The 55,793-nt window shown below is 73.2% G+C and carries 55 protein-coding genes and 4 tRNA genes (1 of these 59 running past the window's edge); 46 read left to right on the top strand and 13 right to left on the bottom strand.

Features of this window, described 5'->3' with window-relative positions:
* A protein-coding gene (locus E0W78_RS14050) for an NAD(P)H-dependent oxidoreductase (protein WP_131404570.1) crosses the window boundary here: on the bottom strand, window positions 1-56 show its 5' end (the start). It extends 397 nt beyond the left edge of the window; only the first 56 of its 453 coding nucleotides appear in the window; it begins with the start codon at window positions 54-56; its stop codon lies beyond the left edge, outside the window.
* A gap of 63 nt (window positions 57-119) precedes the next feature.
* Between E0W78_RS14050 and E0W78_RS14045 the strand changes: the two genes are divergently transcribed.
* From E0W78_RS14045 to E0W78_RS14025, 5 genes are read left to right on the top strand one after another with little or no spacing between them, the layout of a single operon-like run.
* Entirely contained in the window at window positions 120-1,049 is a 930-nt protein-coding gene (locus tag E0W78_RS14045) for a MoxR family ATPase (protein WP_131404569.1), read from the top strand.
* A complete protein-coding gene (locus E0W78_RS14040; RefSeq protein WP_131404568.1) occupies window positions 1,046-2,290 on the top strand; it encodes a DUF58 domain-containing protein in 1,245 nt (414 codons plus the stop codon). The genes E0W78_RS14045 and E0W78_RS14040 overlap by 4 nt, the downstream gene beginning before the upstream one ends.
* The gene (locus tag E0W78_RS14035) at window positions 2,277-4,514 is read left to right on the top strand and encodes a DUF3488 and transglutaminase-like domain-containing protein (protein WP_131404567.1); all 2,238 of its coding nucleotides are present in this window, start codon (window positions 2,277-2,279) and stop codon (window positions 4,512-4,514) included. The genes E0W78_RS14040 and E0W78_RS14035 overlap by 14 nt, the downstream gene beginning before the upstream one ends.
* On the top strand, window positions 4,511-5,068 hold the full coding sequence (locus tag E0W78_RS14030) for a GrpB family protein (RefSeq protein ID WP_131404566.1): 558 nt from the start codon (window positions 4,511-4,513) through the stop codon (window positions 5,066-5,068). Before E0W78_RS14035 ends, E0W78_RS14030 begins: the two co-directional genes overlap by 4 nt.
* Before the next feature lie 30 nt (window positions 5,069-5,098).
* Window positions 5,099-5,818, top strand: coding sequence for a VOC family protein (locus E0W78_RS14025; RefSeq protein ID WP_131404565.1), 720 nt, complete (start codon window positions 5,099-5,101; stop codon window positions 5,816-5,818).
* Between the two features lie 10 nt (window positions 5,819-5,828).
* Here the strand turns inward: E0W78_RS14025 and E0W78_RS14020 are convergent, their stop codons facing one another.
* Window positions 5,829-6,878 carry a glutathione S-transferase C-terminal domain-containing protein gene (locus E0W78_RS14020; RefSeq protein ID WP_131404564.1) on the bottom strand — a complete coding sequence of 350 codons (1,050 nt, stop codon included), beginning with the start codon at window positions 6,876-6,878 and terminating at the stop codon, window positions 5,829-5,831.
* 154 nt (window positions 6,879-7,032) lie between these two features.
* Between E0W78_RS14020 and leuA the strand changes: the two genes are divergently transcribed.
* Window positions 7,033-8,766: a 2-isopropylmalate synthase gene (leuA, locus tag E0W78_RS14015; protein ID WP_131404563.1), complete on the top strand. Its 1,734-nt coding sequence runs from the start codon at window positions 7,033-7,035 to the stop codon at window positions 8,764-8,766.
* Between the two features lie 26 nt (window positions 8,767-8,792).
* On the opposite strand, the gene E0W78_RS14010 is transcribed toward leuA, so the two are convergent.
* Window positions 8,793-9,980, bottom strand: a complete 1,188-nt coding sequence (locus E0W78_RS14010) for an ROK family transcriptional regulator (RefSeq protein ID WP_165570518.1) — start codon at window positions 9,978-9,980, stop codon at window positions 8,793-8,795.
* Window positions 9,981-10,136: 156 nt separating this feature from the next.
* Here E0W78_RS14010 and E0W78_RS14005 point away from each other — a divergent pair, with 156 nt between their 5' ends.
* The 7 genes from E0W78_RS14005 (at window position 10,137) to E0W78_RS13975 (ending at window position 17,323) form a co-directional block, all read left to right on the top strand.
* Window positions 10,137-11,252 (top strand): substrate-binding domain-containing protein, encoded by a 1,116-nt coding sequence (locus E0W78_RS14005; RefSeq protein ID WP_131404561.1) that lies wholly within the window; start codon window positions 10,137-10,139, stop codon window positions 11,250-11,252.
* A 199-nt stretch (window positions 11,253-11,451) separates the two neighbouring features.
* Entirely contained in the window at window positions 11,452-12,453 is a 1,002-nt protein-coding gene (locus tag E0W78_RS14000; RefSeq protein WP_131404560.1) for an aryldialkylphosphatase, read from the top strand.
* Window positions 12,450-13,358: an ROK family protein gene (locus tag E0W78_RS13995; RefSeq protein ID WP_131404559.1), complete on the top strand. Its 909-nt coding sequence runs from the start codon at window positions 12,450-12,452 to the stop codon at window positions 13,356-13,358. Before E0W78_RS14000 ends, E0W78_RS13995 begins: the two co-directional genes overlap by 4 nt.
* On the top strand, window positions 13,355-14,308 hold the full coding sequence (locus tag E0W78_RS13990; protein ID WP_131404558.1) for an ABC transporter permease: 954 nt from the start codon (window positions 13,355-13,357) through the stop codon (window positions 14,306-14,308). Before E0W78_RS13995 ends, E0W78_RS13990 begins: the two co-directional genes overlap by 4 nt.
* A gap of 8 nt (window positions 14,309-14,316) precedes the next feature.
* Window positions 14,317-15,540 (top strand): alanine racemase, encoded by a 1,224-nt coding sequence (locus E0W78_RS13985; RefSeq protein WP_131404557.1) that lies wholly within the window; start codon window positions 14,317-14,319, stop codon window positions 15,538-15,540.
* Window positions 15,537-16,277, top strand: a complete 741-nt coding sequence (locus tag E0W78_RS13980; protein WP_131404556.1) for an ATP-binding cassette domain-containing protein — start codon at window positions 15,537-15,539, stop codon at window positions 16,275-16,277. Before E0W78_RS13985 ends, E0W78_RS13980 begins: the two co-directional genes overlap by 4 nt.
* On the top strand, window positions 16,274-17,323 hold the full coding sequence (locus tag E0W78_RS13975) for an SIS domain-containing protein (RefSeq protein WP_131404555.1): 1,050 nt from the start codon (window positions 16,274-16,276) through the stop codon (window positions 17,321-17,323). Before E0W78_RS13980 ends, E0W78_RS13975 begins: the two co-directional genes overlap by 4 nt.
* A 65-nt stretch (window positions 17,324-17,388) precedes the next feature.
* Here E0W78_RS13975 and E0W78_RS13970 read toward each other — a convergent pair whose 3' ends face one another.
* A complete protein-coding gene (locus E0W78_RS13970) occupies window positions 17,389-17,994 on the bottom strand; it encodes a TetR/AcrR family transcriptional regulator (protein ID WP_131404554.1) in 606 nt (201 codons plus the stop codon).
* Between the two features lie 116 nt (window positions 17,995-18,110).
* Between E0W78_RS13970 and E0W78_RS13965 the strand changes: the two genes are divergently transcribed.
* A complete protein-coding gene (locus E0W78_RS13965; RefSeq protein WP_131404553.1) occupies window positions 18,111-18,866 on the top strand; it encodes an SDR family NAD(P)-dependent oxidoreductase in 756 nt (251 codons plus the stop codon).
* Between the two features lie 54 nt (window positions 18,867-18,920).
* Here the strand turns inward: E0W78_RS13965 and E0W78_RS13960 are convergent, their stop codons facing one another.
* On the bottom strand, window positions 18,921-20,117 hold the full coding sequence (locus tag E0W78_RS13960) for an MFS transporter (protein ID WP_242686361.1): 1,197 nt from the start codon (window positions 20,115-20,117) through the stop codon (window positions 18,921-18,923).
* A 181-nt stretch (window positions 20,118-20,298) separates the two neighbouring features.
* Here E0W78_RS13960 and E0W78_RS13955 point away from each other — a divergent pair, with 181 nt between their 5' ends.
* The 5 genes from E0W78_RS13955 (at window position 20,299) to E0W78_RS13935 (ending at window position 25,812) form a co-directional block, all read left to right on the top strand.
* On the top strand, window positions 20,299-21,393 hold the full coding sequence (locus E0W78_RS13955) for a saccharopine dehydrogenase C-terminal domain-containing protein (protein ID WP_131404552.1): 1,095 nt from the start codon (window positions 20,299-20,301) through the stop codon (window positions 21,391-21,393).
* Window positions 21,390-22,898, top strand: a complete 1,509-nt coding sequence (locus tag E0W78_RS13950; protein WP_131404551.1) for an aldehyde dehydrogenase family protein — start codon at window positions 21,390-21,392, stop codon at window positions 22,896-22,898. The genes E0W78_RS13955 and E0W78_RS13950 overlap by 4 nt, the downstream gene beginning before the upstream one ends.
* The gene (locus E0W78_RS13945; protein ID WP_207392775.1) at window positions 22,895-24,115 is read left to right on the top strand and encodes a VOC family protein; all 1,221 of its coding nucleotides are present in this window, start codon (window positions 22,895-22,897) and stop codon (window positions 24,113-24,115) included. The genes E0W78_RS13950 and E0W78_RS13945 overlap by 4 nt, the downstream gene beginning before the upstream one ends.
* Window positions 24,116-24,314: 199 nt before the next feature.
* A complete protein-coding gene (gene recO, locus E0W78_RS13940; RefSeq protein WP_131404550.1) occupies window positions 24,315-25,043 on the top strand; it encodes a DNA repair protein RecO in 729 nt (242 codons plus the stop codon).
* Between the two features lie 10 nt (window positions 25,044-25,053).
* Window positions 25,054-25,812: an isoprenyl transferase gene (locus E0W78_RS13935; protein ID WP_131404549.1), complete on the top strand. Its 759-nt coding sequence runs from the start codon at window positions 25,054-25,056 to the stop codon at window positions 25,810-25,812.
* 77 nt (window positions 25,813-25,889) lie between these two features.
* Here the strand turns inward: E0W78_RS13935 and E0W78_RS13930 are convergent, their stop codons facing one another.
* The gene (locus tag E0W78_RS13930; RefSeq protein WP_131404548.1) at window positions 25,890-27,074 is read right to left on the bottom strand and encodes a zinc-dependent alcohol dehydrogenase; all 1,185 of its coding nucleotides are present in this window, start codon (window positions 27,072-27,074) and stop codon (window positions 25,890-25,892) included.
* Window positions 27,075-27,181: 107 nt separating this feature from the next.
* Between E0W78_RS13930 and E0W78_RS13925 the strand changes: the two genes are divergently transcribed.
* The 8 genes from E0W78_RS13925 to E0W78_RS13890 all read left to right on the top strand — a co-directional run bounded on the left by E0W78_RS13925 (window position 27,182) and on the right by E0W78_RS13890 (window position 32,657).
* Window positions 27,182-27,961, top strand: a complete 780-nt coding sequence (locus tag E0W78_RS13925) for a fumarylacetoacetate hydrolase family protein (RefSeq protein WP_131404547.1) — start codon at window positions 27,182-27,184, stop codon at window positions 27,959-27,961.
* Entirely contained in the window at window positions 27,958-29,460 is a 1,503-nt protein-coding gene (gene gltX, locus E0W78_RS13920) for a glutamate--tRNA ligase (protein WP_131404546.1), read from the top strand. The genes E0W78_RS13925 and gltX overlap by 4 nt, the downstream gene beginning before the upstream one ends.
* Window positions 29,461-29,545: 85 nt before the next feature.
* Window positions 29,546-29,617 (top strand) — tRNA-Gln (locus tag E0W78_RS13915).
* Window positions 29,618-29,644: 27 nt separating this feature from the next.
* Window positions 29,645-29,720 (top strand) — tRNA-Glu (locus E0W78_RS13910).
* A gap of 249 nt (window positions 29,721-29,969) precedes the next feature.
* A tRNA-Glu gene (locus E0W78_RS13905) sits at window positions 29,970-30,045 on the top strand.
* A 117-nt stretch (window positions 30,046-30,162) separates the two neighbouring features.
* On the top strand, window positions 30,163-31,620 hold the full coding sequence (locus E0W78_RS13900; protein WP_131404545.1) for an AlkA N-terminal domain-containing protein: 1,458 nt from the start codon (window positions 30,163-30,165) through the stop codon (window positions 31,618-31,620).
* Window positions 31,617-32,078, top strand: a complete 462-nt coding sequence (locus E0W78_RS13895; protein WP_131404544.1) for a methylated-DNA--[protein]-cysteine S-methyltransferase — start codon at window positions 31,617-31,619, stop codon at window positions 32,076-32,078. The genes E0W78_RS13900 and E0W78_RS13895 overlap by 4 nt, the downstream gene beginning before the upstream one ends.
* A 66-nt stretch (window positions 32,079-32,144) precedes the next feature.
* Entirely contained in the window at window positions 32,145-32,657 is a 513-nt protein-coding gene (locus E0W78_RS13890) for a hypothetical protein (protein ID WP_131404543.1), read from the top strand.
* A gap of 3 nt (window positions 32,658-32,660) precedes the next feature.
* On the opposite strand, the gene E0W78_RS13885 is transcribed toward E0W78_RS13890, so the two are convergent.
* A complete protein-coding gene (locus E0W78_RS13885) occupies window positions 32,661-33,383 on the bottom strand; it encodes an IclR family transcriptional regulator (protein ID WP_038951850.1) in 723 nt (240 codons plus the stop codon).
* Window positions 33,384-33,465: 82 nt separating this feature from the next.
* On the opposite strand from E0W78_RS13885, the gene leuC reads away from it, so the two are divergent.
* Genes leuC through E0W78_RS13865 form a run of 4 tightly spaced genes read left to right on the top strand, consistent with a single transcriptional unit; the run spans window position 33,466 to window position 37,279 of the window.
* Window positions 33,466-34,887 carry a 3-isopropylmalate dehydratase large subunit gene (gene leuC, locus E0W78_RS13880; RefSeq protein WP_131404542.1) on the top strand — a complete coding sequence of 474 codons (1,422 nt, stop codon included), beginning with the start codon at window positions 33,466-33,468 and terminating at the stop codon, window positions 34,885-34,887.
* 2 nt (window positions 34,888-34,889) lie between these two features.
* A complete protein-coding gene (gene leuD, locus E0W78_RS13875; RefSeq protein WP_131404541.1) occupies window positions 34,890-35,486 on the top strand; it encodes a 3-isopropylmalate dehydratase small subunit in 597 nt (198 codons plus the stop codon).
* A 54-nt stretch (window positions 35,487-35,540) separates the two neighbouring features.
* Window positions 35,541-36,278, top strand: a complete 738-nt coding sequence (locus E0W78_RS13870) for a lysophospholipid acyltransferase family protein (RefSeq protein ID WP_131404540.1) — start codon at window positions 35,541-35,543, stop codon at window positions 36,276-36,278.
* The gene (locus tag E0W78_RS13865; RefSeq protein WP_131404539.1) at window positions 36,278-37,279 is read left to right on the top strand and encodes an NAD(P)H-dependent glycerol-3-phosphate dehydrogenase; all 1,002 of its coding nucleotides are present in this window, start codon (window positions 36,278-36,280) and stop codon (window positions 37,277-37,279) included. Before E0W78_RS13870 ends, E0W78_RS13865 begins: the two co-directional genes overlap by 1 nt.
* 1 nt (window position 37,280) lies before the next feature.
* Here E0W78_RS13865 and E0W78_RS13860 read toward each other — a convergent pair whose 3' ends face one another.
* Window positions 37,281-38,417, bottom strand: a complete 1,137-nt coding sequence (locus E0W78_RS13860; RefSeq protein ID WP_131404538.1) for a PLP-dependent aspartate aminotransferase family protein — start codon at window positions 38,415-38,417, stop codon at window positions 37,281-37,283.
* 35 nt (window positions 38,418-38,452) lie between these two features.
* On the opposite strand from E0W78_RS13860, the gene E0W78_RS13855 reads away from it, so the two are divergent.
* The gene (locus tag E0W78_RS13855; RefSeq protein WP_242686360.1) at window positions 38,453-39,520 is read left to right on the top strand and encodes a D-alanine--D-alanine ligase family protein; all 1,068 of its coding nucleotides are present in this window, start codon (window positions 38,453-38,455) and stop codon (window positions 39,518-39,520) included.
* Window positions 39,521-39,639: 119 nt separating this feature from the next.
* On the opposite strand, the gene E0W78_RS13850 is transcribed toward E0W78_RS13855, so the two are convergent.
* Together E0W78_RS13850 and E0W78_RS13845 are read right to left on the bottom strand one after the other, a co-directional pair.
* Complete coding sequence (locus tag E0W78_RS13850; RefSeq protein ID WP_242686359.1) at window positions 39,640-40,086, bottom strand: DUF3515 family protein; 447 nt, start codon at window positions 40,084-40,086, stop codon at window positions 39,640-39,642.
* A 2-nt stretch (window positions 40,087-40,088) separates the two neighbouring features.
* Window positions 40,089-40,325 (bottom strand): Lrp/AsnC ligand binding domain-containing protein, encoded by a 237-nt coding sequence (locus E0W78_RS13845; RefSeq protein ID WP_019146177.1) that lies wholly within the window; start codon window positions 40,323-40,325, stop codon window positions 40,089-40,091.
* A gap of 100 nt (window positions 40,326-40,425) precedes the next feature.
* Between E0W78_RS13845 and E0W78_RS13840 the strand changes: the two genes are divergently transcribed.
* Window positions 40,426-41,370 (top strand): thiamine-phosphate kinase, encoded by a 945-nt coding sequence (locus E0W78_RS13840; protein WP_131404536.1) that lies wholly within the window; start codon window positions 40,426-40,428, stop codon window positions 41,368-41,370.
* A 1-nt stretch (window position 41,371) separates the two neighbouring features.
* On the opposite strand, the gene E0W78_RS13835 is transcribed toward E0W78_RS13840, so the two are convergent.
* Window positions 41,372-42,163: a M15 family metallopeptidase gene (locus E0W78_RS13835; protein ID WP_131404535.1), complete on the bottom strand. Its 792-nt coding sequence runs from the start codon at window positions 42,161-42,163 to the stop codon at window positions 41,372-41,374.
* A 101-nt stretch (window positions 42,164-42,264) separates the two neighbouring features.
* On the bottom strand, window positions 42,265-42,450 hold the full coding sequence (gene rpmB, locus E0W78_RS13830) for a 50S ribosomal protein L28 (protein WP_038951856.1): 186 nt from the start codon (window positions 42,448-42,450) through the stop codon (window positions 42,265-42,267).
* A 158-nt stretch (window positions 42,451-42,608) separates the two neighbouring features.
* On the opposite strand from rpmB, the gene E0W78_RS13825 reads away from it, so the two are divergent.
* From E0W78_RS13825 to E0W78_RS13765, 13 genes are all read left to right on the top strand, one after another.
* Window positions 42,609-44,198, top strand: coding sequence for a DAK2 domain-containing protein (locus tag E0W78_RS13825; RefSeq protein ID WP_131404534.1), 1,590 nt, complete (start codon window positions 42,609-42,611; stop codon window positions 44,196-44,198).
* Window positions 44,199-44,200: 2 nt separating this feature from the next.
* Window positions 44,201-46,330: an ATP-dependent DNA helicase RecG gene (gene recG, locus E0W78_RS13820; protein WP_131404533.1), complete on the top strand. Its 2,130-nt coding sequence runs from the start codon at window positions 44,201-44,203 to the stop codon at window positions 46,328-46,330.
* A 10-nt stretch (window positions 46,331-46,340) separates the two neighbouring features.
* Window positions 46,341-46,892, top strand: coding sequence for a 16S rRNA (guanine(966)-N(2))-methyltransferase RsmD (gene rsmD, locus E0W78_RS13815; RefSeq protein ID WP_131404532.1), 552 nt, complete (start codon window positions 46,341-46,343; stop codon window positions 46,890-46,892).
* A 1-nt stretch (window position 46,893) separates the two neighbouring features.
* Entirely contained in the window at window positions 46,894-47,373 is a 480-nt protein-coding gene (gene coaD, locus E0W78_RS13810) for a pantetheine-phosphate adenylyltransferase (protein WP_131404531.1), read from the top strand.
* A 107-nt stretch (window positions 47,374-47,480) separates the two neighbouring features.
* Complete coding sequence (locus tag E0W78_RS13805; protein WP_131404530.1) at window positions 47,481-48,023, top strand: YceD family protein; 543 nt, start codon at window positions 47,481-47,483, stop codon at window positions 48,021-48,023.
* 2 nt (window positions 48,024-48,025) lie between these two features.
* Window positions 48,026-48,211, top strand: coding sequence for a 50S ribosomal protein L32 (rpmF, locus tag E0W78_RS13800; protein ID WP_020692271.1), 186 nt, complete (start codon window positions 48,026-48,028; stop codon window positions 48,209-48,211).
* Between the two features lie 3 nt (window positions 48,212-48,214).
* Entirely contained in the window at window positions 48,215-48,925 is a 711-nt protein-coding gene (gene rnc / locus E0W78_RS13795) for a ribonuclease III (RefSeq protein ID WP_131404529.1), read from the top strand.
* Window positions 48,926-48,928: 3 nt separating this feature from the next.
* Complete coding sequence (gene mutM / locus E0W78_RS13790) at window positions 48,929-49,786, top strand: bifunctional DNA-formamidopyrimidine glycosylase/DNA-(apurinic or apyrimidinic site) lyase (protein WP_131404528.1); 858 nt, start codon at window positions 48,929-48,931, stop codon at window positions 49,784-49,786.
* 36 nt (window positions 49,787-49,822) lie between these two features.
* Window positions 49,823-51,049, top strand: coding sequence for a deoxyguanosinetriphosphate triphosphohydrolase (locus tag E0W78_RS13785; protein WP_131404527.1), 1,227 nt, complete (start codon window positions 49,823-49,825; stop codon window positions 51,047-51,049).
* 342 nt (window positions 51,050-51,391) lie between these two features.
* Entirely contained in the window at window positions 51,392-52,702 is a 1,311-nt protein-coding gene (locus E0W78_RS13780; protein WP_131404526.1) for an HNH endonuclease signature motif containing protein, read from the top strand.
* Between the two features lie 44 nt (window positions 52,703-52,746).
* Window positions 52,747-54,639 (top strand): DNA primase, encoded by a 1,893-nt coding sequence (dnaG, locus tag E0W78_RS13775; RefSeq protein WP_131404525.1) that lies wholly within the window; start codon window positions 52,747-52,749, stop codon window positions 54,637-54,639.
* 64 nt (window positions 54,640-54,703) lie between these two features.
* Window positions 54,704-55,300 (top strand): sigma factor, encoded by a 597-nt coding sequence (locus tag E0W78_RS13770; protein WP_131404524.1) that lies wholly within the window; start codon window positions 54,704-54,706, stop codon window positions 55,298-55,300.
* Window positions 55,291-55,363 (top strand) — tRNA-Asn (locus E0W78_RS13765). Before E0W78_RS13770 ends, E0W78_RS13765 begins: the two co-directional genes overlap by 10 nt.
* A 52-nt stretch (window positions 55,364-55,415) precedes the next feature.
* Here the strand turns inward: E0W78_RS13765 and E0W78_RS13760 are convergent.
* Window positions 55,416-55,793, bottom strand: a 378-nt coding sequence (locus tag E0W78_RS13760; RefSeq protein WP_131404523.1) for an ATP-binding protein, incomplete at its 5' end; no start/stop codon positions are given.

Below are 55,793 nucleotides of genomic sequence, written 5' to 3'. Positions count from 1 at the left end.
GTCAGCTCGCGCACGCGCGGCGTGGGGGAGTGGTGGACGACGAGCAGGCGGGCCATGGGGCCCACGCTAGCCCGCTCGTTCGCCGCGAGCGGGTTGTCACCGTGTGGTTAGGATTCGGCATGGCGGTGACGGAGCGCATCCTGGCCAACGTGTCCAGCGTGGTCGACGGCAAGCCCGAGGCGGTGGAGACCGCGCTGGTGGTGCTGGTCGCCGAGGGGCACCTGCTGCTCGAGGACGTGCCCGGCGTCGGCAAGACCGTCCTGGCCAAGTCGCTCGCCCGCTCGATCGGCTGCTCGGTGCGCCGCATCCAGTTCACGCCCGACCTCGTGCCCTCCGACGTCACCGGCGTCTCGGCCTTCAACCAGAGCGCGGGCGAGTTCGAGTTCAAGCCCGGCGCCGTGTTCACCAACATCCTCATCGGCGACGAGATCAACCGCGCCTCGCCCAAGACGCAGTCGGCGCTGCTCGAGGCGATGGAGGAGCGCCAGGTGACGGTCGACGGCACCACCCACCAGCTGGGCAGCCCGTTCTTCGTCGTCGCCACGCAGAACCCGGTCGACATGGAGGGCACCTACTCGCTGCCCGAGGCCCAGCGCGACCGGTTCATGGCGCAGATCTCGCTCGGCTACCCCGACGTCGACGCCGAGCTCGCGATGCTGCGCGACCGCGACGCGGCCAACCCGCTCGACGCGCTCGTCCCGGTCGCCACGGTCGAGGACGTCCACCGCATGATCGCCGAGGCCCGCGGGGTCTACCTGTCCGAGCCGGTGGAGCGCTACGTCGTCGACCTGGTGCGCGGCACCCGCGAGGACGCCGACCTGCGGCTCGGCGCCAGCCCGCGCGCCACCCTGCAGCTCGCCCGCGCGGCCAAGGCTCGGGCGTACGTCCAGGGCCGCGACTTCGTGCTGCCCGACGACGTCGACGCGCTCGCCGTGCCGGTGCTCGCCCACCGGCTGCAGGTGCGCCGCGGCGGGGCGACCGCCACCGAGGTCGTCGACCGCCTGGTCGCCGCCACGCCCGTCCCGTCCGGGGCCCGGCGGACCTCGTGATCCGGCAGCGGGTCCGTCGCCTGCGCGACGTGCTCGGCACCTACCGGCTGACCCGCCGCGGGCTCGGCTTCCTGGCCGCGGGGCTCGCCCTGCCCGTCGTGGGCGCCCGCGCCGACGTCGGTCCCTTCGTCCACGTGGGCGTCCTGCTCGTGGCGCTCGTCGTCTGCGCCGCCGTGCACGTCGCGGCCGGCCACGCCCGGGTCGCCGTGACCCGCTCGTTCCGTCCCGAGGTCGCCGACCCGGGCGAGCCGGTCGTGGTCACCCTGGCCGTGCGCAGCACCGCCGTCCTGCCCAGCCTCCACGTGCGCTGGACCGACCGGGTCGGCTCGTCGCTCGTGGCCGACGTGCACGGCGTCCTGGACGCGCTGGGCGGCTCGTCCCGTCAGGTGCAGGTCCGGTACGCGCTGCGCGGCACGCGGCGCGGTCGTCACGCCGTCGGTCCGCTCGCGCTCGAGGCGGGCGACCCGTTCGGCCTGGTCACCCGCCACCGCAGCACCACCCACGTCGACCACGTCGTCGTCCTGCCCCGGCGCCACGCGCTCGGCGACGACGACCGGGCCGGACGCGCCGAGAGCGGCGCCACGATGCCCGCCCCGCAGCACGTCGGCGTGGGGGAGGACGACGTCATCGCCCGGCCGTACGTGCCCGGCGACGAGGTGCGCCGGCTGCACTGGAAGGCCACCGCGCACCGCGGCCAGCTCATGGTGCGCCAGGAGGAGCAGCGCGTGAACCCGTCCGTCCTGGTCGTCCTGGACGCCTCGGCCTCCGCCCACGACGCCCAGCGCGACCGGCAGGGCTCCTGGGAGCACTCGCCCACGCTGGAGTGGGCGATCTCGGCGTGCGCGTCCCTGGTGGAGCACCTGGCCGGCAGCGGCTACGTCGTCCACGTCGAGAGCCCCGGCACGCCGGTGCAGCGGGTCGTCGGCGAGGGCCAGGACACCGTCCGCGACGTCCTCGTCGACCTGGCCCTGCTCGAGCCCGCCGACGACACCGCCCCGCTCACCGGCGCCGCCGGCGACGTCCCGGTCGTCGCGGTGCTCGGCCGGGTCGACGAGCGGTCGGCCCGCACCTGGGCCCGCCTGGCCGGACGCCGCTCGGTCGCGCTCGTCGCCCACGGGTCGCCGGCGGCGGCGGTCGGCGTCCTGCACGACCGGGGCTGGCGCTGCGTGCCGTACCGGTCCTCGGACGACCTGCGCACCCTGTGGCACGAGCACGTGGAGGCCGCCGGTGCTGCGCGCTGAGCGTCCGGCGCCGCGGTCGGCGTCCATCACCCCCTGGCTGCAGACCGCCCTGCTGCTCGTCGCCATCGCGGCCCTGCTCAGCGGCTTCCGCATGGTCGTCGAGGGCTGGGCCTGGTGGTGGACCTCGGTCTGCGTCGTCGCCGCCAGCCTGCTGGGGTCCGCGGTCGGCCGGGCCGTGCGCCTGCCGGGGATGGTCGTCGGCCTGGTCGTCTGGTTCGTCGTCCTGGTGGCGGTGTTCGCGCCGTCGACGACGCTGGCCGGCTTCGTGCCGACGCCCTCGAGCATCCCCGAGCTGCTGGACGTCGGGCGCCGGGCCGGACGCGTGGTCGTCGAGGAGGTGGCGCCGGTCGACCCGGTCGCCCCGATCTCGTTCGTCCTCGCCGCGGCCTTCGGGCTGCTCGCCGTCGTGCTGGACACCCTGCTGGTCTCGCTCACGTCCGCGGTGGGCGTCGGGGTCGTCATGGTCGCCATGTACGTCTGCCCGGCGCTCATCGTCGGCGACGAGCCGTCCATGACGATCTTCGTGCTCGTGGCCGTCGTCTGGCTGCTGCTCCTGCGGCTGGAGGACGTCGCCTCGGCCCGCGGGGCGCCGCTCGGCGTCCACCGTGTGCCGGCGACGGTCATCGGTGTGGGCGCGGTCGTGCTCAGCGTCGTGGTGCCCACCGCCCTGCCGCGCGTGGTCACCCTCGCGTCCGACTGGGGCGGGGCGCCGCCGGAGGTGTTCTCGCGCGGCATCAACCCGATGGTCGAGCTCGGCTCCAACCTGCGCCGCGGCGACACGGTGACCTCGCTGGAGTACTCCACGACGTCCGAGGACCCGCAGTACCTGCGCGTCGCGACGCTGCGCGAGTTCGACGGCTCGACCTGGGCGCCGTCGCGCCGGTCCGCGCGGTTCGGCGCCGTCGAGCTGCCGCGCGACGCCGACCCCGACGACGAGCCGGTGCGCACGTCCATCCGCATCCAGGAGCTCGACTCGTCCCGGCTGCCGCTCACGTACCCGGTCGAGACCGTCGAGGGCCTGGAGGGCAGCTGGAGCCTGGACGAGCAAGGACTCACGATGTCGTCGGCCAGCTCGACCACCGACGGCCAGACGTACACGGTGGAGTCGCGGCCGTCCACGCCCACCGAGGACGAGGTCCGCGACGCGGGCGACCCGTCGGGTCTGGGCGTGCGCCCCTACCTGAACCTGCCCGACCTGCCCGACGTCATCGAGTCGGAGGCGCGGCGCGTGACGGCCGGCGCCGGCACCGACTACGACAAGGCGCTCGCCCTGCAGTCGTACTTCCGCGACGGGTCGTTCGAGTACTCCGAGACGGCCCCGGTCGAGGAGGGCTACGACGGCAGCGGCGTCGACGTCATCGCCGAGTTCCTCGAGGCCAGGTCCGGCTACTGCGTCCACTTCGCCTCGTCGATGGCCGTGATGGCGCGCGACCTCGGCATCCCCTCGCGCGTGGTCGTCGGGTTCGCGCCGGGCGAGCGCATCGGCACGGACGACGACGACCGGGCGGTGTTCCGCAACACGTCCGACACGCTGCACGCCTGGCCCGAGCTGTACTTCGAGGACGTCGGCTGGATCGGCTTCGACCCCACGCCGGGCATCGGCTCGGCCACCGACCTGGCCGAGGACCAGGAGGCGGGGGAGACGACGGAGGACTCGGCGACGCCGGAGCCCACCACGCCCACCGAGACGCCGCAGGCCCGCCCCGACGAGGCCGACCAGTCGCCCCAGGCCCAGCGGCAGGACGAGCCGCAGACGTCGTTCGGCCCGCTGCTCGGCGCGTTGGTCGCGCTGCTCGTCGTCCTCGGGGTCCCCGCCGCCGTGCGCGAGGTGCGCCGCCGGTTGCGCCTGCGCGCCGCCGAGCACGCGGTCGCACCCGCCTGGGAGGAGCTGCTCGACACCGCGTACGACCTCGGCCTGCCGGCCCCGCCCGGAGCCACGCCGCGGGAGGAGGCGGCGACCCTCGCCGCCGCGCCGGGCAGCGACGCGGACGCGGTCGACCGGCTGCTGCGCGCCTACGAGCGCGAGCGGTTCGGGCCGCCCACGCAGGAGGCGGGTCCCGACGCCCGCGCCGACCTCGAGACCGCCCTCGCCGGCCTGCGCGCCGGCGCCGGGCGCGCGGGCCGCTGGCGGGCCGCCCTGCTCCCGCGCTCGCTGACCGGACGGCGAGACACCGCACCTCGGGTGTCCGACGACGACCGGCCCGGTGCGAGACTGGACGCATGACTTCGGGGGACGTCATCCGACCAGGCGTGCTGATCGGCGGCCGTGAGCGCCGCCGCATCGAGATCGTCGACTACGACCACCACTGGCCCGTGCGCTTCCGCGAGCACGCCGAGCGCATCCAGCGCGCCCTCGGACCTCGCGCCCGCCGCGTCGACCACATCGGCTCGACGAGCGTCCCCGGCCTCGCCGCCAAGCCGGTCGTGGACGTGCTGGTGCAGGTGCGCGACCCCGAGGACGAGTTCGCGTACGTCCCGCCGCTGCTGCGCGCGGGCTACGAGATGCGGGTCCGCGAGGAGGGCCACCGGATGCTGCGCACGCCCGAGCGCGACGTCCACCTCCACGTCTGCGAGGCCGGCAGCGACTGGGCCTACCGCCACCTCGTCTTCCGCGACTGGCTGCGGCTGGACGCCACCGACCGGCGGGCGTACGAGCAGCTCAAGCGCGACCTGGCGCAGCGTGAGTGGGCCGACATGAACGACTACGCGCAGGCCAAGACGGCGTTCGTCGCCGAGGCGACCTCGCGGGCCGAGGCCTGGGCGCTCGCCACCTTCTAGCTGCGCCCCGGCTCGCCCACGGTGGGCGCCGTGCACCTGGAGAACCTCGTCGTGGACGCCGCCGATCCCGCCCGGCTGGGCCGGTTCTGGGAGGCCGCGCTCGGCGGCGAGCGCCTGACCGACGGGGCCGACGGCTTCGAGACGCGGGTCGCCGTGCCCGGCGGCCCGGTGCTCGACGTCTGCTTCCAGCCCGTCGCCGGTACCCCGACGCCGTCGCCACGGCTGCACCTGGACCTGCGCGGGGGCCTCGAGCAGGAGGCGGTGGTCGAGCGCCTGCTCGCGCTCGGCGCACGGCACCTGGACGTCGGCCAGGGCGACGTGCCCTGGATCGTGCTGGCCGACCCCGAGGGCAACCCGTTCTGCGTCCTGGAGGAGCGGGCCGTGGACGCCGTGAGCGGGCCGGTGTCCGCGCTGCCGCTGGACTCGGCCGACCCCGACCGCGACGCCGCGTTCTGGGGATGGCTGACCGGCTGGGCCGACGTCCCGGGCCTCGCGCCGCGGACGCTGCAGCACCCGTCGGGCCTCGGGCCCCTGCTCGAGCTGTGCCCCGAGCGCGGGCCGAAGGGGCCGGCCAAGAACCGGCTGCACCTGGACGTCCGGCTCGACGCCGACGACGACCCCGACGAGGTCGCCGCCGGCATCGTCGCCCGCGGTGGCCGGGCGCTGGCCCCGCTCGCCGAGGGGCTCCCGTGGCGGCTGTTCGCCGACCCGTCGGGCAACGAGGTGTGCCTGCTGCCGGCTCCCGCCTAGGCGGTCGGGCTCATACGTCCGCGCGCGGCGCCGGCGGGGTGCCGTCGCCGAACGGGGAGCCGCCCAGCTCCTCGCGACCGTGCGGCGTCAGCCACACGAGCGGGTCGGGGCCCTTCGGGACGACCTGCGTCGGGTTGATGTCGGTCTGGACGACGTAGTAGTGCTGCTTGATCTGCTCGAAGTCGGTCTCGTCGCCGAACCCGGGGGTCTGGAACAGGTCGCGCGCGTACGCCCACAGCACCGGCATCTCGGTGAGCTTCTGCCGGTTGCACTTGAAGTGGCCGTGGTAGACCGCGTCGAACCGGGCCAGCGTCGTGAAGAGCCGGACGTCGGCCTCCGTGAGGTGGTCGCCCATCAGGTAGCGACGGGTCGAGAGCCGCTCCTCGAGCCAGTCCAGCGCCGTCCAGAGCCGGTCGTACGCCTCGTCGTACGCCTCCTGGGAGCCGGCGAAGCCGCAGCGGTACACGCCGTTGTTGACCTCGGTGAAGACGCGCTTCATCACGTCCTCCATCTCGTCGCGCGTGGCCTCGGGCCACAGGTCGGGCGCGCCGGGACGGTGGTGCTCGGTCCACTCGAAGAAGAAGTCGTGGGTGATCCACGGGAAGTCGTTGGTGACGACCTCGCCGGAGGCGACCTCGACCAGCGCGGGCACGGTGATGCCCTTGGGGTAGTCGGGGTAGCGGGCCAGGTAGGCGTCCTGCAGCCGCTCGATGCCCAGCACGGGATCGACGCCGCCGGGGTCGAGGTCGAACGTCCAGCTGCGCTTGTCGTGCGTGGGGCCGGGCGTGCCGAGGCTGATGACGTCCTCGAGGCCGAGCAGGCGGCGCACGATGATCGAGCGGTTCGCCCACGGGCAGGCGTACGCGGCGACGAGCCGGTAGCGGCCCGCCTCGACCGGCCAGGGCGGCGCGTCCGCGGGGGAGGGGTGGCCGGTGCCCGCGCGCCCGTCGACCGGCTCGCGCCCGCCGGCGGTGACGCGGTCCGGGATGTAGCTCATGTCGCGGTCGAACTGCGCCCCGGGCTTCACGTAGGAGCCGGACGTCGAGAGGTCGTCGGTCATGCTGCTAGCCTAGGTGGCGATGCGTTACGCGAACCTCCTCCTTCGCTGCCGCGCCGAGGCCCTCTAGGTCGGACTCCTCGGACGCGGGTTCTCGTCATGGCCGGCCGCCTGCCACTCACGTGGCGCCCCCTGACACCCAGCACGAGGAGCTCCCATGAAGAACAACGCCGTGTCTCCCCAGCAGCCGTCGCCGATGCCGTTCGGCCGCTACCACGCCTTCCCGCCGATCGACCTGCCCGACCGCACGTGGCCGGCCAAGCAGATCACCCACGCGCCGCGCTGGCTCTCCACCGACCTGCGTGACGGCAACCAGGCGCTGATCGACCCGATGACCCCGGCCCGCAAGCGGCGCATGTTCGACCTGCTGGTGCGCATGGGCTACAAGGAGATCGAGGTCGGCTTCCCGTCGGCGTCCGAGACCGACTTCGCCTTCGTCCGCTCGCTGATCGAGGAGGACGTCGTCCCCGACGACGTGACCATCTCGGTGCTGACCCAGGCCCGCGAGGACCTGATCGAGCGCACCACCCAGTCGCTGGCCGGGGCCCGCCGCGCGAACATCCACCTGTACAACGCCGTCGCCCCGCTGTTCCGCCGCGTGGTGTTCAACGCCTCGCGCGACGAGGTCAAGGCGATCGCCACGCACGGCACCGAGCTGGTCATGAAGCACGCCGAGCTGAACATGGCCGGCACCGACTTCGGCTACCAGTACAGCCCGGAGATCTTCTCCAGCGCCGAGCTGGAGTTCTCGCTGGAGGTCTGCGAGGCGGTCATGGACGTCTGGCAGCCCGAGTCCGGCCGCGAGATCGTCCTCAACCTGCCGGCCACGGTCGAGTCGGCCACGCCGAACGTCTACGCCGACCAGATCGAGTGGTTCAGCCGGAACGTCTCGCGCCGCGACGACGTGTGCATCTCGGTGCACCCGCACAACGACCGCGGCACCGCCGTCGCCGCGACCGAGCTGGCCGTCATGGCCGGCGCCGACCGCGTCGAGGGCTGCCTGTTCGGCCACGGCGAGCGCACCGGCAACGTCGACCTGGTGACGCTGGGCATGAACCTGTTCAGCCAGGGCATCGACCCGCAGGTCGACTTCGGCGACATCGACGAGGTGCGACGCACGGTCGAGTACTGCACCAACCTGCCCGTCCACCCGCGCCACCCCTACGCCGGCGACCTGGTCTACACCGCGTTCTCCGGCTCGCACCAGGACGCGATCAAGAAGGGCCTGGAGGACCTGGAGCGCCGTGCCGCCGAGCAGGGCGTCGACGTCTCCGAGATCGACTGGGAGGCGCCCTACCTGCCGATCGACCCGCACGACGTCGGCCGCACGTACGAGGCGGTCATCCGGGTCAACAGCCAGTCGGGCAAGGGCGGCGTCGCTTACATCCTCAAGGCCGAGCACCAGCTGGACCTGCCGCGCCGCCTGCAGATCGAGTTCAGCCGCGCCATCCAGACGATGAGCGAGGGCGAGGCTGGCGAGATCGACGCGGGCGAGATCTGGGGCGCGTTCCAGCGCGAGTACCTCGAGCGCGAGGATCCGTACTCGCTGCGCAGCTTCAGCTCGGTGACCCACGAGGACGGCCACGACGAGCAGGTCGTCGACCTGGTCGTGCGCGGCGAGGAGCGCTCGTTCAAGGGCGAGGGCAACGGCCCGGTCGCGGCGTTCGTCGACGGCATGCGCCAGGCGGGCTCGGAGATCCGTGTCCTGGACTACAGCGAGCACGCGCTGTCGGCCGGCGGCGACGCCCTCGCGGCCGCCTACGTCGAGTGCGAGATCGCCGGCGAGGTCGTGTGGGGCGTCGGCATCCACGCCAACATCGTCACCGCGTCGCTGCGCGCCGTCGTGTGCGCCGCCAACCGGGCCGAGGCGGAGACCATCCCGGCGAGCTGACTCCACGGGCGACGCGGCGGGGACGGTCAGGCGCGGACGGCCTCGAGCGCGTCCAGGTCCAGCGCGGCCCCCATCGGCACGTCGCCCAGGGCGTCCTCGTCCACGCCCAGGTCGCGGTAGCAGCCCCGCAGGGCGGCCACGACCGCGCCGCACGCCCCCGAGTACGACCCGAGCGCCGCCGGTGCGAGCCGAGGCGTGCAGTGGACGTGGTGCGCGACCGCGGCCTCGTAGGCGGGCAGGTGCGGCGCGAGCGAGGGAGCCAGGCGACCTCCGAGCACGAGCACGTCGGGCTCGGCGGCGACCGTGACCGCGGTGAGCGCGATGACGAGGGCGCCGTCGAACTGCGCCCGCATGGACGCGACGGCCGGCGCCGTGGACGTGAAGAGATCGGCGGGCGAGCTCAGCGCGAGACCGGCCTCGGCGGCGCGGCGCATGATTCCCGGACCCGTGACCATGTGCTCGAGCCGGGTGCCGAGCGGGCCGACCGGCAGCTGGCCGAACTCGCCGACCACGCCGTGCGGGCCCTGCACCAGGACGCCCTGCCGGGCGAGCGCACCGCCGAGCCCGGTGCCGAACGTGAGGATGGCGGCCGCGGCCGCGCCGCGGGCCGCGCCGAAGCTCTGCTCGCCGAGCAGGGCGAGGTCGGCGTCGTTCAGCACGTGCAGGTCGACCCCGAGACGTTCGCGCAGCACGCGGACGAACGCCGGGTCCTCGACCTGGGGCAGGTTGTTGGCGTTGGTGACGACCGGACCGTCGGACTGCACGGCGCCGGGCAGGCCCAGGGAGACGGCCAGCAGGGGAGCGGACCCCTCGGCGAGGGCGAGCACCAGCTCGGCCAGCCAGGCGGCCAGGTCCGGGGCGTCCAGGCCGGTGGCGGTGTCGAGCTCGCGCACCGCGACCGGCGTGGCGACGAGGTCGGCCGCGAGCAGGCGGGTGCTGGTGGCTCCGAGATCGACACCGACGACGACGCCGCGCGACGCGTCGAGGTCGAGCGTGACCGCCCGGCGTCCACGCGTGCCCGCGACGACCGCGGCGCCCTCCCGGACCACGCCCGCCTCGACGAGGTGGTCGACGGCGCGCGAGACGGTCGCCGCGGACATGCCGGTCTCGGCCGCGAGCCGGGTCCGCGTGCTCGGACGCGACCGGACGAGCTGGGTGAGCACGGCGCGGTCGGCGGGCGGACGCCGCGTCTCGGGGGACGATTTGGTTTCCACAGTGCCGGAAAAGTAGCAGACCTGCGCGGCGCTCGGTCCGACCTTCGCGCCCCTTCCGAACAAATCTGGGCAAATCCCTTGACTTTGATTGCACGATGAAAGAAAAATCTGGGCAAGCCTTCCCCCGAGGCCGCCACCATCGAGAAGGATCTGCCCATGAACGCTCTTCGCCACCGTCGGCGCCGCGCCCTCGTCGGGACGCTCGCCGCCGCAGCCCTCGTGCTCTCGGCGTGCGCCTCCGGCGACGACGACGAGACCTCCTCCTCCGGACCCGCCTCCGAGCCGAGCCTGGAGTTCGTCGGCCCGAACGGCGAGAAGCCCGAGGGCCTGGACGCCCTCACGCTCTCGGCGGACGAGACCGAGAAGGTCGAGGCCGGCCAGCACACCGCCGCCTTCGTCTGGCACACGTCCTCGGAGTTCGTCTCCGCGGTCGAGAAGGGCGCCACGGAGGAGTTCGAGAAGCTGGGCATCGACGTCGTCTCCAGCACCCAGGCCGACTTCGACGCGGCCACGCAGGCCAACAACGTCGAGAGCGTCATGGCGCTCGACCCCGACGTCGTCGTGACGATCGCGGTCGACGCGACCTCGGCCAAGAAGGCCTTCCAGCCGGTCGTCGACGCGGGCAAGACGCTCGTCATCATGACCACGCCGCCGGCCGACTACGAGGCGGGCAAGGACTTCGTCTCGATCGTCACCGAGTCCCTCACCGACGCCGGCCGGGCCAACGCCGAGATCCTCGGCGACGCGCTCGACGGCAAGGGCAAGGTCGGCTACCTGTTCCACGACGCCGACTTCTGGTTCACCAACCAGCGCGACGAGGCGTTCCTGGACTGGACGGCGTTCTCCTACCCCGACATCGAGGTGGTGGCCGAGGAGGGGTTCGCCGACGAGTCGCGCACCGAGGAGATCGCCACGGCGATGCTGACGCGCAACCCCGACATCGAGGGCATCTACGTCTCCTGGGCCACCGCCGCCCAGGGTGTCGTCTCGGCCCTGCGCAACGCCGGTCGCAGCGACGTCAAGGTCGTCACCAACGACCTGGACGCCACGCTGGCCACGGACATGGCCGACGAGGGCAACGTGGTGGGCATGGTCGGCAACGGGTCGCTGGACATCGGTCGCGGCCTCGCGACCGCCGCCGCCTACGACCTGCTCGGCAAGCAGGCGCCCGCCCTGGTCGCCTCGCCGCCGGTCAAGGTCACCCTCGACAACCTCACCGAGGCCTGGCAGGCCGACTACGGCACCGAGCCGCCGGCCGCCGCCACGAAGTAACCAGGCTTCGTGGACGCCGCCGATCCCCGCGGTCGGCGTCCACGGCCCCGGGAGCCACGCGCTCCCACCCGGACACCGTGGGCGGGGGAGTCTTCCCCGAGATCCTTCGCCCACGGTCTCCCTCCCGCTCCTCGGGCGGGACGCCGTCCCCCGAGCGTCCCGCCCGAGGCCACCACCTTCCCCGCCCAAGGAGCCCGTCGTGCCCCACGTCCAGACCGTGCTCGGTCCGGTGGACCCGCAGACGCTCGGCCGCGTCATGCCCCACGAGCACGTCTTCTCGCTGCAGCCGGGCGACTGGGGCGCCGACGCGGTCGACGCGGCCGTCGCCGCGCTCCTGCCGCTGCGCGACCTCGGCTTCGGCACGGTCGTCGACCTGAGCCCGTACGGCGTCGTCGGTCGTGACGCGGACGGCGCGAACGTCGAGGCGCTGCGGGAGGTCGCCCGCCGCACCGGCCTGCACGTCGTCGCCGGCACTGCCGTCTACCTCGAGAGCTTCTCGCCCGACTGGGCCCGGGAGGCTTCCGTCGAGGAGCTCGCCGACCGCTTCGTCGCGGACGCGACCACCGGCATCGGCGCGACCTCGGTGCGCGCCGGCGTGCTCGGCGAGCAGGCCACCGGGCTGGGCGAGATCACCGACCACGAGGAGAAGGCGTTCCGCGCCGTGCTCCGGGCCCAGCGACGCACCGGCCTGGCCCTGTTCACGCACACGACCCACGGCACGATGGCCCATGACCAGGTCGACCTCGCCCTGGAGGAGGGCGCCGACCTCGACCGGGTCGTCATCGGCCACCTGGACACCCAGCTCGAGGTCGAGCCGGCCTTGTCGCTCGCCGAGCGGGGCGTGCTGGTCGCCGTCGACACGATCGGCAAGCAGGAGTGGGACTTCTTCCTCGGTCCCGCCGACACCGAGCGTCCCGAGGGCGAGTTCGCCAAGCGCGCCTTCCACCGGTCGGACGACCGGCGGGCCGACCTGGTCGCCGCCCTCGTCGCCGCCGGCCACGTCGAGCGCGTGGTGCTCGCCCAGGACCTCACGGGAGCCGAGTGCTGGATGAACCCCACGACCCACGGGACGCTCGGCTACCGGTACCTCGCCGAGCAGTTCGTCCCGCGCCTCCTCGCCCGCGGCGTGGGCGAGGACGCGGTCGAGACGATGCTGGCCCGCACGCCGGCGCGCCTGCTGACGGTCGAGGATCGCTCGTGACCGGCGTCTTCGTCGGCGTCGACCTCGGGGGCACCAAGATCCGCGCCGCGCTCGGCGACGGGCACGGCTCCGTCGACGCGCAGGTGGAGCTGGCCACCCACGCGGCCGGCCAGGACCTGGTCGAGCAGCTCACGTCGGCGGTGGACGCGGTCGCGCGCCGGGCCGACGTCGCCGTCTCCGACGTGGAGGCGACGGCCGTCGCCGGTGCCGGGGTGCCCGACCACGAGCGTGACAGCCTGGCGCTCGCCCCCAACCTGACGCTGCCGGCGGACGGTCTCGCGGCCGCCCTCGGCTCGCGTCTGGGCCACGCGGTCGTGCTGGAGAACGACGTCAACGCTGCCGCCCTGGGTGAGCTGCACGCGGGCGTCGGCCGCGAGGTCGACTCCTTCGTCTTCGTGGCCGTCGGCACCGGCATCGGCATGGGGGTGGTGGCCGACCGCCGGCTCCTGCGCGGCGCGCGTGGGGGCGCCGGCGAGATCGGCTACCTGCCGCTGGGCCGCGACCCGCGCGACCCGGGTCACCGCGTCCGCGGTCCGCTCGAGGACGCGGTGTCGGGCCCGGCCATCGCGGCCGAGTACGCGCGGCGCACCGGCGACCGTCTGGCGACCCGCGAGGTCTTCGCCCGCCTCGCCACCGACGCCGACGCTCGCGACGCGGTGCGCGGGGCCGCCCGGCACCTGGCCGAGGCGCTCGTCGCCGTCCACGCCGTGGTCGACCCCGCCTGCCTGGTGCTGGGTGGTGGGGTCGGGTCGCGGCACGACCTGCTGGACCTCGTGCGTGCCGAGCTGACGCTGCTCGGCCACGACCTCGACCTGCGGCACAGCGCCGTCGCCGGCGACCCTGCGCTCGTCGGGGCGCTGCGGCTCGCCGCCCAGGCTCATCTCACGGAAGGAAGTCCGTCATGACCACGGCCCTCGACCGCCTCGGGACGCGTTGGCGCGACTACGTCGTCTACCTCGGCTTCGTGCTCGTCTTCGCCTACTTCGCCCTGACCCAGACCGAGTACTTCCTCACCACGACGAACCTCACCAACATCGTGGTGCAGGCCGCTCCGATCACCGTCATGGCCGTCGGCACGGTCTTCGTGCTGGCGACCGGCGAGATCGACCTGTCGATCGGCTCGACGGTCGCCGTCGCGGCCCTGGGCAGCGCGATGGTGCTCGAGTCCACCGAGGCCTGGTGGCTGGCGGCGCTCGCCGGGCTCGGCATCGGCGTCCTCATCGGCGCGGTGAACGGCTTCTTCATCACCGTGGTCCGGCTGCCGTCGTTCCTGGTCACCCTCGCGACGATGGGGCTGCTGGTGGGCGTGGCCCGCCAGATGACCGACCTGAAGTCGGTGCCGGTGGTCGACGACACGTTCGTGTGGCTGTTCGGCGGCGGCGACCTGCTCGGCGTGTCGATCATGGTCTGGTGGACGGTCGTCGTCGTGGCCGTCGGCTGGCACGTGCTGCGCCAGCGACGGTTCGGTGCCCATGTCCTGGCCGTCGGCAACGACGCCCGCGCCGCGGGCGTCAGCGGGGTCAAGGTCAACCGCGTGCGCATGGGCGTGTTCATGATCAGCGGCGCGGCCGCCGCGCTCGCCGGCGTCCTGTACAGCGGGCGCCTCCAGGGTGCTCGGTACACCCTGGGTGAGAGCGACATGATGTCCGTCCTCGCCGCGGTCATCGTGGGCGGCACCGCGCTGGCCGGCGGCAAGGCGGCCATGATCGGTGCCCTCGTCGGAAGCCTGCTCATGGCGATGATCAACAACGGCCTCATCCTGGCCGGCCTCAACGTCTCCCAGCAGATGATCGTGCGCGGCGTCATCATCCTCGTCGCCGTCTCGCTCTCGCTGCGCGCCAAGAAGACCGTCTAGGAGTCACCGTGTTCCTGCAGACCCTGCGCCGCCGCAACCCGGCACTGCTCGAGGCCGCCGCCGCGCTCCACCAGTCCGGCGAGGTGCCGGCCAACTCCACCGTCCTGGACCTGGACGCGATCGAGCGCAACGCTCGCACGCTCGCGTCGGAGGCGGCCCGGCTGGGGCTCCGTCCCTTCGCCATGACCAAGCAGATCGGCCGCAACCCCGACGCGTCCGAGGCCATTCGCCGCGGTGGCATCGACGCGGCCGTCGCCGTCGACCTGGAGTGCGGCATCGCGGCCGCCGCCGGCGGCCTGCGCACCGGCCACCTCGGGCACCTCGTCCAGGTGCCACGCTCGCGGGCCGACGAGGCCGCGGCCCTCACGCCGGACTTCTGGACGGTCTTCAGCCTGGAGAAGGCGCGGGAGGCCGGTGCCGCGGCCCGCCGCGCCGGACGTACGCAGCGGGTGCTCGCGCGCCTCTCCGCGCCGGGGGACCGCTTCTACCGGGGCCACGAGGGCGGGTTCGACGCCGCCGACGTGGTGCGCGTCGCCGACGAGCTCGACGCCATCGACGGAGTCGAGCTGGCCGGCGTGACCACCTTCCCGACGCTGCTGTTCGACCGCGAGTCCGGCGAGGTCCGTCCGACCCCGAACCTGGCCACCGTGGAGGCGGCCCGTCGCGCGCTGGAGGCGGCCGGACGCACCGACGTGGAGATGAACACGCCCGGCACCACCTCCTCGGCGGTGCTCGCGACCCTCGCCGCCGCGGGATCGACCCAGGTCGAGCCGGGGCACGGGCTGACCGGCACGACGCCGCTGCACGCGGTGCAGGACCTCGCCGAGGAACCGGCGCTGGTGTACGTGAGCGAGGTGTCCCACCTGCACGGCGGCGACGCCTTCGTGTTCGGCGGTGGCCTCTACGCCGATCCCGTGCTCGGACCGGTGCCCACGACGGTCCTGGTCGTGCCGCGGGGCGGTGGCCTGGCGGACGCCACCGAGATGACGATCGAGATGCCTGCTCCCGAGGCCATCGACTACTACGCGGTCATCGAGTCCCCACCGGTGACGGTGTCGCCGGGCGACACCGTGCTGTTCGGGTTCCGACCGCAGGTCTTCGTGAGCCGCAGCCTCACCGTGGGGCTGTCGGGCGTGGGGACCACACCCACTGCCCATCGCGCCTGGGCCGCCAACGGCGCCCCGGTGCTGACCGTCGACGACGCCCTGCGCGGGCTGGAGGGAGCACGATGACCACCGAGTCCGCCCTGGAGCTGCGGGGCATCCACAAGCAGTTCGGCGCCGTGACGGCGATCGAACGGTTCGACCTCGACGTCGCTCCGGGCGAGATCGTCGCACTCGTCGGCGACAACGGCGCCGGCAAGTCCACGCTCGTCAAGATCATCTCGGGTCTCTACCAGCCCACGGACGGGGAGATCCGGCTGAGCGGCGAGCCGGTCTCGTTCCGCGACGCCTCGGACGCTCGCGCGCACGGCGTCGAGGTCGTCTACCAGGACCTCGCGCTCGTCGACCAGCAGCCGGTGTACATGAACCTGTTCCTGGGCCGAGAGCTCACCAAGGGGCCGCTGCGGACGCTCGACCGAGCCCGCATGGCCCGGGAGACGCAGGACCTCGTCACCGAGCTGGACGTCCGGATCCCGTCGCCGCACGCCACGCTCAGCGACCTGTCCGGCGGCCAGCGACAGGGCATCGCGATCGCTCGCGCCACCCACTGGGCTCGTGGCCTCGTGCTCATGGACGAGCCGACCGCCGCCCTCGGCGTCGCCGAGACCGCGAAGGTCGAGGAGACGATCCTGCGGCTCAAGGCACGCGGCGCCGCGGTGCTGATCGTGTCGCACAACCTCGAGCAGGTCTTCCGCGTCGCCGACCGCGTGACGGTGCTGCGCCGAGGCACCCAGGTCGGCACCCGGCGCATCGACGAGGTGGCCAAGAACGACCTCGTCGCGATGATCACGGGCCTGGCGCAGTGACGGTCCCCGGCGCCCACATGCGGGCCGAGGTCGCCGAGCAGCCGGACGTCTGGCGGCGGCTCGTGCGCGACGCGCGCGGACCGCTCGACGAGGCGGCCGCGCTCGTCCGCTCGACCGACCCCGAGCTGCTGCACCTTGTCGCGCGCGGCTCCAGCGACCACGCCGCGCTGTACGGGCAGTACCTGGCGGCGGCTGAGCTGGGTGTCCCGGCCGTGCACTCCACGCCGAGCCTGGTGACGGTCTTCGAGCGGGGCTCCCGGTTCCCCCGGACGATCCAGGTGGCGCTCTCCCAGTCCGGGGCGTCGCCCGATCTCGTGGCGACCGCCCGCGCCGCACGGGAGACCGGGGTCCGCGCGATTTCGATCACCAACACCCCGGACAGCCCGCTGGCGGTCGAGGCGGACGTGCACGTGTCGCTCGACGCGGGGGACGAGCTGTCGGTCGCCGCGACGAAGAGCTACACCGCCGAGCTGCTGGCCCTCTACCTGCTCGTCGGTCGCGTGGCCGGACGCTCGTGGGACGACCTGGAGGCAGCGGTCGGCCGGCTCGCGGAGGTGGGCGACGTCCTCGTCGAGGTCGCGTCGTCGTGGGCGGCGTCCGCCGCGCCGACGCTCGCCGGCGAGGACCGAGCGCTCCTGGTCGGACGCGGGTTCTCGATGGCCTCGGCGAAGGAGGGCGCGCTCAAGCTCATCGAGACCTCCGGGCTCGCGGCCTCCGGCTGGAGCTCGGCCGACGCCCGGCACGGTCCGGTGGGCCAGGTGCAGGACGGCACGCCGGTCGTCGGGCTCGGTCTCGGCACGCCCGGCGGCGGCTCCACGCGCGAGCTGCTCGACCACGTCCGCATCCTGGGCGCGCGCACGCTGGCCGTCGGCGGTCGCACCGACCACGAGGACGTGCCGGTGCCCGGTCTCGACGGGCTGGAGGACGCGCTCGTGCCGGTCGCCGAGATCGTCCCGGTCCAGGCGCTCGCGCTGGAGCTCAGCCTGAGCCGTCACCGCGACCCGGACCGCCCCGAGGGCCTGTCCAAGGTGACCCGGACCCGCTGAGGAGCCGCTGCGCGACGCGGCCCCCACGACGAGCGTCGTGGGGGCCGCGTCGCGTCCGGGACGTCCTACGCCGTCGGCGTGGCCGCGGTGAGGTCCTTGGGCCACCACGCCGGGAGCAGGCTCACGTAGACCCGCATGAAGTCGTCGACCTTCGGCGCGGGGGAGTCCAGCCACCCCTCGATGACGCCGACCGTGCCGTCGGCGATGAAGCGCGCGGCCGCGTCGGCGACGACGTCGTCGGGCACGCCCGGCACCGGCACGCGGACGTCCACACGGGCGAGCTCGCTGAGCATCCGGCTCGTCTCCAGGAAGTGGCCGCTGAGCATCGCGTGCAGGCTGGCCGCCCCGCTGCCGGCGCCGAGCCCGCGACGGTAGATGTCGGCGTGCCGCTCGACGTGGTCGAGCACCGCCTGCGTCGTGCGGGTGACCGCCTGGGCCACGTCGGTCGTCGTGTCGGCCAGCAGCTCGTCGCGCAGCGCGTCCAGCTCGCCCACGAGCGCCTGCTGGAGCAGCGCGACGGGGGAGGCGGCGTGCTCGTAGAACGTCGACCGGTGCACGCCGGCCGCCGCGGCGACCTGCGTGACCGACAGCTCGTCCACCGGCCGCGCGTCCGCCAGCTCCAGCACCGTCGTGTGCAGCCGCTCGCGGGTGCGCCGCTGTCGTGCGTCCATGACCCCACCTCCGCGCGGAATGATTCCGCACCGGAGTAGGTTGGGGAAAGTAACCGACAGTTGTCGGATACGTGGATCAGGGCGCCGCCCGTCGCGACGCCAGAAGGAGGAACCCCATGGCTACGTACGACGTGGCGGACCGCTCGGCGATCGTGACCGGCGCGGGATCGGGCATCGGGCGCGCGGTCGCCACCCTGCTCGCGCAGAACGGAGCGGCCGTCCTGGTCGCCGACATCTCCCAGGACGCGGCCGACGCCGTCGTCGAGGAGATCACCACCGCGGGCGGGACGGCTCGCGCGTTCGTCGGCGACGTGGCCGCCGACGGCGTCGCCGAGGCGATGGTCGCCGCGGCCGAGGAGCTCGCGCCGCTGCGCGTCGCGGTGAACAACGCCGGCATCGGCGGCCCAGCCGAGACGGTCGGCGACTACCCGCAGGACGCCTGGCGCAAGGTGATCGAGGTCAACCTCAACGCCGTCTTCTACGGCGTCCGTGCGCAGGCCCCCGCGATGGCCGCGAACGGCGGCGGCGCGATCGTCAACATGGCGTCGGTGCTCGGCTCGGTCGGCATCCCCGGCTCGTCGGCCTACGTCACGGCCAAGCACGGCCTGCTCGGCCTGACCAAGAACGCCGCGCTGGAGTACGGCACGCAGCAGGTCCGCGTCACCGCGGTGGGCCCGGGCTTCATCGCCACCCCGCTGCTCGAGGCCAACCTCGACGCCGCCGCCCAGCAGGCGCTCGCCGACAAGCACGCGGCCGGCCGGCTGGGCACGTCCGACGAGGTCGCGAACCTCGTGGCCTTCCTGGTGTCGGACGCCGCGACGTTCGTGACCGGCAGCTACCACCTCGTGGACGGTGGCTACGCCGCGCAGTGACCACGACGTGACGAGGCCCCGCCGGAGATGCTCCGGCGGGGCCTCGTGCGTCGATCAGGCGGTCGCGGTCTCGCGGGTGCGGCGCTGCTCCACCACGAGAGCGACGAGCGCCAGCAGCGACAGGGCGGCCACGCCGAGGCCGAACGACTCGGCCGCGGCCTCCAGCCCCCACTCCTGGGCCGCGACGCCCGCGCCGATGACGGGCAGCGAGATCGCCACGTACCCGACGATGAAGAACGCCGAGCTGACGCCGGCGCGCTGGTGCGGCTGCACCCGCTCGAGCAGCGACGCCAGGCCCTTGCCGAAGCTCAGGCCCTGGCCGGGGCCGATGAACAGGGCGGACGCCAGCAGGACGGCGTAGGACTCCGTCCAGAGGCCGGCCACCAGCACGAGCGAGCCCAGCGCGAGCAGCGCGCACCCCAGGGTCACGCCGGTCGTGGTGGAGACGCCGCGCAGCACGACCTGGGCGACGACCGACACCAGGAGCGCCAGGACGATGACCGAGTCCTGCACGAGGGCCGACGGGTCGTCCAGCACCTCAGCGACGAGGCGCGGGGAGACGGCGGTCAGCAGGCCGGTCACGGCGAAGCCGGCGAATCCCGCGATGCCGGCGGCGACGAAGGCCTGCCGGATGCTCGCCGGGACCTCCGGCTTCTGCAGGCTGAGCCGGGCGCCGGGGACCCGCTCGACCGTCTCGGGCACGCCGCAGACGAGCACCACCGCGACGAGCGTGAGCACGGCGTGGACGACGAACGTGAGGTGCAGCGTCCAGGGACCGAGGTCGACGAGCAGGCCGGCGAGCAGCGGACCGAGGCCGAGTCCGCCGATGTTGGCGGCGGTCGCGGCGACCGGCGCCCAGGCGCGGCGCCGCTCCGGCGCGGCCTCGACGACCGCGGCCGTGGCGGTGCCGACGAACACGCCGGCCGAGATGCCCGACAGCACCCGCCCCAGGAGCAGGATCCACGTCGCGTCCGCGACCAGGAAGACCAGGTCGCTGGCCAGCGCGAAGGCCAGGCCGCCCAGCAGCAGCGGGCGGCGCCCCACGGCGTCCGACCAGCGGCCGGTGACGAGCAGCGCCGCCAGGACGCCCATCGCGTACACCGCGAAGATCACCGTCGACGTGCTCAGCGAGAAGCCCAGCTCGGCCTGGTAGTGCGTGTAGAGCGGGGTCGGCATCGTCGTGCCGATCATGGTGACGGTGAAGGCGAGCACGAGGGCCCACAGGGCCCGCTCGCCGCGCAGGAAGGTCACGGGCGCAAGCCTGCCACCGGGCCCCACGGACCGGGACGTCGGCTCGGGACGACACGAGAAGTTAACCGGCAGGTGCTGTACCGGCCGGACGGTACAGCGGTACGCTGCCTGTGACGCACGTCACCTCGTGCGTCGATCGCCCGCGCGCCGCGAACCGGCACGCCGACGGACAGGAGCGTCCATGTCGCGCATCATCAACCAGGTCGCCGTGCTCGGCCTGGGCAAGGTCGGCGAGCTCGTCGCCACCCTCCTCACCGAGTCCGGGTTCAAGGTCGTCGGCCTCGACGCCGCCCGCCGCGAGTGCCCCGGCCTCGAGGTGCACCAGCTGGACGCGTCCGACCGGGGCGCCCTGCGCGAGGCGCTGCGCGGCGTCGACGCGGTCGTCTCGTGCCTGCCCTTCCACGCCAACATCCCGGTCGCCGAGACCGCCCACGAGCTCGGGGTGCACTACTTCGACCTCACCGAGGACGTCCCCACCACCGACCGCATCATCCAGCTCGCCGCGCAGGACGCCCGCGGGCTCATGGCGCCGCAGTGCGGCCTGGCGCCCGGCCTGGTCGGCATCGTCGCCGCGTCCCTGGCCGAGCAGTTCGACTCGCTGCGCTCGATGGAGCTCAAGGTCGGCGCGCTGCCGCAGAACCCCACGGGCCTGCTCGGCTACGCGTTCACGTGGTCGGCCGAGGGCGTCGTCAACGAGTACCTCAACGACTGCGAGGTCGTCCGCGGCGGACGCCGGCAGCTCGTCCCGGCCATGAGCGACGACGAGCGCGTCGTGCTCGGCGGCCTCGAGCTGGAGGCGTCGCTGACGTCCGGCGGCCTGGGCACGATGTGCCGCACCTACGAGGGCCGCGTCGACCGGCTCGACTACAAGACGATGCGCTACCCGGGTCACTTCGCCCAGATGCGGTTCCTGTTCGACGAGCTCGGCCTGCGCACCGACCGCGAGCTCGCCGGACGCATCCTGCAGGACGCCAAGCCGCCGGTCGACGACGACGTCGTGCACGTCCACGTCGCCGTGGAGGGCGTGCGCGACGGACGTCCGGCCCGCGCCAACCACGTCCGCAGCTACCTGCCGATCGAGATCGCCGGACGCACCTGGCGCGCCATCTCCTGGACGACCGCCGCGTCGTGCGTCGCGGTCGTCGAGCTGGTCGCCGACGGGGTGCTGCCGGCGTCTGGTTTCCTGAGGCAGGAGGACGTCGCGCTGGCCGACCTGCACGCCACCAAGGCCGGCGCGCTGCTCGCCCGACCCACCCAGACCGGAAGGCCCGCATGACCACCTCGCTGGACGCCCTGACCACCGACCTGCTCGCGCGCCTGGGCGTCGGTGACCCGTTCGACGCCGACGGCACGCTCGTCGCCCGCACCCCGGTCGACGGCAGCGAGCTCGGCCGCCTGGTGGAGCACACCGCCCAGGACGTCGCCGACGTCGTCGGCCGCTCGCACGCCACGTTCCTGCAGTGGCGCAGCGTGCCCGCCCCCGTCCGCGGCCAGGTGGTGCGCGAGATGGGCGAGCTGCTGCGCGAGCACAAGGAGGACCTGGGCCGGCTCGTGTCGATCGAGGCGGGCAAGATCCTGTCCGAGGGCCTCGGCGAGGTGCAGGAGATGATCGACGTCTGCGACCTGGCCGTCGGCCTCTCGCGCCAGCTGCACGGCCTCACGATTGCCTCCGAGCGTCCGGGCCACCGGATGATGGAGCAGTGGCACCCGCTGGGCGTCGTCGGCGTCATCTCGGCCTTCAACTTCCCGGTGGCCGTCTGGTCCTGGAACTCCGCGCTGGCGCTCGTCTGCGGCGACCCGGTGGTCTGGAAGCCGTCGGAGAAGACCGTCCTGACCGCGCTGGCCTGCCAGGCCATCGCCGCCGAGGCCGGTCGCCGCGCCGGCGCGCCCGAGGGTCTGGTCGAGGTGCTCGTCGGCGGGCGTGAGGTGGGCGAGGCGCTCGCGGACGACCCGCGCGTCCCGCTGGTCTCGGCCACCGGTTCGACCCGCATGGGCAAGCAGATCGCCCCGCGCGTCGCCGCCCGCCTGGGCCGCTCGCTGCTCGAGCTCGGCGGCAACAACGCCGCCGTCGTCGCGCCGAGCGCCGACCTCGACCTGGCCGTGCGCGGCATCGTGTTCTCGGCCGTCGGCACGGCCGGGCAGCGCTGCACGTCGCTGCGCCGGCTCATCGTCCACGAGTCGGTCCGCGCCGAGCTCGTCGAGCGGCTCGCCAAGGCCTACGGCACGCTCGCGATCGGCTCGCCGCTGGAGGACCGGACGCTCGTCGGCCCGCTCATCGACGCGTCCGCCCGCGAGGCGTTCGAGGCTGCGATCGCCCAGGCCCAGGCCGACGGCGGCACGCTCGTGACCGGCGGCGGCGTCGCCCCGGTCAAGGGCGGCGGCCAGTACGTCGAGCCGGCCATCCTCGACATGCCGGCGCAGACTGACGTCGTCCGCACCGAGACGTTCGCGCCGATCCTGTACGTCCTGGGCTACGAGACGCTCGACGAGGCGATCGCGCTGCACAACGACGTGGCGCAGGGCCTGTCGTCGGCGATCTTCACCCTGGACGTCCGCGAGGCCGAGACGTTCGTGTCGGCCGTCGGCTCGGACTGCGGCATCGCCAACGTCAACATCGGCACGTCCGGCGCGGAGATCGGCGGTGCGTTCGGCGGCGAGAAGGAGACCGGTGGCGGCCGCGAGTCCGGCTCGGACTCCTGGCGCGCCTACATGCGCCGCGCGACGAACACGATCAACTACTCCACCGAGCTGCCGCTGTCCCAGGGGGTCGAGTTCGTGTGAGCCCCGCGGTCACGTCGACGACGCTGAGGGCGCGGTTCGCCGCCGCGCTCTCGGCGCTCTACGGCACCGAGGTGCCGGCCTACACGACCCTCGTCGAGGTGTCCGAGGAGGTGAACGCCGAGGTGCTGGAGCGCCTCGGCGACGCCGCCGAGCGGCTCGGCACGATCGACCGGGTCACCGCCGAGCGGCACGGCGCCATCCGGGTCGGCACGCCCGAGGAGCTCGCGCAGGTCGCGCGCGTCTTCGGGGCCTGCGGCATGCACCCGGTCGGCTTCTACGACCTGCGCGAGGCGACGCCGCCCATCCCGGTGGTCTCGACGGCGTTCCGCCCGGTCGACCGTGCCGAGCTGGCCGCCAACCCGTTCCGCGTCTTCACCTCGCTGCTCGTCGTGGACGACCGCCGCTTCTTCGACGAGTCGCTGGAGGCCGAGCTGCGCGCGTTCCTGGGCGCGCGCCGGCTGTTCCCCGACGAGCTCCTGGCGCTGGCCGACGTCGCCGAGCGCGACGGCGGGCTGTCCGATGCCGACGCCGACCGCTTCCTGGAGCTGGCCACCGCGGCGTTCGCGCTCTCGCCCGAGCCGGTCGACCGGGCCTGGTACCAGCGCCTGGAGGACGTCTCGAGCGTCGCGGCCGACATCGGCGGCGTCACCACGACCCACATCAACCACCTGACGCCGCGGGTGCTCGACATCGACGCCCTGTACGAGCGCATGCAGCAGCGCGGCATCGAGATGATCGACCGCATCCAGGGTCCGCCGCGCACCGACAAGCCGGACGTCCTGCTGCGCCAGACGTCGTTCCGGGCCCTGGCCGAGCCGCGGCGCTTCCGCGAGCCGGACGGCTCGGTCGTCGAGGGGCACCTGCGCGTGCGCTTCGGCGAGGTCGAGGCCCGCGGCGTCGCGCTGACGCCGGAGGGCCGCGCGCTCTACGACGGGCGGGGGATCGACGCCTTCCCGCAGACGGAGGCCGAGCTGGACGCCGCCAACCTCGCCTACTACGTGCGCGACGAGCGTGGCGAGCTGCAGCCGATCGTCTACGAGGACTTCCTGCCGAAGTCCGCCGCGGGCATCTTCGCCTCCAACCTCACGAGCGAGGGCCGGGCCGACGCCACGCGCCGGGCGGCCGCCCGCGACGCCGCGTGGATGCAGGACGTCCTCGGGCGCGAGCTGCGCGACCCGTACGCGCTGTACGAGGCCGAGCGCGCCGCGTCCCGCTGAGGAAAGGGCCCCGGACGCAGGTGACCCCGGCGAGGGTGGAGCCTCCCGGGGTCGTGGCCGCGCACCCGGCGAGAGGTGGCGACCCCCTGAGCGTAGGCCCGAGGGGGACGTTCATCCAAGTCGGCGCCGTCTCGACGCGGGCGGGCAGGCCCGGCGTGGGGGAGAGGCCGGTGTCGGCGCCGGGTGGCACGATGGTGCGGTGAGCCTCTACCGCGACCAGGCCGTCGTCCTGCGCACGCACAAGCTCGGTGAGGCCGACCGCATCATCACGCTGCTGGCCCGCGAGCGCGGGCTCGTCCGCGCCGTCGCCAAGGGCGTGCGCAAGACGTCCTCGCGCTGGGGCGCCCGGCTCGAGCCGTTCATGCACGTCGACCTGCAGCTGGCCGAGGGGCGCAGCCTCGACACGATCACCCAGGCGGTCACGCTGTCGGCGTTCGCCAAGGACCTCGGCGCCGACTACCCGAGCTACACCGCCGGCTCGGCCATGCTCGAGACCGCCGAGCGGCTCGTCGACGGCGACGGCGAGCCCGCCGTGCAGCAGTACCAGCTGCTCGTCGGGGCGCTCAACGCCCTGGCCATGCGCCGGCACAGCCCGGGGCTCATCCTCGACTCCTACCAGCTGCGCGCCCTGTCGGTCGCCGGCTACGCCCCGACCTTCGCCGCCTGCGCGCTGTGCGGGCTCGAGGGACCGCACCGCAACTTCCATGTCCCGTCCGGCGGCACCCTGTGCGACCGCTGCCGCGTCCCCGGCTCGTCCACGCCCGCCGCCGCCACCGTCGAGCTGCTCGGTGCGCTGCTGGCCGGCGACTGGCCGGTCGCCGACACCTCCGACGACCGGTCCCGGCGCGACGCCAGCGGCCTGGTCTCGGCCTACCTGTCCTGGCACCTCGAGCGCGGCCTCCGCTCGCTGGCGCACGTCGATCGCTGAGGCCCCACCGATGACCTACCGCGCGCCCACCCCGCACCCGAGCGGGGCCACCGCCCCGAGCCTGCCGGCCGAGCTCGTCCCCGCCCACGTGGCGATCGTCATGGACGGCAACGGCCGCTGGGCGAAGGCCCGCGGCCTGCCCCGCACCGCCGGCCACGAGCGCGGCGAGGCGGCGCTGTTCGACGTCGTCGAGGGCGCGGTCGAGATCGGCGTGAAGGCGGTCAGCGCCTACGCCTTCTCCACCGAGAACTGGAAGCGCTCGCCCGAGGAGGTGCGCTTCCTCATGGGCTTCAACCGCGACGTCATCCGTCGCCGGCGCGACGAGATGCACGCCCTCGGCGTCCGCGTGCGCTGGGCCGGCCGCCGCCCACGGCTGTGGCGCTCGGTCATCCGCGAGCTCGAGATCGCCGAGGAGCTGACGAAGCACAACACGCGCTGCACCCTCACCATGTGCGTCAACTACGGCGGACGCGCCGAGATCGCCGACGCCGCGGCCGCGTTGGCCCGCGACGTGAAGGCGGGCCGGCTCGACCCCGAGAAGGTCACCGAGAAGGTCTTCGCCCGCTACCTCGACGAGCCGGACATGCCCGACGTCGACCTGTTCTGGCGCACGTCCGGCGAGCAGCGCACCAGCAACTTCCTGCCGTGGCAGGCGGTCTACGCCGAGATGGTGTTCAGCGACATCGCCTGGCCCGACGTCGACCGGCTCGCGCTGTGGGCCGCGGTCGAGGAGTACGCGCGCCGCAACCGCCGCTACGGCAGCGCCTGAGCCTGCCGTCGTCGGTCCCCGGACAGAGTCGAGCCCGCCCGGGGTGCCGGACGGGCTCGGTCTCCCTGCCTGGGGGGTCAGGGCTTGAGGACGACCTTCACGTGGCCGTCGGCCTTCTTCTGGAACCGGTCGTACGCCATGGGCGCCTGGTCCAGGGGCAGGTGGTGGGTGGCGAAGCCGTCGACGCCCAGCGGGTCGTCGTCGGTGAGCAGCGGCAGGATGTCGTCCGCCCAGCGCTTCACGTTCGCCTGGCCCATGCGCAGCTGGATCTGCTTGTCGAACATGCGCATCATCGGCATCGGGTCGGCCATGCCGCCGTAGACGCCCGACAGCGACACGGTGCCGCCGCGGCGCACGAGGTCGATCGCGGTGTACAGCGCGCCGAGCCGGTCGATGCCGGCGGTCTTCATCATCGGCGCCGAGATCGCCGACGGCAGCAGGCCGGTCATCTTCTGCATCACCTTGGCGACGGGGGAGCCGTGGGCCTCCAGGCCGACCGCGTCCACCACCGAGTCCGGGCCGCGTCCGTCGGTGAGGCTCAGCACGACGTCGCGCAGGTCGTCGCCGTGCTCGCGCAGGTCGATGACGTGGACGCCGCGGGCGCGGGCGCGCTCGAGCCGCTCGGGCACCAGGTCGATCGCGATGACCTTCTCGACGCCGCGCTGGTGGGCGACGCGCGTGGCCATGTCTCCGATCGGGCCGAGGCCCAGGACGAGCAGCGTGCCGCCGTCCGGCACGTCGGCGTACTCGACGGCCTGCCACGCCGTCGGCAGCACGTCCGACAGGTACAGGAAGCGGTCGTCGTCGGGGCCCTCGGGGACCTTGATGTGGGTGAACTGGGCCTGCGGGACGCGCAGGTACTCGGCCTGGCCGCCGGGCACCGAGCCGTACAGCTCGGAGTAGCCGAAGATGGCGGCGCCGGTGCCCTGCTCGCGCACCTGCGTGGTGTCGCACTGGGTCATGAGGCCCTGTCCGCACGGCACGCACGAGCCGCACGAGATCTGGAACGGGATGACGACGCGGTCGCCGACCTTGAGGTCGCCGACGCTCGAGCCGACCTCCTCGACGACGCCCATGGGCTCGTGGCCCAGCACGTCGCCGGGCTTCATGAACGGGCCGAGCGGCTCGTACAGGTGCAGGTCGGAGCCGCAGATCGCCGTGGACGTGATCTTGATGATCGCGTCGGTCGGCTGCTCGATGCGGGGGTCGGGCACCTCCTCGACCGAGACGTTGCGCGTGCCCTGCCAGGTGACTGCCTTCATGTAGGTCGCTCTCCCTCTTCGCGGTCGGACGACCCGGGCGTACCCGGTCGGGAGCGGGGCAAACGCCGGGGCGGGCGCCCGTGCGTGCGGCCGATAGGCTGGCGGACGTGCGTATCGCCAGGTTTGCCGGGGACGACGATCCCCGATTCGGAGTCGTTGGAGAGGAGGACGGCGTCCCCACGATCGCCGTCCTCAAGGGAGACCCGCTCTACGCGGGGTTCGAGCTGACCGGTCAGAAGGTGAAGGTCGAGGACGTCCGCCTGCTCGCCCCGGTCATCCCGCGGAGCAAGGTGGTGGGCATCGGTCGCAACTACGCCGACCACGCCGCGGAGCTGGGCAACGACGTGCCCGAGACGCCGCTCGTCTTCCTCAAGCCGAACACGAGCGTCATCGGTCCCGGCGAGCCGATCTTCCACCCCGAGCAGAGCTCGAACGTCCACTTCGAGGGCGAGCTCGCCGTCGTCATCGGCCGCATCTGCAAGGACGTGCCGGCCGCCGACGCGAGCAAGGTGATCTTCGGCTACACGGTGGCCAACGACGTCACCGCGCGCGACCTGCAGAAGAGCGACGGGCAGTGGGCCCGGGCCAAGGGCTTCGACACGTTCTGCCCGATCGGCCCGTGGATCGAGACCAACCTCGACCCGGCCGACCTGCGCGTGACGACGACGGTCAACGGCGAGACCAAGCAGGACGGTCGCACGTCCGACATGGTCCACAAGGTCGCCGACCTCATCGCGTACGTCTCGTCCTTCATGACCCTGCTGCCGGGCGACCTGCTGCTCACCGGGACGCCCGCGGGCGTCGGCCAGGTGACGCCGGGCGACTCCGTCAGCATCACGATCGAGGGTCTCGGCACCCTCACGAACCCGGTGGTGGATGCCTCGTGACCTACTCGACCGTTCCCGGCCCCGGCGACCGTCCCGTCGTCGGACGTTTCTGCCCGTCGCCCACGGGAAACCCGCACGTCGGCATGGCCCGCACGGCGCTGTTCAGCTGGGCGTTCACCCGGCACCACGGCGGGAAGTTCGTCTTCCGCATCGAGGACACCGACGCCAGCCGTGACTCCCAGGAGTCCTACGACCTGCTGCTGGACGTCATGCGCTGGCTGGGCCTGGACTGGGACGAGGGCCCGGTCGTCGGCGGCCCGAACGGCCCGTACCGCCAGTCCGAGCGCATGGACGTCTACGCCGACGTCGCGCAGCGCCTGCTCGACGCGGGCCTGGCCTACCAGGCGTACGACACCGCCGAGGAGCTCGAGGAGCGCCGCGAGAAGGCGCGCGCCGAGGGGCGTCCGAGCGGCTACGACGGCCTGCACCGCGACCTGACCGACGAGCAGCGCGCGGCGTTCGAGGCCGAGGGACGCGAGCCGGTCGTCCGGTTCAAGATGCCCCGCCGCGACTACACGTTCGACGACCTCGTCCGCGGACCGATCACCTTCGGCGAGGCGGACGTCCAGGACTTCGTCATCGTCCGGGCCAACGGCCAGCCGCTGTACACGCTGACCAACCCGACCGACGACGCGATGATGGGCATCACCCACGTGCTGCGCGGCGAGGACCTGCTCAGCTCGACCCCGCGCCAGATCGCGCTGTACGAGGCGTTCGCGCAGATCGGCGTCGGCCAGGGCTTCGTGCCGGCCTTCGGCCACCTGCCGTACGTCATGGGTTCGGGCAACCGGAAGCTCTCCAAGCGCGACCCCGAGTCGAACCTGCTCGGCTATCGCGACCAGGGCTTCCTGCCCGAGGGCCTGCTGAACTACCTGGCGCTGCTGGGCTGGTCGCTGGACGCCGAGCGCGACGTCTTCACGCTGGCCGAGATGGTCGAGGCGTTCGAGATCAGCCGGGTCAACCCGAACCCCGCGCGCTTCGATCTCGACAAGTGCACGGCGATCAACGGCTCGCACGTACGCCTGCTGCAGCCGGCCGAGCTCGTCGACCGCCTGGTCCCGCTGTTCCAGGCCGAGGGACTCGTCGCGGACCCGCCGACCGAGTTCCAGCTCGGTCTGCTCACCGCCGCGGCGCCGCTCGTGCACGAGCGCATGGCGCTGCTCAGCGAGGGCGTCTCGATGCTGCGCTTCCTGTTCGTCTCCGACGAGGCGTTCACGGTCGACGAGGCCGACCGGGCCAAGCAGCTCGACGAGAAGGGCCTGGACGTCGTCCGGGCCGCGCGCGAGGCGTTGTCCGGCCTGACCACCTGGTCGACCGCGACGATCGAGGGCGCCCTGCGTGCGTCCCTCATCGACGACCTGGGGCTCAAGCCGCGCGTCGCCTTCGGGCCGGTGCGGGTGGCCACGACCGGCAGCCGCATCTCCCCGCCGCTCTTCGAGTCGCTGGAGCTGCTCGAGAAGCGCCGCACGCTGGCGCGGCTCGACGCGGCCCTGGCCTGACGATGGGTGACCCCGGTTTGGGACGCGCCGGGGTCGTCGGGTAACGTTGTCTCTCGGTTCGCCGGACGAAAGTCCGCGGCACCGGTGGGGTATGGTGTAATTGGCAACACGGCTGATTCTGGTTCAGTTGTTCTAGGTTCGAGTCCTAGTACCCCAGCTTCGAGAACTCCGGTTCTCGTCTCCTGGCCCCGTTGTGTAGCGGCCTAGCACGTCGCCCTCTCAAGGCGGTAGCGCGGGTTCGAATCCCGTCGGGGCTACCAGGAACGCAAGGCCCCCGAGCATCGCTCGGGGGCCTTCGTCGTGTCCCGGACCAGGGCCGCTCGGGTTTACCTGGGGCCCCAGGTAGACCCGACCGCCCTCGGTCTGCAGACCTGGGGGAGTCGAGGACGCCTGGGGCGGTGGTGGGTCCGGGGAGCGACGGACGTCACCGCCCCCGGATTCGAACCTGCGGTGACGCGCTGGTAAAGTTCTCTTCGGCTCAGGCGCTCCGGTGCCCGAGCCGCGCACGTGGCCCCGTTGTGTAGCGGCCTAGCACGTCGCCCTCTCAAGGCGGTAGCGCGGGTTCGAATCCCGTCGGGGCTACCACGTCGCGAAGGCCCCCGAGCATCGCTCGGGGGCCTTCGTCGTCCCTGTCGGAGCCACTCCCACGTCCGCGTCCGATTCCCGCCAGAACCGGTGGGGGAGAGGCGTCATGATGGAGGCGTGACCGACCTCCACGAGCAGCGCCACCGCGCCGTCGCCGCCCGCGACGCGCGGTTCGACGGCGTCTTCTTCACGGCGGTGCGCACGACCGGCATCTACTGCCGTCCGTCGTGCCCCGCGGTCACGCCGCGCATCCAGAACGTCGAGTTCTACGTCACCGCGGCGGCCGCGCAGGACGCCGGGTACCGCGCCTGCCGGCGCTGCCGGCCCGACACCGTCCCCGGCTCCCCGGAGTGGGACGTGCGGGCGGACGTCGTCGGGCGCGCGATGCGGCTCATCGGCGACGGCGTCGTGGAGCGCGACGGCGTCGGTGGCCTGGCCTCGCGGCTCGGCTACAGCACCCGGCACCTGACCCGTCTGCTCACCGACGAGCTGGGCGCCGGTCCGCTCGCCCTCGCCCGCAGCAACCGGGCGCAGACGGCGCGGCTGCTGATCGAGACCACGGCCATGGCGATGGCGGACGTGGCGTTCGCCGCCGGCTTCTCCTCGGTGCGCCAGTTCAACGACTCCGTCCGGGCGGCCTACGGCATGACGCCGCGCGAGCTGCGGACCCGAGGGGGACGCGCGCCGGCCGCCGCGGGCACGCTGTCGCTGCGTCTCGCCGTCCGCCAGCCGTTCGCGGCCGGGCCGATGCTGGAGTTCCTGGCCGACCACGTCGTGCCCGGGATGGAGACCGTCGAGGACCGCACCTACGTGCGCACCGCGCGGCTGCCGCACGGCCACGCCGTCGTCGCGCTGACGCTGCACGACGACCACGTCCGCTGCGACCTCGAGCTCGACGACCTGCGCGACACCGCCGTCGCCGTCGGCCGCGCCCGTCGACTGCTGGACCTGGACGCCGACCCGCTCGCGATCGACGAGCTGCTGGCCGCCGACCCGGGCCTCGCGCCCCACGTCGCCGCCGAGCCCGGCCTGCGCGTCCCCGGCTCGATGGACGGGTTCGAGACCGCGACCCGGACGATCGTCGGCCAGCAGGTCTCGCTGGCCGGCGCGGCGACGGTGCTGGGCCGTCTGGTCGCCGCCCACGGCGAGCCCGTCGACCTCCCGCTGGCCCGCCGGCACGGGCTCGACCGGGCCTTCCCGTCGCCGGACGTCGTGGCCAAGGTGCCGGCCGAGTCGCTGGTGATGCCGCGGTCGCGAGCCCGCGCGCTCGCCGGGCTGGGCCGCGCGGTCGACGCCGGCGACCTGGCCCTCGACCCCGGCGCCGACCGCGACGAGGCCCGCACCGCCATGCTGGCGCTGCCCGGCGTGGGACCCTGGACCGCCGACTACGTGCTCATGCGCGGCCTGTCCCACCCCGACGTCCTGCTCACCACCGACCTGGTCCTGCGCCGTGAGCTGGAGCGTCGCGGCCTCGGACCCGACGACACCGACCGGTGGCGCCCGTGGCGCTCCTACGCCGGCATGCACCTGTGGCGGGCCGCGGCCTCGCCCGTCCCCGAGAGGAACCGACCATGACGACACGCTGGATGGACTCGCCGATCGGCGGCCTGCGCCTGCACGCCCGCGCCGGCCTGCTCGCGGCGATCAAGTTCGACGCCGAGCCGCGCGGCACCCGCGTCGCCGACCCGGTGCTGGACGACGCCGAGCGCCAGCTCGCCGAGTACTTCGGCGGCGACCGGCGCGACTTCGACCTGCCGCTGGCCAGCGAGGGCACGGCGTGGCAGCAGAAGGTCTGGGGCGAGCTGCGCCGCATCCCGTTCGGCGAGACCGCGAGCTACGGCGAGATCGCCCGCCGCCTGGGCTACGAGCCCGTCGTGTCGCGGGCCGTCGGTGCCGCCAACGGACGCAACCCGATCCCCATCGTCGTGCCGTGCCACCGCGTCATCGGCGCGGACGGCACGCTGACCGGCTACGCCGGCGGCCTGGACCGCAAGCGGACGCTCCTCGCCCTGGAGCAGCCCGGCCTGTTCTGAGCCGGGCACCGGCGCGTTCGCCGCGCGTTCACCTGGGTACGGCAGGCTCGACGCAGGAGGTTCCCCATGGGCAAGAAGGACGCGGCTCGGCGCGAGATCGCCGAGCTGGAGGCCAAGGTCGACAGCTACCGGCAGAAGGTCAAGGCGCTGAAGGCCGCCGCGCAGGAGTCCGCCGACGACGCGGACCGCTGGAAGGCCAAGGCCAAGGAGCACAAGCGCCGCTCGAACGAGTCGCGCGAGGCGGCCCGCCGGGCGCTGGAGGTGGCGGCCAAGGCCGAGAAGCAGGCCCGCAAGGCGCAGAAGAAGGCGAAGAAGGCGCTCGCGTCGGTGACCGAGCACGCCGAGACGCCGCTCGCCCCGGTGCCCGACCTGCCGGCGGAGAGCACGCCCGACGTGCCCGGAGTCGACGAGCAGCCGCTCGCGGCCCGGGCGCTCGAGCCCGCGGTCATGGTGCCGGCCGACGAGCCCTACGCGACGTGGAGCCTGACCCGCCTGCGAGCCGAGGCCCGTGCGCAGGGCGTCACCGGCTACTCGCGCATGCCGCGCGAGCAGCTGCTGCTCGCGCTCGGCACGCGGTAGCGGCTAGCCCTCGTTCGACCGCCGCAGCGACTGCGACAGCCGCTCGGCGGCGGCGACGACGGCCGGGGCGTGCATGCGTCCGGGCTGGCGGGTGAGCCGCTCCAGCGGGCCCGACACCGACACCGCGGCGACGACCTTGCCGGAGGGGGAGCGGACGGGCGCGGACACCGAGCCGACGCCGGCCTCGCGCTCGCCGACGCTCTGCGCCCAGCCGCGACGCCGGACGGCCGACAGCTCGGCCGCCGAGAACGTCGCCTTCACCAGGCCCTTGTTCATGCGCTCGGGGTCCTCCCAGGCCAGCAGCACCTGGGCCGCCGAGCCGGCCGACATCGTCAGCTGCGAGCCGACCGGGATCGAGTCGCGCAGGCCCGTGGGACGATCGGCCGAGGCCACGCACACGCGGGCGTCGCCCTGGCGGCGGTACAGCTGGGCCGACTCGCCCGTGATGTCGCGCAGGCGGGCGAGCACCGGTCCGGCGGCGGCCAGCAGCCGGTCCTCGCCGGCCGCGGCGGCCAGCTCGCCCAGGCGCGGGCCGAGGATGAAGCGTCCCTGCATGTCGCGGGCCACGAGCCGGTGGTGCTCGAGCGCGACCGCCAGGCGGTGAGCCGTCGGGCGGGCCAGTCCGGTGCCCGCCACGAGCCCGGCGAGCGTCTGCGGTCCCGGCTCCAGAGCGGCCAGGACGAGTGCGGCTTTGTCCAGAACGCCGACTCCGCTAGAGTTGTCCATGTCTTGATACTGCCGTATCGCATTGTGAGACGCAAGTGCGACACGACTCAGGACGGACGAACCACCAGCCGAGGAGCCAGACATGGGCAAGACGCTTGCTGAGAAGATCTGGGACGACCACGTCGTCCGCAGTGCCGACGGAGAGCCGGACCTGCTCTACATCGACCTGCACCTCATCCACGAGGTCACCAGCCCCCAGGCGTTCGACGGACTCCGTCTCTCGGGCCGTCCCGTCCGCCGGCCGGACCTGACGCTGGCCACCGAGGACCACAACATCCCGACGACCGACCTCGACAAGCCGATCGCCGACCTCGTCTCGCGCACGCAGGTCGAGACGCTGCGCCGCAACGCCGAGGAGTTCGGCGTCCGGCTGCACCCCATGGGCGACATCGACCAGGGCATCGTCCACGTCGTCGGCCCGCAGCTGGGCCTGACCCAGCCGGGCATGACGATCGTCTGCGGCGACTCGCACACGTCCACGCACGGCGCCTTCGGCTCGATCGCGTTCGGCATCGGCACGTCCGAGGTCGAGCACGTGCTGGCCACGCAGTCGCTGTCGCAGGCCAAGCCGAAGATGATGGCCGTCGAGGTCGTCGGCGACCTGCCCGAGGGCTCGACCGCCAAGGACCTGATCCTGGCGCTCATCACCCAGGAGACCACCGGCGGCGGCCAGGGCTACATCGTCGAGTACCGCGGCGACGCCATCCGCAAGCTCTCGATGGAGGCGCGGATGACCATCTGCAACATGTCCATCGAGTGGGGCGCCAAGGCCGGCCTCATCGCGCCGGACGACACCACCTTCGACTACCTGCAGGGCCGTCCGCACGCCCCGCAGGGCGAGGCCTGGGACGAGGCCGTGGCCTACTGGCGCAGCCTGGGCACCGACGACGACGCCGTCTTCGACAAGGTCGTCACCATCGACGCCAGCACCATCACCCCGTTCGTCACCTGGGGCACCAACCCCGGCCAGGGCGTCGCGCTGTCCGGCGACGTGCCCGACCCGGCCTCGTTCGAGGACCCCAACGAGCGCGTCGCCGCCGAGCGGGCGCTGGAGTACATGGGCCTGACCGCCGGCACGCCGATGCGCGACATCGCCGTCGACACGGTGTTCATCGGCTCGTGCACGAACGGCCGCATCGAGGACCTGCGGGTCGCCGCGAGCCTGTTCGAGGGCCACAAGGTCGCCGAGGGCACCCGCGTGCTCGTCGTCCCCGGCTCGGTGCGGGTGCGCCTGCAGGCCGAGCAGGAGGGCCTGGACGTGGTGTTCAAGGACGCCGGCGCCGAGTGGCGCGGCGCGGGCTGCTCGATGTGCCTGGGCATGAACCCCGACCAGCTGACGCCGGGGGAGCGGAGCGCCTCGACGTCCAACCGCAACTTCGAGGGTCGCCAGGGCAAGGGTGGTCGGACCCACCTGGTCTCGCCCGAGGTGGCCGTCGCCACCGGCGTGCTGGGGCACCTCGCCTCGCCCGCCGACCTGCAGCAGCTGTCGAAGGCAGGAGCCTGATCATGGAGAAGTTCACCGCGCACACCGGTGTCGGCGCCCCGCTGCGCCGCAGCAACGTCGACACCGACCAGATCATCCCGGCGGTCTACCTCAAGCGGGTGACCCGCACCGGCTTCGAGGACGGCCTGTTCTCGGCCTGGCGCAACGACGAGTCGTTCGTGCTGAACCAGGACGCGTACACGAACGCCACCGTGCTGGTCGCCGGACCCGACTTCGGCACCGGCTCCTCGCGTGAGCACGCCGTCTGGGCGCTCATGGACTACGGCTTCAAGGCGGTCATCTCGCCGCGCTTCGCCGACATCTTCCGCGGCAACTCCGGCAAGGCCGGCCTGGTGGCCGCCCAGGTCGACGAGGACGTCGTCGAGCAGCTGTGGGCGTACCTGGAGGCCGACCCGGGGGCCAGCATCACGGTCGACCTGGAGTCGCGCACCGTGCGGGCCGGCGACCTCGAGGCGCCGTTCCACATCGACGACTACACCCGCTGGCGCCTGCTCGAGGGCCTGGACGACGTCGCGATCACGCTGTCGCACGACGACGACATCAGCGCCTACGAGGCGCGCCGCCCGGCCTTCAAGCCGGCGACGCTCCCGGCCCGCTGAGCCGGCGCCGGGCCTGGGTGCGGCGCGGCCCCGCCGCGCCGTAGGCTCGCCCCCATGACGCACGCCCGGGCCCGCCTCTCGACGACCGTGCGCCTGGTGAAGCTGCTGCTGCGCCGGCCGCTCATGGTGCTCACCAAGCGCGACTGGCGGGGCGCGGAGAACCTGCCGGCCGAGGGCGGCTTCGTGCTGGCGGCGAACCACGTGTCGCACCTGGACCCGATCATGCTGTCGCACTGGATGCTCGACCACGGGGTCTCGCCGCACTTCCTGGCCAAGGAGGGGCTGTTCCGGGTCAAGCCGCTGGTCGGCCGTGTCGTCGGCAGCGCCGAGCAGATCCCGGTCTACCGGCGCTCGGACCGCGCCCGCGACGCGTTCGACGCGGCCGTCGAGGCGGTCGAGCGCGGTTGGGTCGTGAGCTTCTACCCCGAGGGCACCATCACGCGCGACCCCGACCTGTGGCCCATGACCGGGCACACCGGCGCCGTCCGCGTCGCGCTGCGCACCGGCGCCCCGCTCGTCCCCGTCGCCCAGTGGGGTCCGCAGGACGTCCTGTGGCCCTACACGAAGCGCCCCCGGTTCTTCCCGCGCCGCACCTACCGCGTGCTCGCCGGGCCGCCGGTCGACCTGTCCGACCTGGCCGGACGTCCGCTCGAGGAGTCCGTGCTCCGCGAGGGCACGCAGCGGCTCATGGCGGCGATCACCGACCAGCTCGCCGAGCTGCGCGGCGAACGCCCGACCCGTCCCCCGATCGACGCCCACTCGGTGGGCGACCAGCACAGGAGGAGCGCCTGATGGCCCGGATCGCCGTGATGGGAGCCGGCTCGTGGGGCACGGCGTTCGCGCTCGTGCTCGCCGACGCCGGCAACGAGGTGTGCGTGTGGGCGCGCCGCGAGGAGGTCGCGCGCGCGATCAACGAGCAGCACGAGAACACCGAGTACCTGCCGGGCATCGCGCTGCCCGACCTGGTCACCGCCACCAGCGACCCGGCCGTCGCCCTGGACGACCGCGAGGTCGTCGTGCTGGCCGTGCCGTCGCAGCAGCTGCGCGCCAACCTCACGTCGTGGGGCCCGCTGTGCGGCGACGACACGATCCTGGTGAGCCTCATGAAGGGCGTCGAGCTCGGCACCCACCAGCGGATGAGCGAGGTCATCGCCGACGTCACCGGCGCGACGCCCGACCGCATCGCCGTGCTCACCGGCCCCAACCTGGCCCGCGAGATCGCCGACCGCGAGCCGGCGGCCGCGGTCATCGCCTGCACCGACCTGGGGGTCGCCGAGCGCCTGCAGAAGCTGTGCCACACGCCGTCGTTCCGGCCGTACACGAACTCCGACGTCGTGGGCTGCGAGCTCGGCGGCACGACCAAGAACGTCATCGGCCTGGCCGTCGGGGTCTGCGTCGGGCTCGGCTACGGCGACAACTCCAAGGCGTCCGTCATCACGCGCGGGCTGGCCGAGACGGCCCGCCTGGGCGCCGCCATGGGCGCCGACCCGATGACGTTCCTGGGCCTGGCCGGCCTGGGCGACCTGGTCGCCACGTGCTCGTCGCCGCTGTCGCGCAACCGCACGTTCGGCGAGAAGCTCGGCCAGGGCATGAGCGTGGAGCAGGTGACCGCGCAGACGCGTCAGGTCGCCGAGGGCGTCAAGTCGTGCCAGTCGGTGGCCGAGCTGGCCCGCCTGCACGACATCGAGATGCCGATCGTCGAGGCGGTGGCCCGCCTGGTCGACGGCACGCTCTCACCGGCCGACCTCGTGCGCGAGATGATCGCCCGCGAGACCAAGCACGAGCGCCACTGACCTACTGCTTGGCCGCCCGGGCGGCGGCACGGGCCGCGCGTCGCGTGGCGGCCTTCAGCGCGTGCTCGACGTCGGCCCACAGGTCGTCGACGTCCTCGATGCCGACCGACAGGCGGATGAGGTTGTCCGGCGTGGTGCCCGGCTCCGCGGGGTGCCGGCGCCGGCGCTCCCAGGTGCTCTCGACCCCGCCCAGGCTGGTGGCGTGGGTGACCAGCTCGCTGATGGAGCAGGCGTCCTCCGCGACGTCCGCGCCCGCGGCGACGTCGAAGGACACGATCGTGCCGAACCCGGGGTAGCGGACCTTGTCGACGAGGTCGGACGCGCCGAGCCGATCGGCGAGCTCGGTGGCGTTGGCCTCGGCCCGGTCCAGCCGGACGGCCAGGGTGCGGATGCCGCGGACGGCGAGCCACGCCTCCATCGCACCGGGGATGGCGCCGTGCTGGGTGCGGCGCCCGACGAGCGCCTTGTAGCCGCGCGGGTCGCGGGTGACCACCGCGCCGAGCACGAGATCGGTGTGCCCGGACAGCAGCTTGGAGGCCGAGTGGACGACGAAGTCGGCGCCCAGGTCGAGCGGGCGCTGGCGCAGCGGCGTGGCGAAGGTGTTGTCGACGGCGACGGCGGTGCCGTTGGCCGACACCGCGGTGGCGACGGCCTCGACGTCCGCGACCTGCAGCATCGGGTTGGTGGGGGACTCCAGCCACAGCAGGGCGGCGTCCTCGGCGGCCTTGACGATGTTGTCGGTGCTCGTGTGGCTGACCAGGCGCAGCTCGATCGCGCCGCGCTTCGCGCGCTCCTTGAGCAGCGCGAGCGTGCCGTTGTACGGGCCCTTGGACGCGACCACGACGCCGCCGTGCGGCACCAGGTCGAGCACCGCGGTGGTGGCGGCCTGCCCGGAGGAGAACGCGACCGCCTGGCCGCCCTCGAGGTCGCCCACGACCTGCTCGAAGGCGTCGAACGCCGGGCTGCCGTGCCGGGCGTAGGAGGACTCGGCGCCGGGGTGCAGGGCGCTGGCCATCGTCAGCGGGGAGGACAGCGGTCCGCCGGGCACCCGGTCGGGCCGGCCGCTGCTCACGGCGATGGTGCTGGGGGAGAGATCGAGTCCTGACGAGTCCTGGCGGGCGCGCGGGTGTCGGGGCATGAGCCCATTGTGCCTGCACGGTAATGTCGCTGCCCATGGACGTCTCGCCCCTGGGAACCCCTGACCGTCCGCGCGTCGCGGTGCTCTTCGGCGGACGCTCCAGCGAGCACGGCGTGTCGTGCCTCACCGCCCGCGAGGTCATCGCGGTCATCGACCCCGAGCGCTACGACGTCGTGCCGGTCGGCATCACCCGCGCCGGCGACTGGGTCCTGGAGACCGCACGCTGGGACGACCTGGCCGCCGGGCTGCCCGAGGTGCGGGCCGACCTGCCCGCGTTCAGCTGGGACGACATCGCGTCGTTCGACGTCGTGCTGCCGCTGCTGCACGGACCGTGGGGCGAGGACGGCACGGTGCAGGGCCTGTTCGAGATGGCCGGCGTCCGCTACGTCGGCGCCGGCGTCCTGGCCAGCTCCGTGGCGATGGACAAGCCGTTCACCAAGACCGTCTTCTCGGCCGCCGGCCTGCCGCAGCTGCCCTACGTGACCATCGCACCCGGCGCCTGGAAGACCGACCGCGACCGGGTCGAGGCCCGCGTCCACGCGCTCGGCCTGCCGGTGTTCGTGAAGCCGGCCCGGGCCGGGTCCAGCTCCGGCGTCCGTCAGGTCTCCAGCTGGGACGAGCTCGAGTCCGCCGTCCTGGACGCCGCCGAGCTCGACCCCAAGGTCGTCGTCGAGGCCGCCGCCCGCGGTCGCCGTGAGCTCGAGGTCGGCGTCATCCAGCAGCCCGACGGCACGGCCGTCGCCAGCGTCGTGGGCGAGATCGTCGTCGCCGCGGACGCCTCGCACGAGTTCTACGACTTCGACGCCAAGTACCTCGACGGCACGAGCACCAACGTCGTCCCGGCCGACGTCCCCGAGACGCTGTCCGAGCGCATCCGCACCTACGGCGTCCAGGCGTTCGAGGCGCTGGGCTGCGAGGGCCTCGCGCGCGTCGACTTCTTCCTCACCGACGACGGCCTGGTCATCAACGAGATCAACACGATGCCCGGCTTTACGCCGTTCTCGATGTTCCCGGGACTGTGGGCCGCGTCCGGCGTGCCCTACGCGGACCTGGTCGACCGGCTGCTGCAGCTCGCCCTCGCGCGTCCCACCGGCCTGCGCTGAGCCTCACCGGTCGAGGTCGTCGCGGAACGCGCTGAGCGTGACGTTCCGGGGGTCCTGAGCGCCTGGCGGCCCCCGGAACGTCACACTCAGCGTGGACGGGACCGGGGGCGAAGGGTGGGTCAGACGCAGGGCTGCTCGACCGGGTCGTGCTTCTGGACGAGCTCGGCCACGTCGACGAGCACGTCCGCCTCGGGCGCGTAGTCGTCGGGCACCTCGACGCTGACGTTGAACCGGCGCCCGATGGTGGTGAACAGGAACCCGCCCGCGACCTCCTCGGTGAACCAGCCGACGTCCGCGACCATGTCGCAGCGCGAGGCGGGCGTGAGCGCGGCCGGGTCCTCGACGCCGCAGCGCAGCACGATCGGCGGGTCGCCCCAGGCCGCGGCGACGTCGTCGGCGACCCGGCGGGCGGCACGTCCGCCGACGGCCTGCGGGGTGTCCGCGAACATGCTGCGGCAGTCCAGCTCGGTGCCGTCCTCGGTCGGGTAGGTGTCGACCTGCAGGCCGCCCGAGCAGCCGCCCAGGACGAGCAGCGAGGCGGCGGCCGCGAGCAGGCCGCGGCGCACCGTCAGAACCGGACGATCGGGCAGGTCAGCGTGCGCGTGATGCCCGGGACGGACTGGACCTTCGAGACGACCATCTGGCCGAGCGCGTCGACGCTCTGGCCCTCGGCCCGCACGATGACGTCGTACGGTCCGGTGACGTCCTCGGACTGGACGACGCCCTCGATCTCGGCGATCGCCTGCGCGACCTCGGTGGACTTGCCGACCTCGGTCTGGATCAGGATGTAGGCCTGCACGGTCATGGCGCTGCCCCTCTCGGCCTGGTGAAGCGGCGACGGATCCGTCGCCTCCGAAACGCTACAGGATGCGTGCTCCGGCGAGCCGGTCGGCCAGAATACGACCATGGACGCGCAGACGACGGTGCAGCAGCTGGGGGAGTTCGGCCTGGTGGCGGAGGTGAGCGCCCTCGTCGGCGGCGGGGGCAAGGTGCTCATCGGTCCCGGCGACGACGCCGCGCACGTCGCGGTGCGCACGGGCGGCTACCTCGTCTCGACCGACCTGCTCGTCGAGGACCGGCACTTCCGCCGCGACTGGTCCAGCGCCTACGAGGTCGGGCGCAAGGCCGCCGCGTGCAACCTGTCCGACATCGCCGCGATGGGTGGCGTCGCGGACGCTCTCACGGTGGGCCTGGGCGTGCCGGGCGACCTGCCGGCCCAGTGGGCGCTCGACCTGGCCCGCGGCGTCGTGGACGAGTGCAAGGCCGTCGGGGCGCACCTGGTCGGTGGCGATGTGACGGCCAGCGAGTCGATCGTGGTGTCCGTGACGGCCATCGGCGAGGCGACCCGGCCGGTGCGGCGTGACGGCGCCCGTCCCGGTGACGTGGTGGCGTTCGCGGGCAACCTCGGCCTGGCCGGGGCCGGCTTCGCCGCGCTGAGCCGCGGCTTCCGCTCGCCGCGCGCGGCCGTGGAGTCGCACCGCGTGCCGGCCCCGCCGTACGCGGCCGGCCCGCAGGCGGCGATCGCCGGAGCGACCTCGATGGTCGACGTGAGCGACGGCCTGCTGGCCGACGTGGGCCACGTCGCCACCGCCAGCGACGTGGCGATCGACCTGGACCCGGCGCTGCTGCCCGTGGCCGAGCCGGTCGCCACCGTCGCGGAGGCGCTCGGCCTGGACCCGCTCACCCTCGTCCTCACCGGCGGCGACGACTACGCGCTCGTCGCGACCTTCCCGGCCGACGCCGATCTGCCGACCGGCTGGACGCGCATCGGCGCGGTCGCGGAGGGTGCGGGCGTGACGGTGGCCGGGGAGCCCTGGGAGGGCTCGCCCGGCCACCGGCACTTCGCCTGAGCTACGCGGCGTCGCGCGGGCTTCGCCACGGCTTGGACGGGTAGCCCGTGTCGAAGTGCATGTAGTCGGGCACCTTGATGTTCTGCCAGACCCAGCCCTCGCGCGCGAACAGCCGGACGACGGGGTCGCCCTTCAGGATCTTGCCCGGGGCCGGCGTCCGCTCGTGGTGCTTGGCCCGCGGCGACCAGCAGTCGCAGCGCAGGTCCATCCACGGGTTGAGGTCGGGGTTGATGTCGATCGCGCGTCCGTTGGCGTGCGGCGACTCCTTGACCGGCGCGTTGATCTGGTCGGGCCGGCGGCAGTTGTAGGCCGCGGTGTTGTTGGCCTTCAGGCTCTTGAGGGTGTCGCCGTCGAACTCCTCGTTCGGGCGCATGCTCTCGATCGGGAAGTCGTCCTGGAAGAGCTTCTCGAAGATGCGCTTCAGGCTGCTGATCGTGTCCTTGTTGGCCACCAGCCGGCCGCGCTCGACCTCGCCGTCGAAGTTCTTGTAGTTGAGCTCCAGGACCCGCAGGTCGCTGCGGTCGACCGGGCACTCGGGACGCCACGAGCCGGTCTCCACCATCTTCGCCCACTGGGCGTCACCGATGCGGCTGACCTTCGGCTCGGTCGTCGTGGGGACGGTCGGGGTCGGCGGGGGCGTCGGGGAGGGCGACGGCGTCGGGCTGGCCGACGGGGACGAGCTGCTCGAGGGCGCGGACGCCGACGGGGCCGGGGCGTCGTCGTCGCCGGACGAGCAGGCGGTCGCGAGGAGCACGACGCTCAGCAGGGCGGTCAGGCGGGTACGGGACGTCATGGCCAGCCACCGTAGCGGGTCGGCGCGTGCGGGCACGACGAAGGCGACCCCGACAATGTCGAGATCGCCTCGGTCGTACGGTCGGGCCGGAGCCCGAGGGGTCAGCGAGTGACCTTGCCCGCCTTCAGGCACGACGTGCACACGTTCAGACGCTTGGGAGCGCCCGAGACGATGGCGCGAACGCGCTGGATGTTGGGGTCGAAACGACGCTTCGTGCGCCGGTGCGAGTGCGAGACGTTGTGGCCGAAGCCGGGTCCCTTGCCGCACACATCACAGACCGCTGCCACAGCGACCACTCCTGGAAAGTCTCGTTGGAATCGGGATCGCCCGCGACTTCGCCGCAGGCAACCGCTCAAGGATAGCCGATGGCCACCGCCCGAATCCAATCGGCCCCGGTGACGCTCGTGACGCCCTCGGGCTCCGGGCGCCCGATACCCTCGGGCGCATGTCCGTGACCCTCGACGCCGCCGCGTTCCGACGCTGGAGCCGGGCGTGCGTGGAGGCGCTGGGCGAGGCCCGGGCGGAGATCGACGCGCTCAACGTCTTCCCCGTGCCGGACAGCGACACCGGCACCAACGCCTACCTCACCTTCGTGGCCGCGGACGACGCGGTCAAGGCGCTGCCGGCGGACGCCCGCGTCGAGGTCTGCGTGCGGGCCCACGTGGACGCCCTGCTCACCGGCGCCCGGGGCAACTCCGGCGTCATCCTGTCCCAGCTCGTGCGCGCGTACTTCCGCGAGGCCGTCCGTCACCCCGAGCCCTCCGCCGCGGACGTCGCCCGCTGCTTCGAGCTCGCCGCCGACGCGGCGTGGGCCGCGGTCGCGCGTCCGGTCGAGGGCACGATCCTCTCGGTGGCCCGCGCGGCGGCCGACGGGGCGACCGCCGCCGCGGCCTCCGGCACGGGCGTGCGCGAGACGTTCGCGACCGTCGCCCGCGAGGCGCGCGAGGCCCTGGCCCGCACCCCGCAGCAGCTCGACCGGCTGGCCGCCGCCGGCGTGGTCGACTCCGGCGGACGCGCGCTCGTCGTCGTGCTCGACACCACCGAGCAGGTCATGACCGGGCGCTACCGCGGCGCGTCGCCGGCCGTCGCGCCGCTGCCCGTGCCGCAGGCCGGCGACCTCGTCGAGGGCGGTCCCGCCTACGAGGTCATGTACCTGCTCCAGGCCGACGACGCCGCGGTCGCGACCTTGCGCACGACGCTCGACGGGCTCGGCGACTCGCTCGTCGTCGTGGGTGGCGACGGGCTCTGGAACGTCCACGTGCACGTCGACGACGTCGGGGCGGCGATCGAGGCGGGCATCACCGCCGGACGTCCCTACCGCGTCCGCGTCACCCACTTCGCCGACCAGCGGGCCGCTCCCGTGCCGCAGCGTCAGGGACGCATGGTGCTGGCGGCCACCACCGGCGACGGGCTGGGCGAGCTCGCCGCCAGCAGCGGCGCGGTAGTGCTGCCGTTCACCCGCGAGCAGCCGCTCGACGTCGACCGCATGCGCAAGGCCCTGACGTCGGGGGAGGCGGCCGAGGTCGTGGTGCTGCCCAACAACGTCCGGTACGTGTCGCTGTTCGAGGCCGCGGCCCGCGAGGCGCGAGAGGCCGGCGTGCGGGTGGCGATCATCCCCACCCACGCGCAGGTGCAGGGCCTGGCCGCGCTGGCCGTGCACGACCCCGGACGTCCGTTCGACGACGACGTCGTGGCCATGTCGAGCGCCGCCGCGCACGTGCAGCACGGCGCCCTCACCATCGCGGCCGAGGCGGCGATGACGATGGCCGGGCCGTGCGAGGCCGGTGACGTCCTCGGCGTGGTCCAGGGCGACTTCGCCCTCGTCGGCGACGACCCGGTCGCCATCGGGGCCAGCGTCGTCGACCAGCTGCTCGCGCCCAGCGCCGAGCTGCTGACGCTCGTGCTCGGCGCCGGCGCCGACGACGGGCTGGCCGACGCGCTGTGCCGCCACGTGCGCCGCGTCCGGCCCGACGTCGACACCGTGATCTACACCGGCGGCCAGGAGCACTACCCGCTGTTCGTGAGCGTGGAGTGACCATGGCCGTCACCCCGTCGTCCAAGCTGTCGTCCGCGGTGGGCGGCAAGGACGCCAAGAAGCTCGAAGCCGCGTTCGGCATGCAGACCGTCGGCGACCTGCTGGGCCACTACCCGCGCCGCTACGTCGACCTCGGCGACCGGACGAGGCTGTCGGACCTGGTCGTCGGCGAGCACACGACCGTGGTCGCCGAGGTCGTGAGCGCCAAGAACTACTCCTTCGGCCCGGGCGGGCGCCGCACCCGCACCGAGGTCGTCATCACCGACGGCACCGGACGCCTGACGCTGACCTTCTTCCAGCAGCCCTACCTGCTCAAGCAGGTGCAGGCCGGCATGGTCGGCATGTTCTCCGGCGTCGTGGGGGAGTTCCGCGGCCAGCTGCAGCTCACCCACCCGATGCACAACCTGTTCGAGGAGGACTCGGCGGTCGAGCGCGGCATCATCCCCATCTACCCGGCCAGCGCGAAGATCTCGTCGTGGGCGATCGGCCGCACCGTCCGGCTCGTGCTGGACGTCGTGGAGGGCCTGGACGACCCGCTGCCCGAGGACGTCCGTCTCGCCCGCGACCTGCCCGAGCTGCGTCCGTCGTACGAGGGCATCCACCGCCCGCGCGAGCGCCGCGACTGGCAGGACGCCCAGCGTCGCTTCCGGTTCGAGGAGGCGTTCGTGCTGCAGACCGTCTTCGCCCTGCGCCGGCGCGCCCTGGCCGACGGCGTCGCCGCCGCGCGGCCGCCGCGCGAGGGCGGCCTCCGCGAGCGCTTCCTCGACCGGCTCCCGTTCAGCCTCACCGCCGGCCAGCAGCGGGTGCTCGACGAGCTGACGACCGACCTGTCGGGCACGCACCCGATGCACCGGCTGCTGCAGGGCGAGGTCGGCTCGGGCAAGACGATCGTGGCGCTGCTGGCGATGCTCCAGGTGGTGGACGCCGGCGGCCAGGCCGTGCTGCTCGCCCCGACCGAGGTCCTCGCCGCGCAGCACCACCGCTCGTTCACGCGCATGCTCGGCGACCTGGCGGCCGGCGGGATGCTCGGCGGTGCCGACGAGGCGACCCGCGTCCGGCTGCTCACCGGGTCGATGGGCGCCAAGGCGCGCAAGGAGGCGCTGCTCGACGCGGCCTCCGGTGCGGCCGGCATCGTCGTCGGCACGCACGCGGTGCTGCAGGAGAACGTCCAGCTCGCCGAGCTCGGCCTGCTGGTGATCGACGAGCAGCACCGCTTCGGCGTCGAGCAGCGGGCCGCCCTCGTCGACCGCTACGACGTCCGGCCGCACGTGCTCGTCATGACCGCGACCCCCATCCCGCGGACGCTGGCCATGACCGTGTTCGGCGACCTCGAGACGTCCACGCTCGACGAGCTGCCGGCGGGGCGGCAGCCGATCCAGACCAGCGTGGTGCCCGCCCTCGAGCGTCCGGCCTGGCTCGAGCGCGCGTGGCAGCGGGTCCGCGAGGAGGTCGGCAAGGGCCGCCAGGCGTACGTCGTCGTCTCGCGCATCGGCGACGCGCAGTCCGAGCCGTCCGAGGACGACCGCCACTCGCTGGTCGAGCTGCACGAGGAGCTGGAGCACGGCGCCCTGCACGGACTGCGGCTCGGGATGCTCCACGGCCGCATGGCGCCGGAGGACAAGGACGCCGTGATGAGCGCGTTCGCCGCCGGTGACCTGGACGTGCTGGTCGCGACCACCGTCGTCGAGGTCGGCGTCGACGTGCCCAACGCCACCGTCATGGTCGTCATGGACGCCGACCGGTTCGGCATCTCCCAGCTCCACCAGCTGCGCGGCCGCGTCGGGCGGGGGAGCGAGGCGGGCCTGTGCCTGCTCGTCACCGAGTCCGAGGGCGGCAGCCCGGCCCGGGAGCGCCTGGACGCCGTCGCCTCCACCACGGACGGCTTCGAGCTCAGCCGGCTGGACGTGGAGCTGCGCCGCGAGGGCGACGTGCTCGGCGCCCGCCAGTCCGGCGTCCGCTCGAGCCTGCGCCTGCTGTCGGTCATCAAGCACGAGGACGTCATCGCCGACGCCCGGGAGGCCGCCACCGCGCTGGTCGACGCCGACCCGGCGCTGGCCGACCACCCGGCGCTGGGCACGATGGTGCGCGAGCTCGACGCGAGCGAGCGCGCCGACTACATGGAACGCACCTGAGAGGCCCGTCTTGACCCGCATCATCGCCGGCGCCGCCGGTGGCCGCCGGCTGACCACGCTGCCCGGCGACACCACGCGTCCGACCACCGACCGCGTCCGCGAGTCGCTGTTCTCGTCGCTGGAGTCGGCGCTCGGCGGCCTGGCCGGCCTGCGCGTGCTCGACCTGTTCGCCGGCTCCGGCGCCCTGGGCCTCGAGGCAGCATCCCGCGGAGCAGCCGCCGTCGACCTGGTCGAGAAGGACGCCCGCGCCGCGACCGTCGTCCAGCGCAACGCCGGGGTCGTGGGGGGCCGCGGCGTGAAGGTGCACCGCACCACGGCCGAGCGGTTCGTGGCGTCCAGCCCGGTCGCGCCGTACGACCTCGTGCTGCTCGACCCGCCCTACGCCCTGCCCCACCTGGCGCTCGCCGATCTGCTCACCGCCCTGCGCGCACCCGGCTGGCTGGCCGACGACGCCCTGGTCGTGGTGGAGCGCTCCAGCCGGGACGCGTTCGAGTGGCCCGCCGGGTACGAGGCCGTCCGTGACAAGACGTACGGCGAGACACGGCTTTGGTACGGTCGCTGACATGACGACGGTGGTCTGCCCCGGGTCCTTCGACCCCGTCACCAACGGGCACCTGGACATCATCGAGCGCTCGGCCCACCTGTTCGACGAGGTGGTCGTCGCCGTCCTGGTCAACGAGTCCAAGCGCGGCCTGTTCACCATCGAGGAGCGGCTCGACCTGCTCGCCGAGGCGACCCAGGGACTCGACAACGTCCGGGTCGACTCGTTCAAGGGCCTGCTGGTCGACTTCTGCGCCGACCGCGGCATCGACGCCATCGTCAAGGGCCTGCGCGCCGTCACGGACTTCGACTACGAGCTCCAGATGGCCCAGATGAACGGCAAGCTCACCGACGTCGACACCGTCTTCATCCCCACCAGCCCCGAGTACTCCTTCCTGGCCTCGAGCCTGGTCAAGGAGGTCGCCAAGCACGGCGGCGACGTGTCCGGCCTCGTGCCGCAGCACGTCCTGGACGCCCTGCACGGCAAGTTCGCCGGAGCGTGACGGACGCGACGGTGGCGATTGGCCTCCCGTCGCAGCCGCACGCTAGGATGGTCGCTGGCCTGCTTGCAGGCCGAAGTTCTGTCTGCACCGACGACGGGAAGTGAAGCGTGCGCCCCGGCCCCCTGGTCATCGACACCCACGAGCTGGGTCGACGTCCCGGGACCGAACGTACCTACGACCTGACCGTCCCGGCGCCGGCCGAGCTGGGCGTCGACCTCATCGGCGTGCCTGAGGGCAGTGACATCGCGATCGAGCTCCGGCTCGAGGCCGTCATGGACGGCGTGCTCGCGACCGGAACTGCCAGCGTGCACCTCGTGGGGGAGTGCGTCAGGTGCCTCACGGAGATCCAGGACGACCTCGTCGTGGACGTCCAGGAGCTGTACCTGTACGCGGACGCTAGCGAGGAGGAGCTTCAGCTCGAGGGTGACCTGCTCGACCTCGAGCCCGTCCTCCGGGACGCGGTGGTGCTCGCACTGCCGATCAACCCGGTGTGCGATCCGGAATGTCCGGGACTCTGTCCCGAGTGCGGGGCACGACTCGCGGACGATCCAGATCACACACACGGCGAGGCGATCGACCCCCGGTGGGCCGCGCTGAGCCAGATGACCGACCCAGAGTCGGGCGACACGCCCGACGGACCCAAGGAGTAACCGTGGCTGTCCCGAAGCGGAAGATGTCGCGCAGCAACACCCGTCACCGTCGTTCGGCGTGGAAGGCCGTCGCCGTCCAGACCGTCGAGTGCCCGAACCCGGCGTGCGACTCGCGCGTCGTCCCGCACCGCGCCTGCGGCGAGTGCGGCCAGTACGGCGCTCGTGGCGAGCGTCGCCAGGTCCTCTGACAGGTGGACCGGCTCCGAGCGGTCCTCGGAGTTCCTGACCTCGACGACGAGCTGCTCCAGCACGCGCTGACGCACCGTTCGTACGCCTTCGAGCACCCCGGCGTGCTGCACAACGAACGTCTCGAGTTCCTCGGGGACTCCGTGCTGGGCCTCGTCGTCACCGACACGCTGTTCCACAAGCATCCCGACCTGCCCGAGGGGCAGCTCGCGAAGCTGCGGGCGGCGGTCGTGAGCGCCAAGGCGCTCGGCGAGGTCGCCCGCACGCGTCTGCAGCTCGGCCAGCACATCCGGCTGGGCCGCGGCGAGGAGACCACGGGCGGCCGCGACAAGACGTCGATCCTGTCCGACACGGTCGAGGCCGTGCTGGGCGCGGTCTACGTGCAGTTCGGCATCGAGCGGTCGGCCGAGGTCATCCATCGCGTCTTCGACGACGCGATCGAGGCCGCGGCCGAGCTCGGCGCGGCGCTGGACTGGAAGACGTCGCTGCAGGAGATGTGCGCCGACCACGAGGTCGGCGTGCCGTCCTACGTGCTCGAGGGCACGGGCCCCGACCACGACAAGGTGTTCACCGCCGACGTCGTCATGGGTGAGCGTCGGTACACCGGTGGGCGCGGCCGCTCCAAGAAGGAGGCCGAGCAGATGGTCGCCGAGATCGCCTGGCGCGCCCTCAAGGCCGAGCTCGACCCCGATCCGAAGCCCGTGACGCAGGCCTAGCCCGTGCCGGAGCTGCCCGAGGTCGAGGTGGTCCGTCGCGGCCTGGACGCCCACGTCGTCGGCCGCACGGTCGAGCGCGTGGACGTCCTGGACGTCCGGTCGCTGCGCCGCCACCTGGCCGGCCCGCACGACTTCGCCGCCCGGCTCGAGGGCCGCACGGTCACCGCCGCCCGCCGCCGCGGCAAGTTCCTCTGGCTCGTCCTCGACGACGACACCCCCGTGGTGTGCCACCTGGGCATGAGCGGGCAGATGCTCGTCGAGCAGCCCGACGCCCCGCGCGAGAAGCACCTCAAGGTCGCGCTCGACCTGTCCGACGGCAGCCAGCTGCGCTTCGTCGACCAGCGCATCTTCGGCGGCATGCTCGTGTCCGGGGGCAGCCCGGACGTCCCCGACGAGGTCGCGCACATCGCGCTCGACCCGCTCGACCCCGGCTTCGACGTCGAGGACGTCGTGCGCCGCACGCGGGCCCGGCGCACCGGCGTCAAGCGGGCGCTCCTCGACCAGACGCTCGTGTCCGGCGTGGGCAACATTTACGCCGACGAGGCGCTGTGGCGCACCCCGCTGCACTACGCCCGCGCCACCGACCGGCTGCGACCGATCGACGTCCGCCGGCTGATGGGTCACGTCGCCGACGTCATGCGCGACGCGCTCGCCCAGGGCGGCACGTCCTTCGACGCCCTCTACGTCAACGTCAACGGCCAGAGCGGCTACTTCGACCGATCGCTGAACGCGTACGGCCAGGAGGGGGAGCCGTGCGGGCGCTGCGGCACCCCGATCCGCCGCGACACCTGGATGAACCGGTCGTCGTACTGGTGCCCGCGCTGCCAGCCGCGTCCGCGCGGCGCCAACGCCCGTTCCTGACGGGCGGCGTCGGCGTGCGGCGCTAGGCTGCACGCGATGAACAGCCCCTACGGCGTCGAGGCGCGTGCACGGCGCGTCCCCGAGCCGCCCAAGCGCTCCGGCCGCACGCCGTTCGAGCGCGACCGCGGGCGCATCGTCCACTCCGCCGCGCTGCGTCGGCTGTCGGCCAAGACCCAGGTCATGGGCGCCGGCACCGACGACTTCGTCCGCACCCGGCTGACCCACTCGCTCGAGGTGGCGCAGGTCGCCCGCGAGCTCGGCAAGGCGCTGGGCTGCGACCCGGACGTCGTCGACTCCGCCGCGCTCGCGCACGACCTGGGGCACCCGCCGTTCGGCCACAACGGCGAGGACGCGCTCGACGCCGCCTCGCAGGCCTGCGGCGGGTTCGAGGGCAACGCCCAGACGCTGCGCATCCTCACCCGGCTGGAGTCCAAGACGTTCGACGGACAGGGCGGCAGCGTGGGGCTCAACCTCACCCGCGCCACGCTCGATGCCTGCGTGAAGTATCCGTGGGCGCGCGGGGAGGGGCCGCGTCCGGACAGCCGCAAGTTCGGCGTCTACGCCGACGACCGTCCCGTCTTCGACTGGCTGCGCGAGGGCGTCGACGGCCAGCGGCGCTGCGTCGAGGCGCAGGTCATGGACGTCTCGGACGACATCGCCTACTCCGTGCACGACGTCGAGGACGGCGTCGTCGGCGGCTGGTTCTCGCTCAGCGAGCCGCTCGACACCGCGGCTGCGTGGCAGGTCGGTCGCGAGTGGTACCTGCCCGAGGCCGGCGACGACCGGCTCGACGCCGCCTGGGACCGGCTGCGGGCCATGCCGGAGTGGCCGGTCGGACCGTACGACGGCGGACGGCGGGCACTCGCGGTGCTCAAGAGCCTGACCAGCGCGCTCATCGGCCGGTTCGCCAAGGCCACCGAGGCCGCGACGGTCGAGACCGCGGGACCGGGACCCCTGGTGCGGCACGCGGCCGACCTGGTGGTGCCCGCCCACACCCGCGACGAGATCACCGCGCTCAAGTCGGTGGCCGCGCACTACGTCATGCGCTCGGACGAGCGGGTGCGGATGCTCGCCGAGCAGCGCGACCTCGTCACCGCGCTGGTAGAGCACCTGGTGGCGACGGGGGACCAGCACCTGGAGACCGAGTTCGCCCACGACTGGGCCGACGCGGACGACGACGCCGCCCGCCTGCGCGTCGTGGTCGACCAGGTCGCCAGCCTCACCGACGTCTCCGCCCGCCAGTGGGGGCAGCGACTGCTGTAGGGATGGGTGCCCGCTCCTTGAGCCTCGGGTCCGCTCCTTGAGCTCGTCGGAAGGAGCCCGGGGGGCTGATGACGAAGTGGTTGGGTCTCGGCTCGCCTCGGTCTGTCGGCTCGCCCGGTCCCCGCTCCTTGAGCTTGTCGAAAGGAGCCCTGGGTGCGTGGTTGCCCGGGGGGCTGATGACGAAGTGGTTGGGTGCTCGCTTGGCCGGTCTGTCGGCTCGCCCGGTCCCGCTCGCGGAGCTTGCCGAAGCGCGGAAAACGTCCGCGATTCCAGTGGATATCGCATTGTTCCCGTCACCACCGTGCGGTAGACTAGAACAAACGTTCGACACGGGGGTCTCGGATGATCATCGGCCAGCTAGAGGGTCTGCGCTACGACTTGCGCGCCCTGGAGGAGTGGTCGCTGACCGACTCCGAGCTGCGCGCGGTGAACGTCGAGGTCCACCGCACGATCGCGATCCTGACCGCGACGGCGGCACGGTTGGCCGGTGCGGTGGAGGAGCGGGCGATCCCGCGCGAGGACGGCTCCGCGTCGACGACCGCGTGGCTCGCCGCGACCACGGGGATCACGCGACGTGAGGCCTCCAAGTTGGTCTCGCTCTCGCGAGTGGACGCGGCCCGCGGTACCGCGACGCGTGACGCTTGGGCCACTGGCCGGCTCAGCACCGAGCAGGCATCGATCATCCTGAAGGCGCTGGACTCCCTGCCGGACTGGTTCGTGGACGAGCAGCATGACGACGCCGAAGCCACCCTCCTGGAGCACGCGAAGGACTTTGGTGCGGACGACCTACGTCGCCTCGCGAACCGCATCGTGGAGGTCGTTGACCCCGACAGTGCGGACGAGATCATCGGCGCGCAGCTGGAGCGCCAGGAGAAGCAGGCCTGGGACGAGACCCACCTGTCCATCACTCGCATGGGCAAGGGCCGCAGCAGCATCCGCGGCATCCTGCCCGACGTGCAGGCCGACATGCTCAAGACCGTGCTTGAGGGCCTCGCCTCACCCCGCCGCGACGGTGCGGTCTTCCGAGACGTCGACGGCGACCACTCCGACCAAGAGACCGGCCGGCTCGACCACGCCCGCCGCATGGGACTCGCCCTCTGCGAGCTCGTCGAGCACCTGCCCCAGGACGCGTTCCCGCAGGCCGGGGGCGTCGCCGCCACGGTGACCATCTCGATGAAGCACGACGACCTCATCCGCGACCTCGGCCGGGCGATGCTCTCCACCGACACCGGGCTCTCCGCCTCCCAAGCCCGGCGCCTGGCCTGCAACGCGAGTCTGATCCCCATGGTTCTCGACGGCGCGAGCCAGCCCATGGACGTCGGCCGGGCCAAGCGTCTCCACGACAGGTCCCAGCGCATCGCTCTCGCCAAGCGAGACGGTGGCTGCTCGTGGAAGGGCTGCGACCGACCACCCGGGTGGTGCGAAGCCCACCACCTCAAGCCGTGGTCACAGGGCGGCGAGACCTCCATCGACAACGGGGCACTCTTCTGCTTCTTCCACCACCACCTGCTCCACGACTCCGACTGGCAAGCCCGCCTCAGTCACGACGGCGTCGTCGAGGTGATCCCACCACCCCGGATCGACCCACAGCAGCGGCCGCTGCGCCACGCCCGCCACGTCAAGCACCGACCACGTGTCTCCGAGCCCGTGTGAGCACGGCCCGGCGCCCTGGTGCCGCGCACTAGACTGCGAGCACCATGGCACGCATCAAGGACGACGACATCCAGCTCGTCCGCGAACGTGCCCGGATCGACGAGGTCGTCGAGGCCGCGGGCATCACGTTGCGCAACGCCGGCGGCGGATCCCGCAAGGGCCTGTGCCCCTTCCACGACGAGAAGTCGCCGTCGTTCAACGTCCGCCCGGCCCAGGGGTTCTACCACTGCTTCGGCTGCGGGGCAGGTGGCGACTCGATCAAGTTCCTCATGGAGCACGACCACGTCACCTTCGTCGAGGCGGTCGAGCGGCTGGCCGGCAAGTACGGCATCCAGCTGCGGTACGAGGAGGACGGCGCACCGCGCGGACCCCAGCGTGACCCCCGCCAGCGCGGACGCCTGCTCGAGGCCCACCAGCTCGCCGCCGAGTTCTACGCGCAGCACCTGTTCAGCGCGCCCGAGGCCCAGGCCGGACGCACGTTCGTGACCGACCGCGGGTTCACCCAGGCCGCCGCGGAGACGTTCGGCATGGGGTTCGCCCCGCGCAGCGGGGAGGCCCTGGTCGGGCACCTCAAGGGACGCGGCTTCAGCGACGAGGAGCTCGTGGTCGCCGGCCTCGCCGGACGCGGCTCGCGAGGACTCTACGACCGGTTCCGCGGACGCCTGCTGTGGCCGATCCGCGAGATGAGCGGCGAGGTGGTGGGCTTCGGCGCCCGCCGCATCTTCGACGACGACCGCATCGAGGCCAAGTACCTCAACACGTCCGAGACGCCGATCTACAAGAAGAGCCAGGTGCTGTACGGCATCGACCTGGCGCGGCGCGCGATCTCGTCGTCCAGCCAGGCCGTCGTCGTCGAGGGCTACACCGACGTCATGGCGTGCCACGAGGCCGGCGTGAAGACCGCCGTCGCCACCTGCGGCACCGCGTTCGGCGAGGACCACGCCCGCATCCTGCGCCGCATCATGCTCGACCACGACGCCTTCCACGGCGAGGTCATCTTCACCTTCGACGGCGACGCGGCCGGGCAGCGCGCGGCGATCAGGACGTTCGAGGGCGACCAGCAGTTCGTCGCCCAGACGTACGTCGCCGTCGAGCCGCGCGGCATGGACCCGTGCGACCTGCGCCTGGCCGACGGCGACGAGGCCGTGCAGCAGCTGGTGTCATCGCGCATCCCGCTGTACCGCTTCGTGCTCGACAACACGCTGTCCAAGTACGACCTCGACCGCGGCGACCAGCGCGTCGACGCGGTGCGCGAGGCGGTCGGTCTCGCCACAGCCATCCGCGACCGGGCCAAGACCGACGAGTTCGTCCGCGAGATCGCGACCAAGGTCGGCGTCGAGGTCGACCAGGTGCGCTCCGAGCTGCGCAAGCGCAGCGGCAAGAGCGCCGCGCCGAAGGGACGTCCGCAGGCGCGCACCGAGCTCGTGGACGAGCGTCCGGCCGAGCCCGCGGTGCCCGCCGTCCCCGAGCCCAGCCTGGGTGAGGCGCGGTTCAACGACGAGCGTGAGGCGCTGAAGGCGATCGTCCAGCACCCCGAGATCGCCGTGCGGCACGTCGGCGAGATCTCCGTGGACGACTTCACCCACCCGCGGGCCAGGGCCATCTGGCAGGAGGTCTCCACGCGCGGCCTGCCGCAGCGCCAGGACGCGTCGTGGCTGCCCGCCGTCGCCGACGCCCTCGACGAGCCCACCCGGCGCATCCTCATGATCTGCGCGACCGACCCCGTGCGGTCGCGCGAGGCGACGGCGGCCCGCGTCGTCCAGGACCTCATCGGTCGTCTCCGCGTCGCGACCGTGCAGCGTCAGCTCGCTGAGGCGAAGAGCCGGCTGCAACGCGCCGACCCGGCCGACGCCGACGGCTACCGCGCGCTGTTCGAGCAGGTCATGGCGCTGGAGGAGCGGCGACGGTCGGTCCAGGACGCCGTGCTCGGCGCCTGACGCTCGTCCACAGCCCGCGGGCCGGGGGTCGCGGCGGGGGAGCCCGGCGGACGACGCTCGTCGCATGGACGCCTTCGTCACCCGCCTGATGTCCCTCCCGCCGCTCGAGCCCGACCGCGAGCACGAGCTCGCCCTCCGCAGCCGTGACGGTGACGCGTCCGCCCGGGCCGAGCTGATCGAGTCCGCCCTGCGGCTCGTCCCGCTCCACGCCCTACGCCTCGGTGCCCGCGGCGAGACGCTCATGGACGCGGTGCAGGCCGGCTCGGTCGGGCTCATCGAGGCGGTCGACCGCTTCGACCCCGACCGCGGCGTGCGGCTGGCGACCTACGCATGGCCGTGGATCGCGCACTCCGTCGGCGCCGTGCTGTGCGAGCGGGAGCAGGCCGCACCGTGGAGCCCGCTCGGCGAGGACGAGCCGCCGAGCCTGGTCACGGAGGCCGTCCACGGGCTCGAGACGACCCTCGCCGAGGTGCTGCGCGTGCGTCACCGGCTGGACGGGACCCCTGGCCCGCCGCGGTCGCGCGAGGTCGTCGCGGTCCACCTGGGGCTGTCCGTGAGCCAGGTCCGGACACGTGAGGGGGAGGCGATGCGACAGCTCCGGGGGAGGCTTGCTAAGGTGGTGCACCGTGCTGAGCCGCAAGGCGAAGCCGATCCCCCGTAGCTCAATTGGCAGAGCATTCGACTGTTAATCGAAGGGTTATTGGTTCGAGTCCAATCGGGGGAGCTGCACGAGGAAGGGCCGCTGCGAGAGCAGCGGCCCTTCCTCGTTCCCTGGCTCAGGCCGATGCGGGGAAGGTCACCGTCGCGACCAGGCCGCCGTCCGGGCGTGCTCGCAGGTCCAGCTCGGCGCCGTGCCGGCGGGCGACGGACGCGACGATGGCCAGGCCGAGCCCGCTGCCGGTGTCGGCCCCACCGGACCGGACGCGGCCGCGGCCCCGGACGAACGGCTCCACGAGGGTGGGCACCATGGCCGGGTCGAGCACGTCGCCGGAGTTCTCGATCGTCAGGCGAGCGGCACCGTCCGGCCCGCGGCGCGTGGTCACCGAGACGAACCCGTCGGACGCCGCGTTGTGCCGCACCGCGTTGCCCACCAGGTTCGCCACCAGGCGCTCGAGCAGCTCAGGGTCGGCGAGGACGGGGGCGGGCCGCAGGTC

It is taken from the genome of Aeromicrobium sp. IC_218, from assembly GCF_004336805.1.
Taxonomy (GTDB): domain Bacteria; phylum Actinomycetota; class Actinomycetes; order Propionibacteriales; family Nocardioidaceae; genus Aeromicrobium.
This window is presented reverse-complemented; position numbering and strand designations above follow the sequence as displayed.

What these genes read in the sequence shown, in the direction of transcription:
- leuA (WP_131404563.1), top strand. Translation starts at nt 7,033, where the DNA reads ATGAAGAACAACGCCGTGTCTCCCCAGCAGCCGTCGCCGATGCCGTTC.
- E0W78_RS13840 (WP_131404536.1), top strand. Translation starts at nt 40,426, where the DNA reads ATGGACGCGCAGACGACGGTGCAGCAGCTGGGGGAGTTCGGCCTGGTG.
- dnaG (WP_131404525.1), top strand. Translation starts at nt 52,747, where the DNA reads ATGGCACGCATCAAGGACGACGACATCCAGCTCGTCCGCGAACGTGCC.
- E0W78_RS13870 (WP_131404540.1), top strand. Translation starts at nt 35,541, where the DNA reads ATGACGCACGCCCGGGCCCGCCTCTCGACGACCGTGCGCCTGGTGAAG.
- leuC (WP_131404542.1), top strand. Translation starts at nt 33,466, where the DNA reads ATGGGCAAGACGCTTGCTGAGAAGATCTGGGACGACCACGTCGTCCGC.
- E0W78_RS14045 (WP_131404569.1), top strand. Translation starts at nt 120, where the DNA reads ATGGCGGTGACGGAGCGCATCCTGGCCAACGTGTCCAGCGTGGTCGAC.
- E0W78_RS13865 (WP_131404539.1), top strand. Translation starts at nt 36,278, where the DNA reads ATGGCCCGGATCGCCGTGATGGGAGCCGGCTCGTGGGGCACGGCGTTC.
- E0W78_RS13970 (WP_131404554.1), bottom strand. Translation starts at nt 17,994, where the DNA reads ATGGACGCACGACAGCGGCGCACCCGCGAGCGGCTGCACACGACGGTG.
- E0W78_RS13770 (WP_131404524.1), top strand. Translation starts at nt 54,704, where the DNA reads ATGGACGCCTTCGTCACCCGCCTGATGTCCCTCCCGCCGCTCGAGCCC.
- E0W78_RS13980 (WP_131404556.1), top strand. Translation starts at nt 15,537, where the DNA reads ATGACCACCGAGTCCGCCCTGGAGCTGCGGGGCATCCACAAGCAGTTC.
- E0W78_RS13950 (WP_131404551.1), top strand. Translation starts at nt 21,390, where the DNA reads ATGACCACCTCGCTGGACGCCCTGACCACCGACCTGCTCGCGCGCCTG.
- E0W78_RS13780 (WP_131404526.1), top strand. Translation starts at nt 51,392, where the DNA reads ATGATCATCGGCCAGCTAGAGGGTCTGCGCTACGACTTGCGCGCCCTG.
- E0W78_RS13785 (WP_131404527.1), top strand. Translation starts at nt 49,823, where the DNA reads ATGAACAGCCCCTACGGCGTCGAGGCGCGTGCACGGCGCGTCCCCGAG.
- E0W78_RS13845 (WP_019146177.1), bottom strand. Translation starts at nt 40,325, where the DNA reads ATGACCGTGCAGGCCTACATCCTGATCCAGACCGAGGTCGGCAAGTCC.
- E0W78_RS13930 (WP_131404548.1), bottom strand. Translation starts at nt 27,074, where the DNA reads ATGAAGGCAGTCACCTGGCAGGGCACGCGCAACGTCTCGGTCGAGGAG.
- E0W78_RS14030 (WP_131404566.1), top strand. Translation starts at nt 4,511, where the DNA reads ATGACTTCGGGGGACGTCATCCGACCAGGCGTGCTGATCGGCGGCCGT.
- E0W78_RS13895 (WP_131404544.1), top strand. Translation starts at nt 31,617, where the DNA reads ATGACGACACGCTGGATGGACTCGCCGATCGGCGGCCTGCGCCTGCAC.
- E0W78_RS13835 (WP_131404535.1), bottom strand. Translation starts at nt 42,163, where the DNA reads ATGACGTCCCGTACCCGCCTGACCGCCCTGCTGAGCGTCGTGCTCCTC.
- recG (WP_131404533.1), top strand. Translation starts at nt 44,201, where the DNA reads ATGGCCGTCACCCCGTCGTCCAAGCTGTCGTCCGCGGTGGGCGGCAAG.
- E0W78_RS13935 (WP_131404549.1), top strand. Translation starts at nt 25,054, where the DNA reads ATGACCTACCGCGCGCCCACCCCGCACCCGAGCGGGGCCACCGCCCCG.
- E0W78_RS13825 (WP_131404534.1), top strand. Translation starts at nt 42,609, where the DNA reads ATGTCCGTGACCCTCGACGCCGCCGCGTTCCGACGCTGGAGCCGGGCG.
- E0W78_RS13990 (WP_131404558.1), top strand. Translation starts at nt 13,355, where the DNA reads ATGACCACGGCCCTCGACCGCCTCGGGACGCGTTGGCGCGACTACGTC.
- E0W78_RS13965 (WP_131404553.1), top strand. Translation starts at nt 18,111, where the DNA reads ATGGCTACGTACGACGTGGCGGACCGCTCGGCGATCGTGACCGGCGCG.
- E0W78_RS13885 (WP_038951850.1), bottom strand. Translation starts at nt 33,383, where the DNA reads ATGGACAACTCTAGCGGAGTCGGCGTTCTGGACAAAGCCGCACTCGTC.
- E0W78_RS14020 (WP_131404564.1), bottom strand. Translation starts at nt 6,878, where the DNA reads ATGACCGACGACCTCTCGACGTCCGGCTCCTACGTGAAGCCCGGGGCG.
- E0W78_RS13955 (WP_131404552.1), top strand. Translation starts at nt 20,299, where the DNA reads ATGTCGCGCATCATCAACCAGGTCGCCGTGCTCGGCCTGGGCAAGGTC.
- E0W78_RS13855 (WP_242686360.1), top strand. Translation starts at nt 38,453, where the DNA reads ATGGACGTCTCGCCCCTGGGAACCCCTGACCGTCCGCGCGTCGCGGTG.
- E0W78_RS13860 (WP_131404538.1), bottom strand. Translation starts at nt 38,417, where the DNA reads ATGCCCCGACACCCGCGCGCCCGCCAGGACTCGTCAGGACTCGATCTC.
- E0W78_RS13890 (WP_131404543.1), top strand. Translation starts at nt 32,145, where the DNA reads ATGGGCAAGAAGGACGCGGCTCGGCGCGAGATCGCCGAGCTGGAGGCC.
- coaD (WP_131404531.1), top strand. Translation starts at nt 46,894, where the DNA reads ATGACGACGGTGGTCTGCCCCGGGTCCTTCGACCCCGTCACCAACGGG.
- leuD (WP_131404541.1), top strand. Translation starts at nt 34,890, where the DNA reads ATGGAGAAGTTCACCGCGCACACCGGTGTCGGCGCCCCGCTGCGCCGC.
- E0W78_RS14005 (WP_131404561.1), top strand. Translation starts at nt 10,137, where the DNA reads ATGAACGCTCTTCGCCACCGTCGGCGCCGCGCCCTCGTCGGGACGCTC.